Below are 56787 nucleotides of genomic sequence, written 5' to 3' on the forward strand. Positions count from 1 at the left end.
TACCGGCCTTCGACGCGGTGCTTGAGCGCTTCGTCCAGCCTGCGGAAGCCGACCTCGGTCCGGTCGAGCGTGCCCCGGAGGAACGGCACGAGCAGGCCGGTGCAGTCCTCGGACTGGCTGAGCCGGGTGCCGCCGTCCCGGGGTTCGAGGCGGAACTCGTGCCGCGCGGTGAACAGCCCCGCGGGCGCCTTGCCGAGCCAGGCCGGCTCACGGCCGGGCGTCGCGACCAGGACGACGGGCCGGTGCGTCATCAGCTTCCCGCCGGGTGGCCGCATGTCGAGCTCGAGCGTCTCGCCGGCTTCGGCGCGTCCGGCGCCGCCTCGATGTCGATCGCCGTCTCGATCCTGCGCACGGCGCTCCCCCGGTCTTCCGAAACGAAAACGGGGCGGCACCCCAGCAGGAGTGCCGCCCCGTTCCGGCGAAAATCAGTGCGAGTGGCCGTGGCCCGCCGCGGCGGGCTCTTCCTCGACCGGCTTCTCGACGACCGACGACTCCGTCGTCAGCACGAGACGCGCGATCGAAGCGGCGTTCGCCACCGCGGACCGGGTCACCTTGACCGGGTCGACGATGCCGGCGGCCAGCAGGTCGGTCAGCTCGCCGGTCGCGGCGTTGAAGCCGTGGCCCCAGCCCTGCTCCCGGACCTTGTTGACGATGACCGCGCCCTCGTGGCCCGCGTTGGTCGCGATCCAGAACAGCGGGGCGGACAGCGCGTCGCGCACGATGCGGACACCGGTCGCTTCGTCGCCCTCGAGGCCGAGGCCGTCTTCGAGCTCCTTGACCGCGTGGACCAGCGCCGAACCGCCGCCGGGCAGGATGCCCTCCTCGACGGCCGCCTTGGTCGAAGCCACGGCGTCCTCGATGCGGTGCTTGCGCTCGTTCAGCTCGGTCTCGGTGGCCGCGCCGACCTTGATGACCGCGACGCCGCCGCCGAGCTTCGCGAGCCGCTCCTGCAGCTTCTCGCGGTCCCAGTCGGAGTCGGTCGTCTCGATCTCCTTGCGGATCTGCGCGACCCGCCCGGCGATGGCGTCCTTGGTGCCGTCACCGTCGACGATCGTGGTGTCGTCCTTGGTGACGACGATCCGGCGGGCCTTGCCCAGCGCGCCGAGGTCGACGTCGGCCAGCTTGCGGCCGATCTCCGAGGAGATGACCTCGCCGCCGGTGACGACCGCGAGGTCGTCCAGGAACGCCTTGCGGCGGTCGCCGAAGAACGGCGCCTTGACCGCGACGGCGGTGATGGTCTTGCGCAGCGAGTTCACCACGAGGGTGGACAGCGCTTCGCCGTCGACGTCCTCGGCGATGATGAGCAGCGGCTTCTTGGCCTCGACGACCTTCTCGAGCACCGGCAGCAGCTCGGCCAGCGACGAGACCTTCTCGCGGACGAGCAGGATGTAGGCGTCCTCGAGGATCGCCTTCTGCTCCTCCGGGTTGGTCGCGAAGTGCGCCGAGAGGAAGCCCTTGTCGAACTGGACACCCTCGGTGATCACCAGCTCGGTCGCCAGGGTCGACGACTCCTCGATGGTGATGACGCCGTCTTCGCCGACCTTCTCGACGGCTTCGCCGAGCAGGGCGCCGATGTTGGCGTCACGCGAGGTGACGGTGCCGACCTGGGCGATGTTCTCGCGGCCCTTGACCGGGGTGGCCTTGGCCTTGAGGACCTCGATGACCTTCTCCGCGGCGGCCTCGATGCCACGGCCGACCGAGGTCGGGTTGGCGCCGGCCGCGACGTTGCGCAGGCCGACCTTCACCAGCGACTGCGCGAGCACGGTCGCGGTCGTCGTGCCGTCACCGGCGACGTCGTTGGTCTTGGTGGCGACGCTCTTGGCGAGCTGCGCGCCGAGGTTCTCGAACGGGTCGTCGAGCTCGATCTCACGCGCGACGGTCACGCCGTCGAGGGTGATGGTCGGGCCGCCGAACTTCTTGTCGAGCACGACGTGGCGACCGCGCGGGCCAAGGGTGACCTTGACCGCGTTGGCGAGCTTGTCCACCCCGCGCTCCAGCGCGCGACGAGCGTCCTCGTCGAAACTGATCTGCTTGGGCATAGCGTTTTCCGCTTACCTTTCGGTGGGTCCAGAACGCAAGAACGCCCCGCTCCCCGGCGTTGTGCGGGGCCCGGGGCGTCATGCGCTGCGAGCGGACGTCAGTTGATGACGGCCAGCACGTCGCGGGCGGACAGGATGAGGTAGTCCTCACCGTTGTACTTGACCTCGGTGCCGCCGTACTTGGAGTAGATGACGACGTCGCCGACGTTCACGTCCAGCGGGACGCGGTTGCCCTTGTCGTCGATCCGGCCCGGGCCCACGGCCAGAACCTTGCCCTCCTGGGGCTTCTCCTTGGCGGTGTCGGGGATGACGAGGCCGGAAGCGGTCGTCTCCTCGGCCTCGCTCGTCTGGACAACGATCTTGTCCTCGAGCGGCTTGATGTTCACGCTCACCGGGTTGACCTCCACGGTCGTCGAAAGCGTTGGCAGGATGTGGTTACGGCTCTACCACCCCCGCCGTCGCGGGTGCCGGGGCTGTCGGGCCGTGCGATTAGCACTCTAGCCACGTGAGTGCCAGTCGTGCAAGGAGGGTGCCCACGAGCGTGTGGAACGAGCCCGGCAGGGCCCTGACCGGCGGCAAGCCCTACACCACCCCCGCCCCTCGTCCCTGCCGCAGTCAACACCGGGCAGCGAGGGATGGCCTCTACCCCCAGCGTGAGTTTCTGGTTAGGTTCTCACCGTCTGGCACCTGAACCCTGGGGGTTTATGCCCATGTCCCTCCCGAGATCCGCAGCACTCATCGCCGCGGCCACCCTCCTCACCGGCCTGGCCGCCGCACCCGCGCAAGCCGACACCACCAGCCAACGCCAACACGACTTCACGGCGGCCGCGAAGGAGTTCGGCGTCCCCGAGAACGTCCTCCTGGGCGTCTCCTACCTGGAGTCCCGCTGGGACACGAACGCAGGCACACCCAGCACCGCCGCCGGCTACGGCCCGATGCACCTCACGGACGTGCGCGAAGCGGGAGTGGCGACCAGCCACCACGACGAAGGCACCGAGGACCCGCGCGGCGACGACGCGCGCCCCGCGCTGCACCCACAGGCAGGGCCCGCCGCCCCGCCCCAGGGCCTGCAGACGATCGACGAAGCCGCGCAGCTCACGGGACAAAAAGCCGAGACCCTCCGCACCGACCCCACGCAGAACATCCGCGGCGGAGCCGCCCTCCTCGCGAAGTACCACGCAGCGAAGCCCGACTGGTACGACGCGGTCGCGCAGTACAGCGGCTCCACCGGCGACGCCGCCCAGACGTTCGCCGACGAGGTCTTCGACACCATCAAGACCGGCATGAGCCGCACCACCGACGACGGCCAGCAGGTCACCCTCGCTGCGACGCCGGACACCGCCGCGAGGCAGCACCCCGGGAACCCGGCGAACGTCGAGTGCCCCCGGACCGTCACGTGCGAGTCCGTCCCGGCTCCCTACCAGGAGCTGCCGAACGACGACTACGGCAACCACGACCTCGCCAACCGCCCGGTCAGCCAGAAGATCGACCACATCGTCATCCACGACACCGAGGGCTACTGGGACAGCGTCCTCAAGCTCGCCCAGGACCCGACGTACGTGAGCTGGCACTACACCGTCCGCTCCAACGACGGCCTGATCGCGCAGCACGTGCCGACCAAGGACGTCGCCTGGCACGCCGGGAACTGGTACGTCAACGCGAAGTCCATCGGCGTCGAGCACGAGGGCTTCGCCGCGAAGGGCACCTGGTACACCGAGGCGATGTACCGCTCGAGCGCGAAGCTCGTCGGCTACCTCGCGCGCAAGTACGACATCCCGCTGGACCGCGCGCACATCATCGGCCACGACAACGTGCCGGGCACGATCCCGTCGACCATCGCGGGCATGCACTGGGACCCGGGCCCCTACTGGGACTGGTCGCACTACTTCGACCTGCTGGGCGCGCCGCTCGGCGGGTTCGGGCTGCCCGGCTCGTCGCTGGTCACCATCAAGCCGGACTTCGCGAAGAACCAGCCGATCTTCACCGGCTGCGACACCGCCGGAGCCTCCTGCGCCGCCCGGGGTTCCGAGGCCGTCGTGCTGCACTCGGAGCCCAGTGAGACGTCGCCGCTGCTCGTCGACATCGGCCTGCACCCGAAGGGCACGGCGTCCACCATGGACGTCGCCGACGTCGGCAGCCGCGCCGCGACCGGGCAGCAGTACGCCGTCGCCGAAGTCCGTGGTGACTGGACGGCGATCTGGTACCTCGGACAGAAGGGCTGGTTCCACAACCCGCGCAACGCTCGCGTCGCCAAGCCCGCGATCGGTTGGGTCGTCACGCCGAAGCCGGGCCTCGCGACCGTGCCCGTCTACGGCCGCGCGTACCCCGAGCCCGAGGCCTACCCGGCGAACCTCACGCCGCAGGCCATCACGCCGCTGCCGTACACGCTGGCAGCCGGGCAGAAGTACTCCTCGGCCGGCACGGTCGGCTCGGAGTACTACTCGGCGACCACGTTCGACGTGGCCGACCATGTGGTCGTGAAGGGCAAGCTCCGGTACGTCCAGATCCAGTTCGGGCACCGGATCGCGTTCGTCAAGGCGGACGACGTCCGGATCCTCCCGGCGTTCTGACCGAAAGCGAAGGTCGCGCTCACGCGTCGAGCGCGACCTTCGCCCCGGCCGCCTGTTCGGTGTTGCGGCGCGTCTTCGCCCAGCCGTTGCGGCCGCGAACCAGCCGGAACAGAGCTCGCCACGACGTCACGTAGAACGTGTAGATGTACGCCGCATAGGCGAACCCCAGCCCGATCCCGCGCAGGATGTTCTTGCTGCGCAAGCACTTCAGCTGGTAGATCGGGCCCCAGACGAGGAACGGCAGCAGCCCGAACGAGCCGTAGATGGCGAAGAGGATCCACGCGCCGCCGGTGAACCACGTCCACATCTGCGCCGGGTCGCCCGCGGTGCTCACCACCAGCAGGATGAACGGGATCGGGTACAGCAGCGAGCCGAGCAGCTGCAGCCACGGCTGGGCGAGGTAGTACATCATCTCCGCCGCGCCGAGCGTGCTGACGTGCGGCGAGTCCCAGATCCGCCGCAGGTAGCGCGCGCACTGCATGGTGCCCTGGCCCCACCTCGTGCGCTGCACCAGGAACCGCCGCAGGCTGTACAGACCTTCTTGCGCCACATGGGAATCCGGCGTGAACCCGGTGCGCCAGCCCTCGGTGAGCAGGTGCACGCCCAGCTCGAAGTCCTCCAGCAGCGAGCCGCGCCACGGCTCTTCGCCGGGGCCGGCGATGGAGTCGAGCGCGGTGAGCCGGGTGAACTGGCCGTTGCCGCCCATGGAGATCGTGCCGGTGAAGCCGCGCGACGTCTGGATCGCCGCGATCGCCGTCCGGAACTCCAGGTCCTGCAGCTGGGCGAGCTTGAGGCCGAACCATCGCCCGACCGGGTTGCGTGACGGCGGTGGTGTCCCGACGTTGCTCATCCACACGTCGAGCTGGACCGCGCCGATCTCCGCGTCGCCGAAGAGGTGGTCCGCCGCGCAGACCTCCAGGCAGTTCGGGGCAGGGCGGCCGTCGGCGTCCACGACCACCACGACGACGTCGTCGCGGGTCGCGTCCGGGCCCATCCAGTCGTTGAGCGCCCGGTAGGCGGCGTTGAGGGCGTCACCTTTGCCGGTTCTCGCCTCGGGCCGCACGCGCGGCACCAGGTGCAGGTACGGGTCGTAACCGCCGTGGCGCCGCCACAGCATCCGGACGACGCGGGCGGTGCGGTCGTCGGAGTCGTCGTCGACGACCCAGACGTGCGCCTTGCGGAACGTCGTGCGCAGGTAGCGCACGGTCTCGCGGATGACGGTCTGCTCGTCGCGGCAGGGCACGAAGAAGTGCCAGGTGAAGTCGGCCGGGTCGCCGACCGGCCCCGGCTTGCGGCGCAGGTACGGGACCACGATCACCACGACGTAGACGAGGAACGCCACGCTCATCGTGAGCGCGAACGCCTGGGTGACCGCCAGCAGGACCTGGACGCTCATGCCTTCTTCTTCCGCGTGGCCAGCCAGACGAACAGGACGAGGGAGACCGCGCCACCGAACACGCTGACCATCGAGCCGAGCAGCGTGTGACCCCAGTAGTACCCCTCGTCGGTGCCGTACCCGTGCACCAGCCCGACGATGGTGAGAATGCGCAGCTGGTTCACCAGCACGACGACGAGCGCGGAAATGCCGAGGGAAAAGAAGAGGCGTTTCGCATTGGCCGGCCGGAAGTACAGCATCGCCATCGTCACAACGAGCAGTGGCAGCAAAAGGAACGCGGAAGAACATTCCGGGGTCATTCTCAACCCGAACGGAGTAGCGCTGCCCAACCCAAAGTAAACAGCCTCCCGATCCGGGGCCACATAAACACCCGATGTAGTGATGACGTTGAGGATCGCGCCGGCGAGCCGCACTTCCAGTTCCCGGTAGAACCGCTCGGTCAGCACCACCGCCGCTCCCGCGGCGGCCAGCGCACTCAGCGCGATGATCAGCGGAAACCGCGCTGTACCTGGGTTCGGAGCGCTCGCTACGGCCACGACGTTCCCCTCGGTGTCGATTCTCGGATCAAGCTGCGGACCCCGGGCGAGCGTAAGACACAACCCACCCGTTGTTCCACCCGGAGGTGTGGTTTAGCCGCCCTTTCGGCAGAAATGGCCGCCGACTTGCTAGGCCGTCCGGGTGATTCACCGACGACCTGCGGAAACTTCGCCGGGTAATACCCGATCCGGTGATTCGGGAAATTTTGTGTGCTATTCGAGCCACTGTTCGCGATAGTCGATTCGCGTGCCGAGTCGAGGCAAACCGGTTGATCCGCGCCGCCGTCACGCGAATCTCCAGGGAAACCCAGCGAATTCGGAGGATCAGTTGATGAAGAGCTCCCTCGTGCGCCGCGGCGGCCTGCTCGCCGCGGTCGCGGCGAGCGTTGTGCTCGCCGGCGCGACCCCCGCTTCGGCGGCGCCCGGCGACGGATCCGCGTACGGCGTCAAGGTCGACGTGACGCTGCTCGGCCAGCCCGCGGTGCACGTGGGGCCGCTCGCGGCCGCCAGCACCGCCGGGCCGACGACCAGCACGTTGGCGAGCGCGACCGCGCCCGGCATCCTGACCGCCGGGGTGATCAAGACCGAGGCCACGCGCGACGAGAACTCCGGCGCGGTGACGGCGAAGGCCACCACGGCCGACGTCGGCCTGCCGCTGCTCAAGGTGCTCGGCACCGTCGGGGTCAAGACCGTCGAGGCCGTCTGCACCGCCACCCAGGAAGGCGTCAAGGGCAGCAGCACGCTGGCCGACGCGAAGCTGGGCAGCATCGGCGCGGTCGACGCCAACCCGGCGCCGAACACGCAGGTCAAGGTCGCGGTCGCGGGCATCAACATCGCGACGGTCATCCTCAACGAGCAGATCAAGAACGGCGACGGAAGCCTCACGGTCAACGCCCTCCACGTGAAGCTGCTCGGCGGAGTCGTCGGCTCGCTCGGCTCGGGTGACGTGATCGTGTCGTCGGCGACCTGCGGCCCGGCCGCGCCGCCGATGCCGCTGGCCTCCGGCCCCGGCCTGTGGATCGGGCTCGGCCTGCTCGGCGCGATCGCCGTGCCGGTCGGGACGCGCATCTACCGCCGCCGCGCGGCCCAGGCCTGAGCGAGGTCCGGATGTACAAGATGCCGGGCGCGGGTGTCGGCGTGGCCGGTGGCGGGGTGGGCACCCTCGCCGCCACCGGCGCCGACGTCGGGTGGTGGCTGGCCGTCGGAGTGCTGCTGGTCCTGCTCGGGACCGTCGCGCTGATCGCCGTCCACCGCCGCAACCGCCGCCTCTCCCGGGCGCGGGAGTGAGCTGGGGCCGCCGGCGTGTGCCCCTCGCACGCCGGCGGCCGCCGCGGTCAGGAATTTCCGGGAGACTGGACTATGTGGAGAAGGGGCACCGCGAGGTGGATGTGATGTTGCTGGCCGGGACGCGCCCGGAAGCCCTCAAGCTCGCGCCCTTGGCCCTGGCGCTGGAGGAGCACCCGGCGCTGCGGCCGGTCCTGGTCCACAGCGGCCAGCACACGGGCATGGTCGAGCAGGCGCTGGCGCCGTTCGGCCTGGTCGTGGACGCCTGGCTGGACGTGCCGCCGCGCGTCACCGGCGGCCAGGCGGAGCTCGTGGCGGGGCTTCTGCCCGCGCTCGACGACGTCCTGCGCCGCCACGCGCCGGCCGCGCTCGTCGTCCAGGGCGACACGACAACGGCGCTCGCCGGCGCGCTCGCCGCGTTCTGGCTGGGCATCCCGGTGGTGCACCTGGAGGCCGGGCTGCGCACGCACGACCTCACGGCGCCGTTCCCGGAGGAGGGCGCGCGGCAGATGGTGTCCCGGCTGGCCGCGCTGCACCTGGCCCCGACGCTCGGCGCGGCGGCCGCGTTACGCTCGGAAGGCGTTGCGCGGCAACGGATCGCGGTCACGGGCAACACGGTGGTCGACGCGGTGCTGGAGATCGCGGCACGCGACCTCCCGGCGCGCGACACGGCTTTGGCGCTGCTGGAGATGGAGATCGCGGAGGCGGGCGAGCGGCTGGTGCTCGTCACGTCGCACCGGCGCGAGTCGTGGGGCGAGCCCCTGGAGCGGACGCTGGCCGCGGTCCAGCTGATCGTCGCCGAGCACCCGGACGTGCAGGTGCTGTTCCCGGCGCACCCGAACCCACAGGTCCGCGGCCAGGTGGAGGCCGCACTGGACGGCGTCCCAAGGGTGACGGTGACGGACCCGCTGGAGTACCCGGACCTGGTGCGCGCGCTGCGCCTGGCATCGCTGGTGCTGACGGACTCGGGCGGCATCCAGGAGGAGGCGCCGACGTTCGGCACCCCGGTCCTGGTCCTGCGCGACGTCACGGAGCGCGTGGAGGTCGTGGAGGCGGGGTGCGCGTGGCTGGTCGGCACGGACACGGCCCGCATCGCAGACACGGCGGCCCGCCTGCTGACCGGCGAGCTACGCCCAGCGCAGGTCGGAAACCCCTACGGCGAGGGAGATGCGGCGGCACTGGCAGTCGCGGCGATCGAAGAGCTGCTGGGTGTGGGCACGCCAGCCCACAAACACGCCGCGGCTTCCTGACGCGCGCGCCGGAAGACGGCCGGCACCCACACCCCCCGCAACCCCGATCCGAAGCCAGAACACGGCCGGCGGCACCGGGTCAAGGCATCTTTCCCGCCTTGACGCGGCGCCGCCGGCCGTAGTCACAATGGGCGAGCGGGGTGGCGGACGAGCCTAGAGCGAGACCACTGACACCGGCAAAGCCGGATTCGCGCTGAAGTCCAAAGCCGCAGTCGGACGCTTGGCCGCCACCACATGCGCACCCAGAGCCGCGATCATGGCGCCGTTGTCCGTGCACAGCCGCGGCCGCGGCACACGCAGCTCGATGCCCGCCGCCGCACAACGCTCGGCCGCCAGCGAAGACAACCGTGAGTTCGCCGCCACCCCACCGGAAATCACGAGTGTCCCGATCCCCTGCTCCTTGGCCGCGCGGATCGCCTTCATCGTCAGCACATCCGCGACGGCTTCCTGGAACGACGCCGCGACGTCGTCCACCGGGATCTCGTCGCCGCGCCGCACGGCGCCTTCGACCCACCGCGCCACCGACGTCTTCAAGCCGGAGAACGAGAAGTCGTTCTTCGCGTCGCGCGGGCCGGTCATGCCGCGCGGGAACGCGATCGCCGCCGGGTTGCCGTTCTTCGCCGCCTTGTCGATCGGCGGACCTCCCGGGTACGGCAGGCCGAGCACGCGCGCGACCTTGTCGTACGCCTCACCCGCCGCGTCGTCCACAGTGGACCCCAGCTCGGTGATCTCGGACGCGATGTCGTCGACGCGCAGCAGCTGCGTGTGCCCGCCGGAAACCAGCAGCGCCAGGCACGGCGTCGGCAACGGCCCGTGCTGCAGCGTGTCCACCGCGATGTGCCCGGCCAGGTGGTTGACGCCGTAGAGCGGCACGTCCAGCGCCGTCGCGTACGCCTTCGCCGCGGAGACGCCGACGAGCAGCGCGCCCGCCAGGCCCGGCCCGGCCGTCACCGCGATGGCGTCCACATCGGACAGTGCGAGCCCGGCTTTCTCGAAGGCCCGCGAAGTCGTCGGGACCATCGCTTCGAGGTGCGCGCGGCTGGCGACCTCGGGCACCACACCGCCGAAGCGCGCGTGCTGCTCGACGCTGGAGGCGACCTCGTCGGCGAGCAGCTCCACCGCGCCGTCGTCGTGCAGGCGGACCAGGCCGACGCCGGTCTCGTCGCACGAGCTCTCGATGCCCATGATGATGCGTGACATCAGCCCGCCACCCCGTCTCGCGTCCGCGCCGGGCGGACCATCGTGTACGCGTCGGCGCCGGAAGGCTGGTAATAGCGCTTCCGGATGCCGAGCCGTTCGAAGCCGTGGCTCTCGTACAGCGCGAGGGCCGAGTTGTTGTCCGTGCGGACCTCGAGGAACACCGGGGCCTCGAACTCGTCGGCGCGCTCCAGCAGCGCCCGCAGCAGCGCCTTGCCGATGCCCTGGCGCTGGTGCTCGGGCGCTACGCCGATGGTGTGCACGGTCGCCTCGTACTCACCGCGGCGGCGCCCGACGACGGCCAGCCCGGCGTACCCGAGCAGCTCGTCCCCCTCGTCCGGGCGCGCGGCGAGGTAGAAGTTGCCCATGTCCAGCTCGGAGTGGAAGGCCCGGGAGCTCCACGGGTCGTCGCCGGGGAAGAGGATCTTCTCGATCTCGACGCACCGGGCGATGTCCCGTCGGCGCAGCGGCTCGAGTCTCACGGCGTGGTCACCCGCTTCGGCGCCGTGGGCTCGGCGGCGTCGGGACGGCGCAGGTAGAGGGGTGTCAGCGGCGCGGGGGTTTCCTTCGCCAGCAACGCGCGCCGAGCGGCCTTCACCAGCCCGGCGGGCGACGGGAAGCGCGGCTCGACCGGCCGGACGTCGAGCGCGGCGGCGTACAGCACCGCGCCGTCGCCGGCCGCGACCTTGACGTCGGTCCCGAGGTCGGCCGGGCGCTGCACGTGCGGGCCGTCGGTCCGGTTCCCCGCGGCGTCGTAGGCGGCCCAGTAGACCTCGCGGCGGCGGGCGTCGGTGAGGACGAGGAAAGCGCCCTCTCCGGCGGCGACGTCGGCGGCCAGCGCGTCGAGGCTGCACACGGGGTACACCGGGATGCCGAGGGCGTGCCCGAACGCGGCGGCGGTGGCCATCCCGGCGCGCAGGCCGGTGAACGGGCCCGGCCCGACCCCGACGACGATCGCGTCGAGGTCCTTGAGGGACACTCCCGCGGCTTCGGCGGCGGCCAGCGCGTGCGGGGTGATCAGCTCGCCGTGGGCTCGGGGGTCGACTGTGACGCGGTCACCGCGCGTCTCGACCCCGCCGTCGTCCACCGTGACGACGCCCGCGGTCACGGCCGGGGTCGAGGTATCGATCGCCAGTACCAACACGGTGAGCAAGCGTACGACCTGCGTCTTCCATGGCTTGCTGCAGGGGACTGATCCGCACGGTGCTGCGCCGTTTGTTACCAAGTCGACCGCAGTCACGGCGGATATCGGCGCCTCGCGCTCATCGGTTGCGGAACGTATCCGCCTACTTTTCGGCCGACTTGGTAACGTGCCAAGCGAGTCCGACACTGGGAGGTCCCCGCGGTGCCCGACCCGTTGTTCCCCACCCTCACGTCAGGTTCGGGCAAAGAGGCCCTCCGCTTCGGCGAGCAGGCCTTGACCTACGAAGAGCTCGCCGCGGTCGCCGGGAGTCTCGCCGCCGGGCTTCCCCGTGGCCGGGTCGCGGTCTGGGCGACGCCGACCCTCCATACGAGCGTCGCCGTGGTCGCGGCTCTGCTCGCCGGTGTTCCCGCGGTGCCCGTCAACCCGAAGATCGGTGAACGCGAGCTGGCGCACATCGTCGCCGACAGCGAGCCGGAGCTGGTGCTGGCCGAGCCGGGTGCCGAGCTGCCCGAAGGCCTGGCCGCGCTGCCGCGCCGGGACATCCCGCTGACCGGGTCCGCCGCCGGACTCGCCGAGGAGCCGGACGCCGAGGCGCCCGCGCTGATCGTCTACACCTCGGGGACCACCGGCCCGCCGAAGGGCGTGGTCCTCCCCCGCCGTTCGATCGCCACCACGCTCGACGCCCTCGAGGACGCCTGGGGCTGGACCGCGGACGACGTCCTCGTGCACGCCCTGCCGCTGTTCCACGTGCACGGCCTGATCCTCGGCGTCCTCGGCCCGCTGCGCCGCGGCGGTTCGGTGCGCCACCTCGGCCGGTTCTCGACCGACGGCGTCGCGCGTGAACTGTCCGCGGGCGCGACGATGCTGTTCGGAGTCCCGACGATGTACCACCGGATCGCCGGTGAGGTCGGCGCGGACCCCGCCCTGGCGGAGGCGCTTCGCAAGGCGAGACTGCTCGTCTCCGGGTCCGCGGCCCTGCCGGTGCACGACCACCAGCGGATCACCGCGGCGACCGGCCAGCAGGTCGTCGAGCGCTACGGCATGACCGAGACGCTGATGAACACGAGCGTCCGCGCGGACGGCGAGCGCAAGCCCGGCACCGTCGGCGTTCCGCTGCGCGGCGTCGAGCTCCGGCTGGTCGGCGACGCCGGGGAGACGATCGACGACACCGGGAACGTCGGCGAGATCCAGGTGCGCGGGCCGAACCTGTTCACCGAGTACCTCAACCGCCCGGACGCGACCGCGGCCGCGTTCGACGGCGGCTGGTTCCGCACCGGCGACATGGCGACGCGCGACTCCGACGGGTATGTCCAGATCGTCGGGCGCAAGGCGACCGACCTGATCAAGAGCGGCGGGTACAAGATCGGCGCCGGGGAGATCGAGAACGCGCTGCTCGAACACCCCGGGGTTGCGGAAGCGGCCGTCACCGGCGAGCCGGACGACGACCTCGGTGAGCGGATCGTCGCGTGGATCGTGCCGTCCGGCGAGCCGCCGACGGCCGAAGAGCTCGCCGACCACGTCGCCCGGCTGCTCTCGCCGCACAAACGGCCGCGGGTCGTCCGGTACCTGGACGCGTTGCCGCGCAACGACATGGGCAAGGTCATGAAGCGGGCGCTCGGTGCCTAGGCGTCCGGCGCGCGAAGTCGTCGAGGCGATTTCGAGCGGCTTCGAGGAGTTCACGACGCCGTTGCGCGACGAGCCGGCCGACGGTCCGATCGCGTGGCCCGGCTACCGCGAAGCACGCTCCGCCGCCGAAGAGCGCACCGGCGAGCGGGAGTCGGTCGTCTGCGGGACGGCGAAGATCGGCAACGTCGAGGCCGTGCTGATCGCGTTCGAGTTCGGCTTCCTGGGCGGCTCGCTCGGGCAGCGCACCGGCGACCGGATCGAGGCGGCGTTCGCGCACGCCCGCGACGCGCGGCTGCCGGTGGTTTCGCTGATTTCGACCGGCGGCAGCCGTATGCAGCAGGGCATGCGCGCGTTGATGCAGCTGCAGCGGGTCGCCCGGGCGGCGGCGCTGACTCGGTCGTCGGGGATCCCGCAGGTCTCGGTGCTGCGCGACCCGACCACCGGCGGCGGCTGGGCGACGCTCGGCGCGGGCGCCGACGTCATCCTCGCGCTGCCCGAAGCCCAGGTCGGCTTCGCGGGCTCGCGGGTGCGTCCGCCGGGCTCGCCGGAGGCGTACACGGCCGAGGCGAAGTACGAGTGGGGCCAGGTCGACGCGCTCGTCTCGCCGGACGAGCTCGGCGCCGTCCTGGAGCGGTGGCTGCGGCTGTTGACCGCGCGCTCGTCGGCGGCCGCTCCGCCGCCTTCGGCGCTACGAGCGGCTTCGCTGCCTTCGACGGGCTGGGAAGCGGTCGAGGCGGCCCGATCACCCCGGCGGGCCCGGGCGGTGGAGTACCTCGACGCGTACTTCGACTGGCGCGAAGACATCAGCGGCGACCGCTGCGGCGGCGTCGACCCGGGTGTCGCGTGCGGCTTCGGCTGGCGCGACGGCCGGACGATCGCCTACGCGGCCCAGTGCGGCACCCCGACGTCACCGGCGGGCTTCCGGACGGCGGCCCGCCTGGTGGAACTGGCGTCCCGGCTGGCGCTCCCGGTGCTGACGCTGGTCGACACCCCGGGCGCGGCCAACGACGCGGCGGCCGAACAGGCGGGCGCGGGCGGCGCGATCGCGGCGATGTTCGAGGCGGTCGCGACGGCTTCGGTCCCGGTGACAACGCTGGTGATCGGCGAAGGCGGCTCCGGCGGAGCGCTGGCGTTCGCGGCCCAGGGATCGACGTGGGTGGCACCGGACGCGTACTTCTCGGTGACGTCCCCGGAAGCTGCGGCGGCGATCTTGAAGCGGCCGGCTTCGGAGGTGCCCGACATCGCGAACCAGCTGCACCTGCGGCCCCAGGACCTGGTGGAGCTGGGCGTGGCCCGGGCGGTCGTGAGTCCGGCTCGATGATGGACGTCCGATCAAGGTCCATTCGTGGTTGGATCTTGTGATGGGGTATCGACTCAACAGGCGAGCAGCGTTCGGTCTGGGGACCGCCGTCGCCGCTGGAAGCATTCTGGCCGGCTCTCCCGCGTACGCGCAGGAAGCAGACATCGAGGCCAGCCCGGCCACACCGGACCGGGCCAGGCAGAAGGTGAAGCGCGTCTACGACACCGCGGCCGCTGAGGCAGGTGGCACCTGGAACTCCTGCATCAGCGTGGCCGACCAGGTGGCCGTCGACGTGGCATCCGACGAGATCGTCGAGGCGTACAGCGTCAACAAGGTGGCCGTCGCGGTCACCTTGATGGACAAGATCGACCGTGGCCTGCTCACCCTGGACCAGCAGGTCCAGGTGCCGGAGAGCATCGTCGTGCCGGGTGGTGACGGCATCATCATCCTGGACAAGGCGTACCCGAGCGCGTTCACGCTGGGCCACGTCCTGTCGCTGTTCCTCACTGTTTCGGACGACACGTGCGTCCGGCTGGTGGGGCTCGTGGTCCCGGCGGCCGAGATCAACCAGATCCTGGTGACCAAGGGCTTCCCCAAGACCCAGGTCACGCCGGTGGCCAACCCGAACCGCTACTTCCTCGGCCAAACCACTCCGCGCGAAACCCACGACCTGCTGAAGGCGCTGGTCGCGGGCACCTTGCTGAGCCCGGCGTCGACGGACTACCTGCTGTCCATCCTGCGGTCGCAGGTGGCGTTCACCGACGGCATCCGCCGGGAGATGTCGTCCGTCGATCGGGCGAGGATCGCCACGAAGGCCGGCTGGCTGAACGACGGCCGCAACGAGGCGGGAATCATGTTCGACGCCGCGGGCAAGCCGGTGCTGATCTACTCGATGTTCGCGCACGGCCAGGCGAACCCGGACGACTTCGGGGCCACGCACCCGGTCCGGCAGGCCACCGCGAAGATGGGGCCGAAGTTCCTGCGCGCGGTCGACAAGATCGCGGGCGCCGGCACCAAGACGTTCCGGGCGCCGGCCTACCAGCAGTACAACGGCGGCTGAGCGCGCTCCCGAGGTCGTGAGTGGTAATTCGGGTTAGAACCCTAATTACCACTCACGACATCTTGGCGAGCTCCGGAGTCCGGTCCGCCCAGGTGCCGTGCGGTTCGAGAGTCACCTCGCGGACGTCGTCCTCGCGGCGGTCCAGGCGCACCACCAGGTAGTCCTCCGACAACCGCTCCGCCGACCCCTCGCCCCACTCGACGACGATCGCCGAGCGCTCCAGGTCCGTGTCGAGGTCGAGGTCGTCGAGCTGGGACAGGTCGCCGCCCAGGCGGTACGCGTCGACGTGCACCAGCGGGACTCCCGCGGCGCCCGCCGGGTGGACGCGGGCCAGCACGAACGTCGGGCTGCTCACCCGGCCGCCGACGCCGAGGCCGGCCGCGATGCCGCGCGTGAGCGTCGTCTTGCCCGCGCCGAGCGGGCCGGCCAGGAGCACCAGGTCACCGGCGCGCAGGGAGCGGCCGAGCACCCGCCCGAAGTCCATCGTTTCTTCGGGCGTCGGGAACACCATGGTCAACGGGGCCACCACCAGTTTCGCCGGGACGAGGTTTCGCCGTCCACACCGGAACAGCGTTGCAGGAGATCGATCAGATGGCTGTTCACCAGCTCGGGCTGCTCGAGCTGCACCATGTGCCCGGCGCCGCGCACCCGCACCAGCTCGGCGTCCGGCAGCTCGGAGGCGATCCGCTCGGCGTGCGCGAACGGCGTGAAGCGGTCCGAATCACCGCCGATGACCAGCACTTCCGCGTGCTTCAGCCCGGCCAGCGCGGCGTAGCGGTTGTGGCTGCCGAGCGTGTCGACGAAGTTGACGAGCCCCTTCACCGGGGTCACTTCGAGCATCTCGAGCATGAAGTCGACGAGCCTCGGCGCGACGTCGCGGCTGCCGAACGCCAGCCGTCGCACGGCTTGGCGCGTCAGCTGCCCGCCGGCCGCGCGGACGAACTCGACCAGCCCGGGCTGCCAGCCCGCGAGACCGCCGGCGGCGCGCGTCAGCGGGTTGTACTTCGAGAGCAGCGAACGCGGCAACCCGCGTGCGCCCACTTCGCCCGCCGCGGTCGCGATGAACGCGACACCCGCGACGCGGTCTTCGAAGAGCGAAGGGAACTCCGCGGCCAGCTCCATGATCACCATGCCGCCCATCGAGTGCCCCATCAGCACGATGGGTCCCTCCGGCACCACGGACCGCAGCACCACGTCCAGGTCGCGCGCCAGCTGTTCGATGGTCGACGTCTCCGCCGAAGCCGCGCCGGAAAGGCCGTGGCTGCGGTGGTCGTAGTACACCTGACGCACCCGAGGCAGCCGAAGCGACGCGAGGTCGCGACGCTGGAAGTGCCAGCAGCGCCGCGAAAGCGCGAAGCCGTGCACCCCCACGACGGTCAGTCCGGGCTTGCCGCCGTCCTCCGGGTCGATCTCCTCGACCGAAAGCGGCGTGCCGTCCTCGGCCGCGACCGTGGACGTGCGGTCCGGCTTCAGCTCCCCCAGCGGCTCGTCCACGTACGGATCCTCACTGTGCCGCCGCTGCTGCGCGGCGACGATAGCGGCGGCGGTCCCGGTGGCGATGGCCCCGACCCCGCCGGCGATGGCCAGCAGTCGACGTGAAGGTGTCACGAGCGCTCTCCCGGATACCGGCGCCGCACCCGCGGGCGGTACATCGAGGTGACGATCTCGTAGTCGATGGTGCCCAGCTTGTCGGCCCATTCGCGGGCCGTCGGCTCGCCGCGCGTCCCGGCGCCGAACAGGACGACCTCGTCGCCGACGGCCGGTTCGTCGTCACCGCAGTCCACGACCAGCTGGTCCATGCAGACGCGCCCGGCCACCGGCCGCCGCTGCCCGCCGAGCCACACGTCCATCCGGCCGGACAGCGATCGCGGCACGCCGTCGGCGTACCCGGCCGGCACCAGCGCGAGGTTCGTGTCGCGCGCCGCGGTCCAGGTGTGCCCGTAGGACACCGACTCCCCGGCGTCGACCCGCTTGACCAGCGCGACCGCCGACCGGAAGGTCATGGCCGGGCGCAGGTCCTCGGCCTGCGGCACCGGGTTGAGCCCGTACATCGCGATGCCCGGCCGGACGACGTCGAAGTGCAGGTCGGGCCGCGTCAACAGGGCCGCCGAGTTCGCCAGGTGCCGCTTCGGGTCGAGCCCGGCGGCACGCGCGACGTCGTAGGCCTCGGCGAAGCGCTTCGCCTGCGCGTCGATGGAGGGGTGGCCCGGCTCGTCCGCACACGCGAGGTGGGACCAGATGGCGACGACCTCGACCCGCGGTTCGGCGGCCGCCGCTTCGACCAGCTCAGCCCAGCGGGCGGGCGGGCAGCCGTTGCGCGAGAGGCCGGTGTCGATTTTGAGATGCACACGAGCCTGGGTACCCGCGGGGACGGCGGCCGCGATGCGACGTAGCTCACCCAGCGAGCTGGCGGCGAGGTCGACGCCGGCCTCGATGCCCGCCGCGAAGTCGACCTCCGGGACGTCCAGCCAGCTGAACAGCCGCGTCGTGATCCCGCCTTCGCGGAGGGCGAGGGCCTCTTCGAGGGAGCACGTGCCGAGCCAGCTCGCGCCGGCCTCGACCGCGGCGCGCGCCACCGGCAGCGCGCCGTGGCCGTAGGCGTCGGCCTTCACCACGGCCATCACCTCGCTGCCGGGCGCGCGGGCGCCCAGCAGGGTGAGGTTGTGGCGGATGGCGTCGAGGTCGATGTCGACCTGGGCCCGCGGGGAACTGGAGGTCATGACACCTCCAGTTTCCCATGACCGGAGGTCAGGACAGGCGTGCCCCGGACTTGGCCGAGAACACGTGCAGCTCGTCGGGGCGGATCCGCAGGTGGAGCGTGTCGCCCATGGTGGGCGGCGTGCGCGGGTCGACCCGGGCGACGACGTTGGACTTGGTGCCCTCGGCGTCGGTCTCGGCGAGCTTGCCGTAGACGTAGGCGTCCGAACCGAGCTCCTCGACCAGGTCGACCTTGATCGGGATGGAGCTGTCACCCTCGCCGACCACTTCCAGCGACTCGGGCCGGAAGCCGAGGGTCACCGTGTCGCCGTCGGCGGCCTGGATGACCTCACGGGTCAGCGCCACGCTGCCGCCACCCAGCTCGGCGCCGTCGGCGGTGAGCTTCGCCGTGACGAGGTTCATGGCGGGCGAGCCGATGAACCCGGCCACGAAGGCGTTCGCGGGCCGGTCGTACAGGGCGCGCGGGGTGTCGCACTGCTGCAGGAGGCCGTCCGACAGCACGGCGACGCGGTCACCCATCGTCATGGCCTCGACCTGGTCGTGCGTGACGTAGACGGTCGTGACACCGAGGCGGCGCTGAAGCGCGGCGATCTGCGTACGCGTCGACACACGCAGCTTCGCGTCGAGGTTCGACAGCGGCTCGTCCATCAGGAAGACCTGCGGCTCACGCACGATCGCGCGGCCCATCGCGACACGCTGGCGCTGACCGCCGGAGAGCGCCTTCGGCTTGCGGTCGAGGTACTGCTCGATGTCGAGCAGCTTCGCGGCGTCGAGCACCTTCTGCTTGATCTCGGACGCGGGGCGGCCGGCGATCTTCAGCGCGAAGCCCATGTTCTGCGCGACCGTCATGTGCGGGTACAGCGCGTAGTTCTGGAACACCATCGCGATGTCGCGCGAGCGCGGCGGCAGCTGCGTGACGTCGCGGTCGCCGATCCAGACGGCGCCGTCGTCGATGTCCTCGAGGCCGGCGAGCATGCGCAGGCTGGTCGACTTGCCGCAGCCGGACGGGCCGACCAGCACCAGGAACTCACCGTCGGAGATCTCCAGGTCCAGCGCGTCGACCGCGGGGCGCTCGGAACCCGGGTAACGCCGGGTCGCCTTGTCGTAGGTGATGGAAGCCATCGGTCAGTCCTCTCCGAAAGTCCGCCGGACCCCGTAACCCGCTTCGCGGGCTTCGAGGTGGCGCTGCTGGATCCGGTGGCCCTCGGCGCGCTGCGCCTCGGTCGGCTCGTCCAGCTCGAGCCGCGTCTGAGTGTTTTCCTGCCAGGACGGGGGTTCCGCACTGGAAGCCAGGGCCCACGCCGCCTGCCGCGCCGCGCCGACGGCGACGTACTCGGCGACTTCGGGCAGCTGCACGGGCACGCCGAACACGAGCGGCGCGATCGCCTGGACGGCCCGCGACTGCGCGCCCCCGCCGATCAGCAGCACCCGGCGGACGTCGAGACCGTGCGCGCGAACGGCGTCGAGACCGGCGGCCAGGCCGCACAGCATGCCTTCGACGGCACTGCGCGCGAGGTTCTCCGGTGTCATGTTCGCCCGGGTCAGGCCGGTCAGCGAGCCGGTGGCGTCCGGCAGGTTCGGGGTGCGCTCGCCGTCCAGGTAGGGCAGGAACGTGAGGCCGCCGGCGCCGGGCTCGGCCCGCAGCGCGAGCCGGTCGAACTCGCTCAGCGTCGCGCCGAGCATCGCGGCGGTCGAGGTGAGCACGCGGGCCGCGTTGAGGGTGCAGGCCAGCGGGAGGAACCGGCCGGTGGCGTCGGCGAACCCGGCGACCTCGCCGGTCGCGTCGGCGGCGCCGGTCTCCGCGACGCCGAACACGGTGCCGCTGGTGCCGAGCGACACGACGACGTCACCGGGCTGGAGTTCGAGGGCGAGTGCGGCGGCCATGTTGTCGCCGGTGCCGGCGGAGACGAGCACGCCGTTCGCCGTGTGGCCGGCGGTGTCGGCCGGGCCGAGCACGGTCGGCAGCTCCGGCGTCCGGCCGCCGAAGGCGTGGGTCAGGACGTCGAGGCGGTAGGCGTTGTCGGACGGCGAGAAGTAGCCGGTGCCGGACGCGTCACCGCGGTCGGTGACCGGGTCGCCGCCGGTGAGCTTCCAGGTCAGCCAGTCGTGCGGCAGCATCACGCGGGCCACGCGGTCGGCCAGCTTCGGCTCGTGGTCGGCCAGCCAGCGCAGCTTCGTGACGGTGAAGCTCGCGACCGGCACCGAGCCGACGGACTTCGCCCAGACCGACGGCCCGCCGAGCTCGGTGATCAGGTCGAGCGCCGACTGCGCCGAGCGCGTGTCGTTCCACAGCAACGCGGGCCGGACGACCTCGTTGTCCTCGTCGAGGGTGACCATGCCGTGCTGCTGGCCGCCGACCCCGATGGCCTGGACGTCGTCGAGCAGGCCTGTGGTCGCTTCCTGGAACGCCCCCCACCAGGCGGCGGGGTCGACCTCGGTGCCGTCCGGGTGCGGCGCACGGCCGCTCCGGACGATCTCGCCGGTGCGCGCGTCGCACACGACGACCTTGGTCGACTGCGTGGACGAATCGATGCCGGCCACCAGCTCAGCTGTCATAGGGCTGACCCTCCTCGACGTGTTCGACGATCTCGATCGTGGTGCCCGCGTTGAGCGCGGCCTCGATCTCCTCGGTCGGCGTGGTCTCCCCGGTGATGAGCAGGTCGTAGTCCCCGACGTCGCCGTGCGCGTAGGTCGCGGTGCGGCCGAACTTCGAGTGGTCGACCACGAGGACGTTCCGGTTCGCGACCTTCAGCGCGGCCTTCTTGAGCTCGGCGTAGTCGCGGTCCGGGTGGTAGAGCCGCCCGACGGCGACCGCCGTGACCGACACGAACGAGACGTCGGCGCGGATGGAGTCGAGCAGGCCGAGCACCTCGGGCCCGGCGCAGGAGTCGTACTCCGGCGAGTAGCGCCCGCCCGCCAGGACGACATCGGTCTTCGGGCCGAGCAGCCGCGCGGCGTGCAGCGAGTTGGTGACGACGGTGAGGGCGTCGATCTCGGCCAGGCGCTTGACCAGCGGCAGGAGGGTGGTCGAGTCGTCGACGAAGACGGTCTGCCCGGGCTGGACGTGGTTCGCGGCGGCCTCGCCGAGGGCTTCTTTTTCGCCGTGGTGAAGGGTGTCGCGGAAGCGGGCGGCGGTCTCGATGGTGAGCGCCGGGTAGGCCTCGACCTTGCCGCGGAGCTTGCGCAGGAGCCGACGTTCGGCCAGGTCGTCGAGATCGCGGTGGATGGTCATCAGGCTGACCCGGAACTTCGTCGTCAGGTCGTCGATGCGTACTTCGCCCTGCTCGATGACATGGTCGAGGATGTCCTGCCGCCGCTGCTCGACCACAGCATCGGACGGCCGGGTCTTCCGGTCTCCAGATGCTGTGCCGCCGCTCACACGGCATTCTTACCAGATTTACCGCCCAGAGTTAACAGGGAACTCGATAACTTCTCTCCCGGACTCGCGTACCCCGCTGGACGACACGCGTACGCAGACGGACGACGCGCGTCCGGGCGGGTCGCGTGTCGTCCGGTCAGGACGTGAGGGAGCGGATCGAGCGGATCGCTTCCGGGATCGCGTGGACCAGGGCCGAGGAGGACGTCGGGGCGTTCTGGGCCGCGATCGCGCCCGCCAGGGAATGCACGTGGGCCGCCGTCGCCGCGGCCAGCCACGGGTCCAGGCCTGCCGCCAGGAGGGAACCGAGCAGGCCTGACAGCACGTCGCCCGAACCCGGGGTCGCCAACCACGCGCCGTGGGGCTTGTTGACCGCCACGCGGCCGTCCGGGGCCGCCACCACCGTGACGTGCCCCTTCAGCAGCACCACCGCGTTGTACTTCTTCGCCGCTTCGCGCGCCGCCGTCACCCGGTCCGCGCCCGGCTTCCGGCCCATCAGCCGCTCGTACTCGCCCGCGTGCGGGGTCAGGACCAGCGGCGTGTCCGGGTCGCGGGCGTCGAGGACCTCGGGTGACTTCGCGATGATCGTCGTCGCGTCGGCGTCCGCGCATACCGGGAGGCCCTGGCCGAGCACGTACCGGACGACGTCACGACCTTCCGAGCCGGTGCCGATGCCCGGTCCGACCGCCCACGCCTGCACGCGGCCGGCGTCGGCGACTGTGCCCGTCGCGATGACCTCCGGCCACTGCGCCCGGACCACGTCCGCCGCGTGGCCCGCGTACCGGACCATCCCCGCCGTCGCGCGGACCGCCGAACCGGCCGTCAGGACCGCCGCGCCCGGGTACGTCGCCGAGCCCGCCGCGACGCCGACGACGCCCTGGCTGTACTTGTCGTCGTCGGGCCCGGGCACCGGCCAGGCCGCGGCAATGTCGGCGATGTCCAGCCGCTGCAGCGAAGGGTCGGCCAGCTCGAGGCCGATGTCGACCAGCACAACCTCGCCACACCACGACGGCGCCAGCACGTGCACCGGCTTGAGCGCGCCGAACGTCACCGTCCGGGTCGCCTTCACCGCCGGGCCGTCGACCGCGCCGGTGTCCGGGTCGACGCCGCTGGGCAGGTCGACCGCCACGATCGGCGCTTCCACCAGCGAAACCAGCCGTGCCGCGTCCGGGCGCAGGGAACCGGACGCCGAGATGCCGACGATCCCGTCGACCACGACGTCCGCCCGGGAAATCCACTGTGGACCGTCCTCGGCGGACACCACACGCCCCTTGGCCCGGCGCAACGCCGCGAGCCCGGCTTCGTGCGCCCGCGAGCCCAGCAGGACGGCCGTGACAGCGACTCCGCGTCGCCGCAGGAAAGCTCCCGCCCACAACGCGTCACCGCCGTTGTCGCCGGAGCCCACGAGCAGCACGACCCGACGACCGGAGACACCGCCGGTGTGGTCTTCGAGCACGTCCGCGATCTGCACCGCGAGCCCGAACGACGCCCGCCGCATCAGCTCGCCTTCCGGCGTGACGGCGAACGCCCGCGCCTCCGCCTCGCGAATCCGTTCCGTGGTCCAGATTCCCTGCACGGCGGCGGCCTCCTGGCTACTCGACAGTCACAGACTTCGCCAGGTTACGCGGCTTGTCGACGTCGTACCCGCGGGCGCGGGCGATCTCCGCGGCCAGCACCTGCAGCGGCACCGTGGACACCAGCGGCTGCAGCAGCGTCGGCACCGCGGGGACCTCGATCAGCTCGTCCGCGAACGGCCGGACCGTCTCGTCACCCTCTTCGGCGATCACGATCGTGCGGGCGCCGCGGGCCTGGATCTCGCTGATGTTCGACACGAGCTTCGAGTGCAGCACCGCGCGTCCCTTGGGCGACGGCATCACGACCACGACCGGCAGGCCCTCTTCGATCAGCGCGATCGGGCCGTGCTTGAGCTCGCCGGCGGCAAAGCCCTCGGCGTGCATGTACGCGAGCTCCTTGAGCTTCAGCGCGCCTTCGAGGGCGACCGGGAACCCGACGTGGCGGCCGAGGAACAGCACCGCCTTCGAGTCGGCGATCCGGCGGCCGAGGTCCCGCACCTGGTCCACAGTGGACAGTACCTTCTGGACGGCCGCGGGCATGGCCTCCAGCTCGGCGAACTCGCGCGCGACCTCGTCCGGGTACTTGGTGCCGCGGGCCTGCGCGAGCGCCAGGCCGACCAGGTAGTTCGCCGCGATCTGGGCGAGGAACGCCTTGGTCGACGCGACGCCGATCTCGGGCCCGGCGTGGGTGTAGAGCACGGCGTCGGACTCGCGCGGAATCTGCGCACCGTTGGTGTTGCAGACGGCCAGGACGCGCGCCTTCTGCTCACGCGCGTGCCGGACGGCTTCGAGCGTGTCCGCCGTCTCGCCGGACTGCGACACGGCGACGACCAGCGTCGCGCGGTCGAGCACCGGGTCGCGGTAACGGAACTCGCTGGCCAGCTCGACCTCGACCGGGAGCCGGCACCAGTGCTCGATGGCGTACTTGGCGACCAGCCCGGAGTGGTAGGCCGAACCGCAGGCGACGACGAAGACCTTGTCGACGTCGCGGAGGTCCTGGTCGGAGATGCGCTGCTCGTCGAGGATGATCCGGCCGTTGTCGAAGTGCCCGCGAAGGGTGTTCGCCAGCGCCTCCGGCTGCTCCTCGATCTCCTTGAGCATGAAGTACTCGTGGCCGCCCTTTTCGGCGGCGCTCAGGTCCCAGTCGACGGTGAACGGCTTCGCCTGGGCGGCGTCGCCGTGGAAGTCGGTGACCTCGTAGCCCTCGCGGGTGATCACGACGAGCTGGTCCTGGCCCAGCTCGACGGCCTCGCGGGTGTGCTCGATGAACGCCGAGACGTCGGAGGCGACGAAGTGCTCGCCCTCCCCCACCCCGACGACCAGCGGCGACGACCGCCGCGCGGCGACGATGGTGTCCGGGTGGTCGGCGTGCGTCACGACGAGCGTGAACGCGCCTTCGAGCCGCCGGCAGACCCCGGCGACGCTCGCGACGAAGTCACCCTTGGTGTCCCCGTCGGCGTAGGCGCGCGCGATCAGGTGCGCGGCGGTCTCGCTGTCGGTGTCGCTCGCCATCTCGACGCCGTCGGCCTCGAGCTCGGCGCGGAGGGTGGCGAAGTTCTCGATGATGCCGTTGTGGACCACGGCGACCCGCTGCGAAGTGTCGCGGTGCGGGTGCGAGTTGCGGTCGACGGGCGCGCCGTGGGTGGCCCAGCGGGTGTGCCCCATGCCGGCGGTGCCGCCGAAGCTGTCCCGGCCGACCTTGTCGAGCTCGGCCTCCAGGTTGGCCAGCCGGCCCGCCTTGCGCTCGACGGTCAGCTCGCCGGCGCCGTCCAGTACCGCGACACCGGCCGAGTCGTAACCGCGGTACTCCATGCGCCGGAGCCCGCCGAGGACGACGTCCAGAGCCGGGCGGTGCCCGACGTATCCCACGATTCCACACACGCGGACAAGCCTAACGAGGGATTTTCGGGGGGTTGACCGGGTCCGTGAACCCGCTCTGACCTGCACGGACCTTTGTGGGCGTGGTCCGGACCAATGTCGTTTCACTCACACGTGGAGGTTTCGTTGCCCGCCACCCCGACGCCTGATTGTGACTACGGACGGCGGCACCGCGTCAAGGCGGGAAAGATGCCTTGACCCGGTGTCGCCGTCCGTGTTCTGGCTTTGGATCGGGGTGGGGGAGGGGGTCTGGGTGGAGTTCGACCCGTTTCGCTCGCCCGGGGGGCGGCGAACGAGCTTCCTCTGGCCTCGCACAGTAGGGTTCCCGCCATGGCCAGCAAGCCCAAGCAGCTGCTCGCGGAGTTGACGCACCCGGGTCCGCATGAGGTCCTGCGGGGCAACCTTGCCCTGGTCGGGCTGCCCGGGGTGGTCTTCACGCCGCGCTCCGGTCTCGGGCTGCCCGCCGTTGCCTTTGGGCACGGGTGGCTGCAGCCTCCCCATCGGTACCGGCAGCTTCTCCACCACCTCGCCAGCTGGGGGATCGTTGCCGCCGCTCCGGCCACCCAACGCGGCCCGCTGCCGTCGCACCGGCTGCTTGCCGCCGACCTCCTGACCACCCTCGACGTTGTCACCACCGTGCGGCTGGGGCCGGACGGCATCAGTGTCGATCCGGCCAAGCTCGGCCTCGCCGGGCACTCGACCGGGGGTGGCTCCGCCGTCCTCGCCGCGGCGCAGGACGCTCAGGCCGAGACGCCGCGGATCAAGGCCGTTGCCACCATCGCCGCCGCGCAAACGCTTCCGCCTGCCACCGAGTCGGCGAAGCTCATCACCGTGCCCGGGCTGCACCTGGCCGCCGAGGAAGACCTCGTCGCTCCCAAGATCGCGCACGCCGAGGCGATCACCGATGCCTGGGGCGGCGAAGACGTCCAGCTCCGGACCCTCGGGAAGGCGACGCACCTGGGTGTCACCGAGGGCAAGCACTGGTCGCAGCTGGTCATGCACGGCAAGCCGCACCGGGGCACCCAGCGGCTCACCCGCGCGCTGTTCACGGCCTTCTTCCTGACCCACCTCACCGGCACCGACAAGTACCGGTCCCTGCTCGACGCGGACGTCAAGCGCGCCCCGATCGAGCGGGAAGAAGAACCCGCCCACTGACACGCAAAAGGCCCGGCCGAAGCCGGGCCCTTCGACGGAACCTCAGACCAGCCAGCTCGTGCTGGAGAAGTCGTCCTCGTCCTCCACCGGACGCGCGTGCCGCCCTCGCCGCGGCTGCTCCGCGACCGGGGGCGCCGGCGGCGGTTCCGGGGCCGGCTCCGGGCGGGGCGGCGCCGCGCTGGGTGCCGCGTAGCCGGCGAAGCTGCTGGTCGGCTCGGTCTCCTCGTCCTGGACGCCGAACTCCATCAGCGACTCGCGGTTCTTGTCGGCCAGCGCCTTCTCCGTGGCCCAGCCGCCCGCGCTCTGCTTGCGCTTGTTGAGCTCGTCCATGTGCTCGGCGTACTTCTGCGCGGCGGCCATCTCCTGCTTCAGCCCCTCGCGCGCCTGCGCCTCGGCCTCCGCGACCCGGCGTTCGCGCAGCCCCCGCTGCTCGTCCTGCTCCCGCGCCGCGGCGTCCATCGTGGACACCGCCGCGCGGTACCGGTCTTCGGCGCTGCTCATCGGCCCTCCTCAGCCCTCGTCACCGGTCGTACCGGATCGAGCGGTCACCCTCGTCGTCCAGCGAGCCGCTGATGCGGCCCTTCGCGCCGCTCGTCTCGAAGACGTTGCCCTCGATGCGGTACTGGCTGGCCCCGCGCTGCTGGTCACCACCGCCGCCCCCGCCCGGCGCGCCACCCATGCCGCCCATCATCCCGCCCATGCCCCCCATGCCGCTCATCCCGCTGGCGGAGCTCGCGGCGGCCTGGTGGGCGCCCGGGTCGACCGGGGTCGCGCCGAGCCCGCCGCCGTCGGACATCGGGACCGCCGCGTCACTGGCGCCCGACTGGGACCCCGGGTCCAGCGACACCGCGCCGGCGAAGTCCGCCGAGCCGCCGCCGGTGACCGCGGAGCCGAAGTCGCTCGCGCCGGCCGTCGACGTCGCATCGGCCCCGGCCCCGGCCCCGCCACCGCCGGCGCCCGCGTCGGCCGTCGCGACCGCGGGTTCCGCGCCGGCGGAGCCGCCGAAGTCACCAGAGAAGTCCTGGCCGCCCGGCGTGCTGAACCCACCGCCGCCGCCCGAAGCGGACGCGGCCTCGCTGTGGGTGAAGCCCGGGTCCGGGTTGGGCGGCGCCGGGTCCTTCGTCAGCGGCGACCCGGCGTCCGTGTCGTGGTGGACGGCGGAGCCGTTGCCGGTCGACGAGGCGTCCGTCCCGGTGCCCGGTTTCGGGTCGTTCTTCAGGTCGCCGGCCTTCGGGTCGTCCTTCTCGTCGAGCGTGTACGTCGTCGGCTCGCCCTTGCCGTCGTCGACCGTGACGACCGTCGGGCCGTCCGGGCCCTCCGGCCGCTCGGCCGTGATCTCGAGGTTGCCGTCCTTGATGTGGATCTTGCCGTCGGGGCCCGGCTTGTAGGAGCCGTCGGCCGAGGGCTGCCCGTCCTTGCCCGCCTGCTGGCTGCCCTGCGGGCCGAAGCTGCCGTCCTTGGCGGCGTCGGCGCCCTTGCCGTCGGCGTCCTTGGCCGCGTCGGCCTTGTCGTCGTCACCCCAATCGAGGTGGTAGTCCTTCTTGTTGCCGTGGCCGTCGTCCACGGAGATGTCCTGCTTGCCCTCCTTGTCGGGCTCGGACATCTCGATCGTGTTGTCACCCTTCTTCACCGACACGGTGTCGGTGTCGTCGGTGTCCTTGATGGCCTCGCCGGTCGTCGGGTCGATCGGGTACGGCTTGCCGGTGTCCGGGTCGACCTCGAGGGGCTGCCCGGTGATCGGGTTCTTGCCGTCCTCGGGCTTCGCCGGGTCCTCGGCCTTGGGCGGCTCCGCGGTCGCCGACGGCGTCGTGGCCCCGCCGCCGCCCGTGCTGCCCCCGCCGCCGGTCGAACCGCCACCCCCGGTGGACCCGCCGCCGCCGGTGTCGCCGCCGTTGCCGTTGTGCGTGTCCCCGCCGCCGGTGTCGTCGCCGCCCTTGCCGTCGCTCTTGGCCTCGGTCAGCTGGTTGCGGTAGCCGTCCATGAACCGCGCGAGCGCGCCGAACTGCTGGTCGATCGTGTCCTTGGCGGACTTGCAGGAGCCGTCGAACGCCTTGATCAGGCTCTGGAACTCGGTCGTGAACGCGCCGTCACGCCAGTAGCGGCAGACCTGGCGGCCGTAGTCCTTGTTCTCGTCGTTGAAGCCGCAGTCGTCGTTCTGCAGGCGCTCGGCGAGGTTGGTCTGGTTGCCGTTCTTCGCGTTCACCGCGTCGACCCAGCCGGCGACTTTCATGAAGTCGTCGAACTCTTCGGTCTCGCCGTTCGCGATCTTGAGGACGTCGCGGGCCATGTTGATGTCGGCCTGCGCGATCGTCGTGCGGTGCAGCGCGAGGACCTCGTCGACCTTCTTCTTGACGGCGTCGTAGACGTGCGTCACGGTCTCCGGGATCAGCTTCGCGGCGCCGTCGATCTGCTGCGACAGCTCCTTGGCGTGCGGCTTGATCGTCTCGTCGTACTTGATCTCGGCCGCGTTCGCGCCCTTGCCCTTCCACTCCCCGAAGAGGGTCTGGAGCTCGGTGTCGCTCTTGGTCAGCGTGTCCTCGACGACCTTGTGCGCCTTGCCGAGGTCGTCGGCCTCGGTGAGGAACTTCTGGAACTGGATCCCGCGGTTCTCATGGAACTTGTCCTTGAGGTCCTTCTGCGCGTCGAGCTGGCCGGTGCCGCCCTTGATCTTGTTCCAGATGTCGTTGGTCCACAGCACCAGGAAGTCGACGGTGACGTTGCCCTGGTCGAGCATTTCGTCGGAGCTCTTCGCGCCGGCCCCCAGCGTCGGCGCGGCGATTCCGTCGAGGTTCTTCTTCGCGTCGTTCTTGCGATTGGTCTCGCGCTGCTGTTCCTGGCCCTTGGCGGCCGATTCCTGCTTCGCGCGGGCGACGATCTCGTCGGTGTCGTCGTTCTCGAGAACGCGGTAACCGTCGTTGTCGCCGTCGGAGTAACCCTCGACGTACTCCTTCGCGTACCTTTCTTCTTCGTCGTTGAAGTTGAAGGTGTTGCGGTCGTACTCCTCCATGAGCTCTTGCTTCGTCGCCATGGAGACGTTCGGGTCGTCGAGGACCTTCTTGATTTCCGCCCAGTCGGCCATTACTTGCTCCCCGCCGACTTCGCCGTCGAGCTGGCGTTCTGCTCCTGAGCGGTGTACTTCGAACCGGCGGTGCCGATGCCGCTGCCGAGGTTCATGAGCGCGTTCGACAGCCCGGTCATGCCGGCGCCGATCTCGTCGATCCCGGACTTGTACTTCGGGAAGCCCTCACCGTGGACGCGCCCGAAGTCCGCTTGCGCGATTTCGGTCGGCGCGACCTTCTTGGCTTCCGCGGCCGGGTCGTCGGCGGCGTCGTTGAGGCGGATCTGCGCCCGCGTCATCGCCTCCGAACTCGCTTCGTAACCGTTTGGCATGGTCGGCTTTCCCCCTTCGATCCACGGCCCCTGTTCCGGGTGTCAAGACTGTGACGCACCCGGTCGCGATTCGGTGCCGTCGCAGATGCACACAGAGTCTAGCGTTCGGCCGCCCGCCCGACCTGGGCTTCGGCGAAGTGCACTCACCCGGTGGGGCGCTGCGCCGCGATCGACTCGGAAACCACTTCGGCGACCCCGCGGACGTCGACGAGCCGGTCGAGCTCGTCCAGGTCGACCGAGACGCCGAAGCGCACCTCGACCCGCGCGAGCAGCTGGACGCGCTGCCGGGACGTCATGCCGATGTCGTCGAACGGCGTGGTGTCGGTCAGCTGCCCGGGCTCGAGCTGCAGGGCGGTGCCGACGATCTTCCGGATCTCCTCGGCGAGGGCGGCGTCATCCATGGCGCCCATTCTCGCCCCACCAGCGGTCGCGGGCGGCGGCGCGGGACACCTTGCCGCTGGAGGTCCGCGGCACCGCGCCGGGCCGGACCAGCCACAGGGCGCGCAGCGGCAGGTCGTGGCCCGCCGACACCGCGCGCCGCACGGCCGTCGCGACCGCCTCGTCGTCCGGCGTGGCACACCCGGCCACCACCGCGACGCCCTCGCCGTGGCCGTTTTCGACGGCGAACGCGGCGACCCGGCCGGCGCGGACCGCCGGGTGGGCGGCCTCGACGGTCGCCTCGATGTCCTGGGGGTAGTGGTTGCGGCCGTCGACGATGATCAGGTCCTTGCGGCGGCCGGTGACGTAGAGCAGGCCGTCGTGGACGAAGCCGAGGTCGCCGGTGCGGAGCCAGCCGTCCTCGGTGAAGGTCTCGCCGCGGTCCGGCCGGCCCCAGTACCCGTCGGCGACGTTGGGACCCGCCACCCAGATCTCTTTGTCGACAATGCGGACGCGCTGGCCGTAGGGGCGGCCCACCGAGACCAGCTCGCCGTGGCCGAACTCCGTGACGGTCGGGCCCTCGTCCCCCGCGCTCGCGACGAACACCGTCGCCTCGGCCAGCCCGTAACACGGCTTGAGCGCGGCCCGCGGCAGCCCGAACGGCGCGAAGGCGCGGTGGAAAGCGTCCAAGCTGGCCGCGCGGATCGGCTCGCTGCCGTCGAGCACCGCGTTGACGTGCGAAAGGTCGACGTCCTCCAGCTCCCCCGCCGCCTCGGCGGCCAGGTCGAAGGCGAAGTTCGGCGCCGCGGTGATCGCGCCGGGGTGCTCGGCGAGCAGCCGGATCCAGCGCAGCGGGTCGCGCACGAACTCCATCGGTGTGCAGAACACCGAGTGCGCGCCGAGGAAGACGGGCGTGCCGATCAGCAGCACGAGCCCCATGTCGTGGAAGAACGGCACCCAGCCGGCCAGGTGGGTCGACGCGTCGGCGTGGTAGCACTCGGTCGTCTGCCAGCAGGCGGCCACGAGCGCGCGGTGCGAGATCACCGCGCCGGCCGGGCGGCGCGTGGAACCCGACGTGTACTGCAGGTAGGCCGGGTCGGTCATCACCACTTCGGCGGGCGGCTCGGCGGTGTCCGGCTCGATGTCCTCGACGGCCAGTGCGAGGCCCGGCGGGATCTTGTCCAGCAGGTTCTTCGAGGTCAGGCAGGCCGCCGGGGTGGCGTCCGCGAAGGCCGACTCGATCCGCGCGCGGCCGGTCCGCCCGGTCGGGACCGACAGCGGCACGGCGACCCGCCCCGCGTAGAGCGTGCCGAGGAACGCGACGACGTAGTCCAGGTCCTGGCGGGCGACAATCGCCACCCGGTCGCCGGGCCGGGTCGTGCGCCGCAGCTCGCGGGCGACCCCGCGGACCCGGTCGAGCAGCCGCGGCCAGCTCAGCGTGTGGTCGACGGGTCCCGGGTACGTGCGGCAGGTGAACGCGGGGCGGTCAGTGGCCGCGTTGCGGAGCAGGTGGGCCGTGAACGGCGTGCTCAGGACCTCGTCCGGGACGTCTGCGGGCGGCACGGCCCCATCCTGCCCTACCGTGGGCAGGCGATGGACGAGTTCGAGCGGCACGGGATCCGGGTGGTCTCCGGCCGCGACGCGTGTGTGCACGCCCTGCGTTCCCCGGACCTGACCTCCGACCCCGGCGGCGGCTCACCGAGCGTCCTGCTGCGCGACGGCGAAGGCCACACGCGGGTGCGCGGGGTGCTGCGGGAGATCATCGCCGGGCTCGAGCCGCTGCCGGAGTCGCTGCGCGCGTCCATCGAGACGGTCGTGAGCGAGCTCGGGACGTCGTTCGACCTCGTGCGCGACTTCGCCCGGCCGATCGCGGGCGCCGTCACCGCGGCGGTGCTGGGCGTGCCGCTCGACGACGTCTTCCTGGATCACCTGGAGCGGACGACGGCGAACCTCGACGTCCTCGGCGGCGCCGACCGGGCGGCCCAGGCGTCGGCGTTCCGGCTGTCGGTGCAGCTCAGCCGGGCCACCGCCGGGCCGGGCGGGCTGACGGCGTTGCGGGAGGCGCACGCGGCCGGGCGGATCGACGACGACGAGCTCGCCATCAACCCGGTCGTCCTGGCCCACGCGGCCTACGAGAACTCGCTGAACTTCCTGGCCTGCGCCGGGCTGGAACTGGCATCCGCGCCTTCGCCGGCGCGGGTCCGCGAGCTGGTGACGGCGGTCTGCCCGGCCCGGTACGTCCTGCGCTTCGGCCCGGACGGGCCGGTGGCCGTCTCACTGGCCGACGGCCTGCCGTTCGGCCTCGGGCGGCACGCGTGCCCGGGCTCCGGCGTCGCGGTGGCCGAGGGCGAGATCGCGCTCGGCGCGCTGGCGAAGCTCCTGAGCGGCGGATGCCGGGTGGGCGAGGTCCGGTGGAAGACCCACCCGGTGTTCCACGGCCTGGTCTCGGCGCAAGTTGTCGTGAGTGGCAATTAGGGTTCTAACCCGAATTACCACTCACGACGGGTTACGAGACGGCTGAGACGACGCCGGCGAGCCGGTCGGCCGCCGCCTGGGCCGTGGCCTGGGCCGGGGCCTCCACCATCACGCGGACCAGCTGTTCGGTCCCGGACGGCCGCAGCAGCACCCGCCCCTCCTCGCCCAGCTCGGCCTCGACCTCGTCGACGGCGTCGCGGACCTCGGTCGAGCCGGCCACCGCCGCCTTGTCCGCGACCGGGACGTTCACCAGCACCTGCGGCAGGCGGTTCATCACGGCCGCCAGGTCGGCGAGGGACTTGCCCGTCTCGGCCATGCGGCTCATCAGGCGCAGCGCGGTGAGCAGGCCGTCACCCGTGGTGGCGTGCGCCGGCAGGACGACGTGCCCGGACTGCTCGCCGCCGAGGGCGAAGCCGCTGGCGCGGAGCTCCTCGAGGACGTAGCGGTCACCGACCGCCGTCGTGACGACGTTGATGCTGTGGGCCTTCATGGCCAGGTGCAGGCCGAGGTTGCTCATCACGGTCGCGACCAGCGTGTCCTTGTGCAGCTCACCGGACTCGGCCAGCGCCAGGGCCAGCACCGCCATGATCTGGTCGCCGTCCACGAGCTCGCCCGCGGAGTCGACGGCCACGCAGCGGTCGGCGTCGCCGTCGTGGGCGATGCCGAGGTCGGCGCCGTGCTTGACGACCGCCTCGCGCAGCTTCTCGGGGTGGTTCGAGCCGCAGTGGTCGTTGATGTTGATGCCGTCCGGCTCGGCGAACAGCGCGACGACCTCGGCCCCCGCCCGGCGGTAGATCTCGGGGGCGGCGGCCGACGACGCGCCGTTCGCGCAGTCGACGACGACCTTCAGGCCGGCGAGCGAGTGCGGCGTGACGCCGAGCAGGTGGGTGGCGTAGCGCTCGAGGGCATCGACGACGTCGTGGACGCGGCCGACGCCAGTGCCGGTCGGGCGGATCTTGCCGTCCGCAAGACCGGCCTCGATCTCGTCCTCGATGCCGTCGGGGAGCTTGTGCCCGCCCGCGGCGAAGAGCTTGATGCCGTTGTCGGGCATCGGGTTGTGCGACGCGGAGATCATCACACCGAGGTCGGCCTCGAGCGAGCCGACCAGGTAGGCGACGGCCGGCGTCGGCAGCACGCCGACGCGGAGCACGTCGGCCCCGGCGGAGGTGAGGCCCGCCACGACGGCGGCCTCGAGCATCTCACCGCTGGCGCGCGGGTCGCGGCCGACCACCGCGACCGGCCGGTGCGAGCGGTCGTGCGCGGCCAGCACGCGGGCGGCGCTGGCCGCCACCGCCAGCGCCAGCTCCGGCGTCAGCTCGGCGTTGGCCAGGCCACGGACCCCGTCGGTACCGAACAGGCGTGCCATCGATGGACCTCCTCAGTGCGGTTACGACAGTGCAACCACCACGACAACGTAGCGGCCCTCCCGGGCCGCGCTACCCCTGGATGTCGCTCCGGACCCCGGAAACGACACGGTCTGTGAAAACGCCGAAGCGCCCATCCGATGGACGGATGGGCGCTCCGGTGGGTTGCGCCAGGGGCGCGATCAGCGCTTGCTGTACTGCGGGGCCTTGCGGGCCTTCTTGAGGCCGTACTTCTTCCGCTCCGTGGCGCGCGCGTCACGGGTGAGGAAGCCGGCCTTCTTGAGGGCCGGGCGGTCGTCGGCGTCGACCTCGATGAGCGCACGGGCGATCGCGAGGCGCAGCGCGCCCGCCTGACCCGAGACGCCGCCACCGTGGAGGTTGGCGAAGATGTCGAACGAGTCCGGCTTCTCGACCAGGACCAGCGGCTCGCGGATGAGCTGCTGGTGCACCTTGTTCGGGAAGTACTCCTCGAGGGTGCGGCCGTTGAGCTTGAACTCGCCGGTGCCCGGGACGACGCGCACGCGGACGACGGCTTCCTTGCGGCGGCCGACGGTCTGCGCGTTGCCGCCGGCGGCGCGCGAGGGGCGCGGGGCGGCCTCGGACTCGCTGGTGGCGACGGGGGTCTCGCTGGTCGCGACGGCGCCGGTCTCGGTCGCCTCGGTCGTGACCTCGGCGGTCTCGGTCTCGGTGCTGGTCACAGACTGTTCCTCACTCACTGCGCGACCTGCGCGATCTTGGTGATCTCGCGCACCTGCGGCTGCTGCGCGGTGTGCGGGTGCTGCGGGCCGGCGTAGACCTTCAGCTTCTTCGCCTGGGCGCGGCCGAGCTTGTTCTTCGGCAGCATGCCCTTGACGACCTTCTCGAGAAGGTGTTCGGGCTTGGAGTCGAGCAGCTCGCCGAACGAGCGCTTCCGCAGACCGCCCGGGTAACCGCTGTGCCGGTACGCGAACTTCTGCTCGCGCTTGTTTCCGGTGAGCGCGACCTTCTCGGCGTTGACGATGATGACGAAGTCACCGGTGTCCACGTGCGGGGCGTAGGTCGGCTTGTGCTTGCCGCGCAGCAGCGTGGCGACCTCGGTCGCGAGCCGGCCGAGCACGACATCCTCGGCGTCGATCACGTGCCAGGCACGAGTGACGTCGCCGGGCTTGGGGCTGTACGTGGGCAAGGGTCTACCTCGTCGTCAACATTGCGTGTGGGTTCTGTGCGGGCCTAGCGCTGATGCGCCGCAACGCACAACGACATATGAAGATACCCCCACGTCCGCCGCGGCCACGCATCGGGGGTGGGTCCAGGGGCCGGAACAGTCCCGGCCCGCAGTGACTGTACCCGGTTTTCCGGCCGAAGTGCCTGCACTCGCCGCCCCGACACGCGAGGATGAGACGATCCGGGCGACACGGTGCTTTCCAGCGGAGCGGGGGACGGCGATGAGCAGACGACCGACGGCGATCTTCGTCCTGGCGGCCGTCCTGGCCCTGGTCAGCGCGTGCGGCACGGCCAAGGCCGGGACCGCGCTGCCGAAGGGCGACGACGCGGCGGACTACGTCGGCGGCAAGTTCGAGCAGGTCATCGGCAAGCTCGGCGACGCCATCACCGACACGCGCGACGTCACCAACTCGCTCGACGCCTACTTCAAGTTCGACGACAAGTGGATCCACAGCACGGTGACGTCGGCCCGCACCGGCAGCCCGGAGAGCCGGGCGGTGCGGCACCGCTCGCAGAAGAACCCCGACGAGATCATCGACACGTACACCCCGGCGGACGGCGCGGTCGAGTACACCTACCTCGGCCCGGTCTACGTGCAGAAGGGCGTCTCGCCGACGGCGTGGGTGTCGATGCCGAAACCCGAGGCCGGCCTGATCGTGCCGTGCGCCTGGGGCGGGGTGCTGACGCCGTGCCGGATGGCGGACTCGACGGTCGACGCCTACCAGGCCGACAAGCGGGCCGTCCGCGGGGCGAAGAGCCTCGGCGACGGCAAGACGGCGCTCACGGTCAACGTGCCGTTCGAGGTCTTCGTCAAGAACAAGGTCGAGATCCTGCCGCAGAGCCTGGTCGACCAGGTCGGGCCGGAGCTGAAGAAGGCCGCGATCCCGACCACGATCACGCTCAACCCGGACGGCAGCCTGGCCTCGTTCGTGATGGAGGCCAAGTTCGCCGGCGACGGCCACCAGCTCGAGCTCAAGTACGAGTTCAAGTTCACCGGCAAGGCGAGCCTGCAGGACATGCCCAAGCTGCCGGACCCGGCGCAGATCACGGTGCTGCCCGACCGCGCGGCGATGGACGACTTCTACCGCCGGCTCGGCGAAGCGCAGGGCCAGTGACCACGACCCGAGGTGAACGCCGATGACCCAGCCGCCCGACCCGCGGCAGCCCCAGTGGTGGCAGCCGCCGGCGAACCCGCAGCAGCCGAACCCGCCGGCGTGGCAGCCGGAGCAGCAGCCGACCGGCCCGCACGCCGGCCAGTGGCAGCAGAACCCCGAGCCGCCCACCGGCTCGTACACGGGCCAGTGGAACCCGGCCCAGCCCGGCACGACCGGCTCGTTTTCCGGGCCGTGGCAGCCGAACAACACTCCAGGTGGTGGCTGGCCGGCCCAGCCGGGAACACCACCCGGCGGCGGTCCGGCCCAGGGGCAGCAGCAGTACGGCGGCGGGTTCCAGCCGACGCAGTACGGCGGCCTGGGCGCGTTCACGCCGGAGCCGGCCCGGAAGCCGAAGTCGAAGAAGCCGTTGCTGATCGCGGGGATCGCGGTCGTGGTCGTCGTGCTCGGCGGCGGCGCGGCGTGGCTGCTGGGCGCGTTCCGCGGGGACGTGCTCGACCAGCAGTCCCTTGAGGACGGTGTGGTGAAGGTCCTCAACGAGAACTACGGCGAGCCGGACGTGAAGAACGCGCAGTGCCCGTCGAACCAGGCCGCCCGCAACGGGACGACGTTCGACTGCACGGTGCAGATCGGCGGCCAGGAGAAGAAGGTGACGGTGCGGGTGCTGAACGACCGGCCGGAGTACGAGGTCGGCGCGCCGCACTGAGTTTTTGTTGCGGGAAGGCAGGTCCGCCGGACCCACGCACCGCGGCTCGTTCCGGCGGCGGCGCCGGACTGGCCAGTTCCCTTGCGGGCAAGGCTGAAGCAAGTTCGGCCGGGCCTACGCTATGACCGCGCTCGTGGGCCCGAGCAGCGCGCGGCTCGTTCCGGGGCCGCGGCCGCCGCGCCCACCCGACCTGGCGCCGGGCAGCAGGCCGCTCGTTCCGGGACTACGACTCCCGACCGGCCGCGTTCCCTTGCGGGCAAAGCCGAACGCGGCACCCTCGTCACACTCCCCTGCCGCACCAACGAAAACGGCGGGCCCTGCACCGAAGTGCGGGCCCGCCGTGGTTTCCGGGGCTAGCGGCTCAGAACAGGCCTTCGACGGCGTTGTCCGTGGCCTGGTAGCCGTCGGCGATCTGCGGGAGGGCGGCGGCGATCTGGGCCAGAACCTGCTTGAGGTCCTCGAACTTCTGGTCCCAGGTGCGCTGAGCCGCGTCGTAGGACTCCTTGGCCGAACCGGTCCAGGTGGTGACCAGCGGCTTGAGGTCGTCCTTCAGGCGGTCGAAAGCGGCCTGGAGCTCGCCACCGGTGCTGTTGCAGTCATCGGCGGCCGCGTGGATGGTGGCATAATTGACGACAATGCCGGCGTCGCTGGGCATATTCGCTCCTTCGGTGCTGAGAAAGTTTTGGTGTACGGGAAGAAAAGTTCAGGGTGTGGCTCAGCCGAGCGCTTCGAAGCCCTTGTTCAGGGCGCCGATGGTCTCCTGCTGCTGCTGCTCGGAACGCTCGTACTTCGAACCGGCCTCGCGGAGCAGGTCGGCGATGCGCTGCAGCGCCTGGTTCATCTGGCGGGCGTCGTCGTCGAAGCGCATCATCACGTGGTCGAACGCCTTCTGCGCTTCGCCCTTCCACCCGGCGCGGGTGGCCTCGATGCGGTCGCGGAGCGTCGCGAGGTTCTGGTCCATGCCGGTGCGGACCTCGGTCACGCGGCTCTCGGCGTCGGTGAACTGCTGCGGTGTTCCCTGAAATCCGGATCCGGTGCTCATACCGGTACCCCCTTCTTAAGAGTGATGGCTGGCCGTACCAAGCTCGTTCGTTTGTACGGCCCTACGACGCAGACATTGCCATGTCCGGTTCCCCCTTGTCGTGGTTTGCCGGCAAGTAGTTGCTTGCGGGAACGCTCGCGTCCGGAACCGGTCGCCGCCGGTATTGGCCGCGTGCCACGACACGGCGATGCGTCACCCGGAAATGCGCGCCCTACCAGGGGAGTTAGCACACGCACAGCGATCACGCGCCGAGGCTCAGCGATCCCGATTCATGATTCGCATCTGGGAAAAGTCCTCCTCGTCGTCACCCGTTCGAGGGGGCCGGGCGGGAGATTGCGAACGCGAAGGAACGGAATCGACGGGATCGGGAACCGGAACGGACAGTCCCCGGGCGCGGCGGAACCGTTCGGCGGCGGCGCGCAGCGTGCCCGGGGTCGGGTCGCCGGACTTCACGCCGCGGCCGCTTCGCTTGAGCAATTCGACGTTTTCGCTGTGGTGACGCCGGTTGCGCGCCACGGCGTTCCCCGCGACGCGCCGGGCGTGCGTCACCGCGTCCTGGCCGATCCGTTTGAAGGACGCCGCGGCGCTTTCGAATTCCTCGGACGGCACCGCGCGCCCTCCTCTCAGTTCACGATTTCGGCGGTGCGCACGGCCTGCGTGCACGCCGCGTCGACGCGGCCCTTCAGCTGGTCCGTGGCGTACTGGCAGCCGACGTGGACGCGGACCCGGCCCTTCGCCACGACGTACCAGTCGACCTGGATGTCGGGGCGGTCCGGCTTGACCTGGTGGTAGAAGATCACCGTCCGGCCCGCGTACGACGCGCTCGGGTTGTACGCGCTGTACTGCTGCCGCGGGTCGGTCTCCACGCCCCGCCGGAGCTCGTCCGCGAGCTTCTGCGGGTCGGCGGTCGCGTCGTAGTCCATGACGTACTCCTGCGCGACCAGGAGGTCGTTGCCGTCGCGGGACTCCTGCGGGTGGATCACGACCTGCCGCTCGGCGACGCGGTCGTCGGTCTGGACCCAGTCCTCGGGCGCGACGAACTTGAAGTCGTACTGCGAGAGCGTCCGGCCGCTTTCGGGCTGGGCGCCCGAGTCGCTGAACACGAAGATCCCGCCGACGACGAACGCGGCCACGACGACCACCGCGCCCGCGACGATCCCCCACAGCTTCCGGCGGCTCTTCTTCTCCGGCGCCGCGGAGGCGCCGCCGGGCCGGTTGCCGCCCGGGGCCGGCTGCCCCGCGGGCGGGGTCCACGGCGGCCGCGCGACCGGCTGGCCGTGCGGTGGTGACGGCGGCGGGCCCCCGCGGTTCGGGAACCCGTTGGCGGCCGGCGGGCCCGGTGTGCGCGGGGGCGCCGGACGCTGGCCGGCGTCGGCCGGGCGCGGGGCGGCGTCGGCCGGGCGCGGGGCGGCGTCACCGGGCCGGACGACCTCGGTGCGCTGCGCCGCCGGGCCGAGGGCGCCACCCGGGACCGCGCCCATCCGGGCCATCGCCTCACCGGGGAGCGCGCCGGTGCGGTCCGGGTCCACCAGCACGGCTCGCAGCGCGCCGCGCGCGACGACCGTCTCGGGCTGATCCAGGCTCGTCGGCACGACGCCGGTGCGTTCGTGCACCAGGCGCGAGATCATCGGGATCCGGCTCGACCCGCCGACCAGGAAGATCGCCGTGAGCTGCTTCGGGCGCAGGCCCGCGTCGCCGATCGCCGCGACCGTCAGCTCCACCGCGCGCCCGAGCGGGGCCGTGATCAGCCGCTCCAGGTCCTCACGGGTGACGTGCGCGTCGGCGAACGGCGGGGGCATCGGCACGTCGGTGTAGGCGTGCCGGGAGAGGGTTTCCTTCGCGCCGCGCACGTCCTGGCGCAGCACCCGGCGGCGGCGCCGGTCGACCAGCTCGCGGCCTTCGACGAGCTGGCGCCACGCGTCCTGGTCCGCCCCCGCCACGAGCGCGCCGACGTGCTCCAGCAGCGCCTGGTCGATGTCCGCGCCGCCGAACGCCGGGTCACCGCGCGTCGCGAGCACCTGGAAGCCGCCGCGCTGGGGACGCCCGGAGCGGTCGCGGGCGGTGTCCGGCGGGAGCCGGCGGACCACACTGACGTCGACCGTGCCGCCGCCGAGGTCCAGCACCGCGAGCGCGTCCCCCGGGCGGCCGCTGAACTCCACCGTGCGGTCGTTGGTCACGTCCTGCGGCGCGAACGTCGCCGCGTGGTAGACCGCCGCGGCGACCGGCTCCGGCACCAGCGCGACCTCGCGCGCCAGCCCGCCCGCGGCCTGCCGCAGCAGCCGGGTGCGGATGGCGCCCCAGTCCGCGGGGTGGGTCAGCACGAGCAGGTCGACCTCGGCCTCGCCGGCGAGACGGCGCGCTTCGGCGACCGCCCGGCCCAGGACCGCGTGCACCACGTCGGTGACCCGCAGGACGCTGTCGCCGAGCAGCAGCTCACCTTCGTCGATCCGGCGTTTCGGGTTCGGCTCGTAGCGCGACGGGTCGACGGCCGCCTGCCGCTCGGCCTCCTGGCCGACGAACAGCGTGCCGTCCGCGGCCGCGAACACCGCCGAGGACATCAGCGGCTGGCCGTCGATCACCACGACCTGCGGGTCGCGCCCGTTCACCGAAGCGACAACGCAGGTGCTCGACGTCCCGAAGTCCACCGCAACCCGGACCGTCACCAGCAGCTCCCGAAACAGTTCTTGTCGCGTTCCCCCGCGCCCGGCCGACGGGGCGTTCCCTCGCGGAGGAACCTACCCTTCGCCGCCGGGCGTTCCGCGGCCGTCCTCAGTCCGGGTTGATCCACGACACCTGCATGAGCTGCTTGCCGTACTTCCGGGTCAGCATCATGCCCCGGCCCGGCGGCATCGCGCTCGCCTTGATGTTGCCGACCAGCGCACCCTCGTCGCGGGAGCCGTTCATGACCATGCCCGGCGCCGCGATCTCCTTGAGCTTGCCGATGATCGGGTCGTACATCGCCTTCGACGCGCCACCGGTGCGCCGCACGACCACCAGGTGCAGGCCGACGTCCTTGGCCTGCGGCAGGAAGTCGGAGATCTTGCGCAGCGGGTTGTTCGTCGACGTCGCCACCAGGTCGTAGTCGTCGACCAGGACGAACAGCTCCGGGCCCTTCCACCACGAACGGGTCTTCAGCTGCTCCTGCGTGACGTCCGGGCCCGGCAGGCGCCGGGTCATCGAGTTGAAGACGTCGCTGACCATGCTCTCCAGCTGCGCGGCCGACACCGCGTACCCCAGCAGCGAGTCACCCTGGACGAACCCGAGCATCGTGCGCCGGTAGTCGACCAGCAGGATCAGCGCCTCCTTCGCGGAGTAGCGCTCGGAAATGCCCCGGGCGATCTGCCGCAGCAGGTTCGTCTTGCCCGACTCGCCGTCCGCGAACGCGTAGAAGTGCGGCTCGGCGTTGAAGTCGAGGTAGATCGGCTGCAGGTCCTCTTCGTTGACGCCGATCGGGATCAGCTTCGAGTCCCGGACCTGGTCGAGCTTGAGCACCTCGTCGTAGGTGATCATCTCCGGCAGCAGCCGGACCTGCGGCGCGATCCGGCCGCGCCAGGCGCCCTTGATCTTCGCGACCGCGTCGGCCACGCCGGAGGCGATCGTCTCCGGGTCGCTCGAGCCGTCGATCCGCGGGAGGCCGCCCAGCAGGTGCAGCTTCTCCCGCGTCAGGCCCCGGCCCGGCCGCCCGGCCGGGATGTTCACCGCGACCCGGCGGTCGATGTCGGACTCGGTCGGGTCACCCAGGCGCAGCTCGAACCGGGTGCCGATCATGTCCTTGATCGCCGGGCGGATGTCCGCCCACCGGTTGGCGGCGATGACCACGTGCACGCCATAGGACAGACCCTGCGTGGCCAGCCGGGTGATCGTCGTTTCCAGCTCTTCGAAGTCGTCGCGCAGCGCGCGCCAGTTGTCCACGATCAGGAACGCGTCGCCGAACGGGTCCTGGTCCGCGCGGATCTCCCCGCGGCGCTTGCGGTTGCGGAACTCGGTCATCGAGTCGATGCCCATCGCCCCGAACCGGCCTTCGCGCTCGGTCAGCAAAGTGGTCAGCTCGGCCACGATCCGCCGCGCCTTGTCCGGCTCCCGCCGCGCCACCGCCACACCGCCGACGTGCGGCAGGTCGGCCAGACCCGCCAAGGTGCCACCACCGAGGTCGAGACAGTAGAACTGTGCCTCTTCCGGGGTGTGGGTCAGCGCCATCGACATGATCAGCGTCCGCAGCATCGTCGACTTGCCCGACTGCGGGCCGCCGACGATCACACCGTGCCCGGCCGCGCCGGAGAAGTCCGCCCACAGCGGGTCACGGCGCTGCTCGTACGGGCGGTCGATGATGCCCAGCGGCACCTGCAGCCGGCCGTTGCCGAAGAAGCCGACCGGGGACAGGCCGCGGTCGTCGGTCGGGTTCAGGTTCGGCAGCAGCGTGTCCAGCGAGCTCGGGTCCTTCAACGGCGGCAGCCACACCTCGTGCGCCGGCGGGCCCTGCCCGATCAGCCGCGAGACGATGACGTCCAGCTCGCTGGGCTCGACGGCCTCTTCGGACTGCCGCTCCTCGACCTTCGGCGCCGCCTCGAGCAGCTCCGGTTCCGGCTCCTTCGGCAGTTCGACGAAGTCCGGGACGAACAGCTGTGGCCGCTTGTCCGCGCGGACCACGGTCGCCGCCGGGCCCGCCGCCTGGATGCCGGCCGGGCGGTACGGGCCCGAGACGTAGGACGCCTTGAACCGCACCAGCGTGGAGGTGTCGAACTTGAGGTACCCGCCACCGGGCACCGACGGCAGCTCGAACGCGTCCGGCACGCCGATCGCGGCGCGGGACTCCGCCGCGGAGAACGTCTTCAGGCCGATCCGGTACGACAGGTGCGAGTCCAGGCCGCGCAGCTTGCCCTCTTCCAGGCGCTGCGAGGCGAGCAGCATGTGCATCTGCAGCGACCGGCCCAGCCGGCCGATCGCGACGAACAGGTCGATGAAGTCCGGCTTCGCGGCGAGCAGCTCGGAGAACTCGTCACAGACGATGAACAGCGCGGGCAGCGGGTCGAGGTCCGCGCCGTTCTCACGGGCTTTCTCGTACTCCCAGACGTTCTTGAAGTTACCGCCGTTCTTCAGCGCCTCCTGGCGCCGGTTCATCTCGCCGGCCAGCGCGTCCTTCATGCGGTCGACCAGCGTGACCTCGTCCGCGAGGTTGGTGATGACCGCGGAGACGTGCGGCGCCTTGTCGAGGCCGAGGAAGGTCGCGCCACCCTTGAAGTCGACGAGGACGAAGTTGAGCGTCGACGACGAGTGCGTCGCCAGCATGCCCAGCACCAGCGTGCGGAGGAACTCCGACTTACCGGAACCGGTCGCGCCGATGCACAGGCCGTGCGGGCCCATGCCTTCGGCCGCGGCTTCCTTGATGTCCAGCTCGACCGGCTGCCCGTACTCGCCGACCCCGAACGGGACGCGGTAGCGGTCGCGGATCGGGCGGGGCCGCCACGCCTGCTGGACGTCGAAGGTCATCGGGTCGCCCGGGATGCCGAGCAGCTCCAGCAGCGACGGGTTGGACAGCAGCGGCTCTTCGTCGCTGACGTCCTGCCCCGCCGCGCCGCCGACGCGGTAGGGCGAGATGAGCCGCGCCAGCGACTCGGTCTCGACCAGGCTCAGGGTGTCCGGGCGGCCGAACCACTCGACACCGCCGGCGCTGCGCGCGCCGAGCCGGTCGGCCTCCACGACCAGCCGGAGGCCGCGGCGGGCGGCGAGGTTGCCGATGGAGTCGGAGAGGTCGATCAGCGTGACGCCGACCAGCCCCTCTTCGAGGATGATCTGCTCTTCGCGGGTGACCTCGGCGTCGTCGACGATGATCACGACGTGCGGCTGGTCCGGCGCCGGGGTGGCGTTGCGGGAGAAGCGCTGACGGTCACGCAGCTCTTCGTCGAGCCAGTTTTCGATCTGGGCCAGCGAACCGGCCATCATGCGGAGCTGGCCGATGCCGTCCGACAGCGTGGGGTGCTGGGCGTGCGGCAGCCACTTCGCCCACTCCCACTCCTCCTTCGCGCGGCCCGCGGTGGCCACCGCGATCAGCACGTCGTCCGGGCTGTGGAAGGTGACCATCTGCGCGAGCATCGCGCGGGTCAGGCCGCGGGTCAGGGCGCGGTCGCCCTGCATGCTCACCGCGGCGAACCCGCGGAGCGTGATCTGGGTCGGCAGGTCCGGCACGATCGAGTGCGCGCGCACGAACCGGCGCAGCGCGAGGGTGGCGATCGGCTCCAGCTCGTCGACCGGCCCGGTCTGCGGCGGGACCAGCCGCGTCGCGAGGCGGTGCGAGCTGCGCCCGACGCGCAGGTGCAGGAAGTCCTGGTCGTTCTGGCGGCGCTCCCACATCCGGCGGCTGGCGGCCAGCGACCAGAGGGACTGGGGGTCGGGGTGGACCCACTCGAGCGCGGCGCGCTGGTCGACCATCGCCTCGCGGGCGCGGTCGCGCATCTGGCCCAGGTACCGGAGGTAGTCCTTGCGGTCTTCGTCCATCTCGGCGCGCTTGGCGCCGCCGCCCTTGCCGCCCCCGCCGCCGGCCATCATCCCGAGCGTGCCGACGACCATCATGCCGCCCATGGCCATCATCATCGGGTTCCGGTTGCTGGCCTGGAACATGAAGACCATCATCCCGAGCGACGCGACGATCATGACGATCGGCAGCGCCTTCATGACGATGTTGCCGGGGATGACACGCGGCACCTCGGGCGGCGGCTCGAGGTGCACCTCACCGCCCGGCGGGCGCGGTGCCGCCAGCCGCGGCGACTTCTTGAACTGCAGCGTGCTCATCGAAGGACCCCTCTTCAAACTCGACGATGGCGGCCACCGTTTTAGTGCACAAGGTGCGCGGACAACCTATCGAACGTCCCGGCGGAATTCCGGCGGATGCCGGTTCTCACCCGCCGGGCCCGCCCTGACCTCGCCTGACGAGTGTAGGGCCCGCCACCGACAGTAATGCCGGGCTCCGGCCGCCGACCAGCGGATGACGGTGAATTTCGGACGTTCGATGATGTCCGCGCCCGGGTCCGGTATAAGTTCCCCCGGGAGCAGTCTCATCAGAGCGGGGGCAGTGCAGTGGCTACGGGCACGACAGTTTTCAGCAGGGTGACGGTCGTCGCGCCCTCGACCCGGATCGACGTGGCGCTGCCCGCCGACGTCGCGGTCGCCGATCTCCTCCCGATGCTGCTGGACATGGCGAAGGAGTCGTCGCCGGACGGCGGCGCCCGCCACGGCGGCTGGGCGCTGGCGAAGCTGGGCGACGCCCCGCTCGACCCGAGCCGCACGCTGGCTTCGCTCGGCGTCGTCGACGGTGAGCTGCTGCAGCTGCGCAAGCGCAACGAGAACCCGCCGCCGCCGCTCTACGACGACGTCGTCGACGCGATCGCGGAGTCCTCCCCGGACAGCTTCCGGCCCTGGACCAAGGAAACGGCGAACCGCTTCGGACACGTCGCGGGCGGGCTGGCGCTGGTCGCCGCCGCCATCGCGCTGTTCATGAGCGGGTCGTTCTACGGCGGCAGCGCGCTCGGCGCGGCCATCGCCGGCGGCATCGGCGCGATCGCGTGCGTCGCGGTCGGCGCGACGCTCGCCAAGGCCTACCAGGCGGAGGCGACCGGGGTGCTGATCGCCGCGGCCGGCGGCCTGCCCCTGGCGTTCGTGAGCGGCTTCTACATCGTGCCCGGGTTGTCCCTGCGGGCGAACCTGCTGCTCGGCGCGGTCCTCGTGATCATCGTCGCCTCGGTCTGCATCATGGTCATCGGCGCCGGCATCACGACGTTCATCGCGGCCGCGACCGCGGGCACCTTCGGCGCGCTGGCCTTCCTCTTCGGCACGCTCGTCGCGCACCCGGGCGCCGGCATCGCGGCCGGCACGGTCGCCGTCGCCCTCGCCTGCATCTCGGTCCTGCCGCGCGCCACGATCTGGCTCGCGAAGCTCCCGCTCCCGCACGTCCCGGGCAGCGCGGAGGAGCTCAAGGAGGACTCGGGCTTCCCCGACTACCGGGCGATCGAGCGCCGCACGGCGATCGCGCACAACTACATGACCGGCCTGATGATCGGCTGCGGCGCCACGGTCGCGGTGTCCGCGATCATCGCCGCCACCGCGCCCGGCGCGTTCGGGATCATCCTGGGTGTCGTCGCGAGCCTCGTCCTGATGCTGCGCGCCCGCGCGTACGCGAACGGCAGCCAGGCGATCGCGCTGCTCACCACGGGCCTGGTCTCGGCGACCGGGATCGCCGCCGGCTGGCTGGTTTCGGCGAGCGCCCAGAACCGCCTGCTCTACGTCTTCGGGGTGCTGATCCTGCTCGCCGCGGGCGCGCTCGTGGTCGGCGTGATCTTCCCGAACCAGCGCTTCTCGCCGCCGCTGCGGCGCACGGTGGAGATCATCGAAGCGCTCTGCATCGCTTCGGTGCTGCCGCTCGCCCTGGGTGTGATGGACCTCTACACCACCCTGCGGCACCTGAACTTCAAGTGACCGGATCGGGTGACTCTCGGATGGTGGTAGGACGGCGTTTCGGCGCCACTCGGCGCACCACGACCGCGTTGCTGGCCGGCACGCTCGGCGTGCTGGCCCCGCTGGGCGCCACGGCCCCGGCCGCGGCCCAGACGACACCGGCCGACGGCTACTTCGCGAGCCCGCCCCCGGTGGACATGAGCAAGCTGATCCCCGACTCGCGTCAGCCGGACAAGAAGTACAAGCCGTCGAAGGGGTGCGTCCAGCGCAGCACCCTCGGCCAGAACATCGTGCTGAAGAACCGGCCGTGGGGGCAGGACTACCTGCAGATCTCGGCCGCCCAGGCCATCGTCAAGGCGGCCACCGGCGGCATCGGCAAGGGTGTCCGGGTCGCCGTGGTCGACACCGGTGTGACGCGGCACCCGTGGTTGCAGGACCTCAAGTCGGGTGGCGAGTACGTCGCGAAGCCGGGGAACGGCCAGCCGGACGGGCTCGAGGACTGCGACGGCCACGGCACCGAGGTCGCGGGGATCATCGCGGGCAAGCCGGACAACCCGGAGGTCGGGTTCGTCGGGGTCGCCCCGGACGCGACGATCGTGTCCTACCGCCAGCTGAGCGAGAACTACGAGCCCGACACGTCGACGACCACGCCGCCCGCGAGCAACACCGCCGGCGGCACGCCGTCGTCGAGCACCAACCCGCCTTCCGGCACCGAGACCTCGCTTCCGCCCTCCGGCGGTGGTGGTGGCGGCAGCGGTGAAGGCGACCAGACGTCGCCCGGGCAGTCGAACGGCGGGCGCCAGCTGGAAAAGGCCGGCACCGCGGGCACCCTGAAGACGCTGGCCGAGATCATCCGCGGCATCGCCGAGCGGGGCGAGGCCGACATCATCAACATGTCGGTCGACAACTGCCGGGCCGCCACCGGCGGGATCACCGACGGCGAGCAGCAGGTCCAGGCAGCCGTGCACTTCGCGGCGGAGAAGGGCGTCGTGATCATCGCCGCCGCGGGCAACGCGACGGACACCTGCCCGCAGAACGACCAGCCGGACGCGAAGCGCCCCAAAACGATCGTGACTCCGCCGTGGTTCGCCGACGACGTGCTGTCCGTCGGTGCGATCGACGAGAACGGCGGCGTGGCGCCGTTCAGCGTCCACGGGCCCTGGGTCGGCGTCGCCGCGCCCGGGACCAAGATCACTTCGCTTGACCCCGCCGAGGGATCGGACGGGCTGGCCAACCTGACGTTCGAGAGCGGCGACAAGGCCAGCGAAATCCAGGGAACGAGCTTCGCCGCGCCCTACGTCGCCGGCCTGGCGGCGCTGGTCAAGGCCAAGTTCACGAACCTCGACGGCCGGGGCATCGTCAACCGGATCAAGCAGACCGCGCAGCACCCGGCCGCCGCGGGCGGTCGTGACAACTTCGTCGGCTACGGGGTGATCGACCCGGTGGCGGCGCTGACGGCGAGCCTGCCGTCGGAGGTGGGCGGCCTGGCGCCGATCCCGGCGCCGCAGCAGGCCCAGCTCCCGCCGGCCAACGACCGCGACTCGACCCCGATGATCGTGGCGCTGGCCGGCACCGGCGGCGGCGTCGCGGCGCTGCTGATCACCCTGTTCGTGATGCGCACCATCCGCCGCAACCGGCCCGAGGAAGCCGCTTCCCGGCGCTGATCCGGCGTCACGTCGCCGGCGGCGCCGGGGGTTTCTTCGGCTTCGGGGCGTTTTCGTCCTCGCCGATCACCGGGGGCGCCACCAAGCCCGGCTCCCCCAGCAGTTCCGACGACTTCACGATCGGCCGGTTCTTCGACGGGCGGCGGCCGCCCTGGCCGCCGCCGAACGAGCCGAAGCCCATCATCGGCATCATCGGCATGCCCGACGCGTTCTGGTGCGCCGCACCGTCTTCGGCCGGCTGGGGCGCCGCCGCCGCGGCGGGCTGTGCCTCGTCCGGGGTGCCCGCGCCCGTGTGCTTGGGCTCCGCCGGGTCGCCGTCGCCGCTCGCCGACGACGGTGTCGTCGACTCCTCGGCCGAGGACGGTGTCGTCGCATCGGCCGAAGAAGGCGAACCGCCGGCGGAGGCGGTGTCTTCGTGCAGCGCGAAGCGCTCCTCGGGGTACCGGTGCGCGATCTCGATGCTGCGGGCCGTCGCGTCGGGATCGTCGACGCCGTCGCACAGCCGGTCGAACGCCTCGAGGACGTCCCGCGCCGTCTCGTAGAGCGCCTTCGCCGATTCCTGCGTCTCCCGCAGCTGGGTCCGCGCCCGGTTGGCGCCGCCGCTCGGCAGCGTCATCGTTTCGGAGATCAGGTCCGCGGCGTCGACCAGGACCTCGACGAGGTCGACGACGACGTGGCGGAGCGTCGTCACCAGTTCGTCGAGCGCGCCGGCGAGGACGGTCAGCGCCTCCTGGAGGTCGCCGCCCGCCGCGCCGATCTCCCTGATGTACGCCACGAACGCATCGGCGTCCCGGCCCTCCCAGCCGCCGTCGAGCCGGCCGAGGCCCTCGTCGAGCCGGGTGGACACCTCGGCCGCGGCGCTCGCCGCCCGGCGCAGCCGTTCCGCTTCGGCCCCGAGGTCGGCCCAGCGGCCGATCAGCGGGCGGAAGTACGTCTCGACGGGGTCGATCAGCCCGAGCTGGTGCGAGACGTCGGTGACGTACGCCAGGTACGGCTCGGCCGTGGCGGCGATCTCGGCGCCGTCCGCGTCCGGGGCGAAAGCCACCACGGGCACGGCCGGCGCCGGAGCGGCCGGCTTGGCCAGCGGGTGCGGGATCGAGTCCGTGGCTTCCGGTTCGGCGAACATCACCCGAGCTCACCGGCCCGCTTGATCAGCGCCGCGGCTTCCGCGTCCTGCCCGCTGTGCCGGACCGTGACGTGCCGCAGCGCCTCCGCGGCCGACTTCAGCGCCTCGGCGCCGTCGGTCAGCTGACGCCGCAGCGCGCCGGCCGCGCGGCCGTACGACTCACCGAGCCCGATCCGCGCCCCCAGCGGGCCGTAGGACTCACCGGAAACGCCTTCGCCCCCCACGTCGGCCGCGGCCGCACGGAGGTCGTCAGCGGCCTCTTCAGCCGTCCGGGCGTACTCGGCGACGACCACGCCGTCCATCCTCAAGCCGGCCATGGCATCTCTCCGCTCGCCAGAAGATCCGTCGGGCGTAGGACGTCCGTCGCCGCCCGATGGTTCCGCCTCAGCCGCCCGCCTGCGCGGCTGGGGCCGGGAACGAGCCGGCGTTCGGGTCGATCGGCACCGAGTCGAACTGCTTGAGGACGTCCTGGGTGTTCAGCGAAGCCCCGGTCGGCAGCAGGCCGATGATCGACTCGGGGGCGGGCTGCCGGTTGTTCAAGCCGATCGCGTCCGCGGTCGCGGCGTCCGGGACGCTGTAGCGGATGCCGCGGTCGGAGATCAGCTGGATGGTGCCCTTGCCGAAGCTGGCCTGGCCGGTCGCGGACTGGACCACCGCGCCGAAGCCGGGCTGGAGGTAGAACCCGTTGATCGGCACGCGGTTCGGGCCCGGCGTGGTGACCTTCGTCGTCGCGAACTTCGGGCCGTGGCTGTTCTGGCCCGGCAGCAGGGTGTCGATGTAGACCGAGGTGTGGCCGTCGCGGTTGGCGCCGTCACCGACGACGGACCAGCCGAGGCAGGCGACCGCCGAGTTCTTCGTCGCGTCGAGGACCGTCGGGACCGAACGCGGGAACGAGTCGACCGGGATGTAGTCGGCGTCGCCGGACCGCAGCACGCGGATGCCGGACAGCTTGTCGAGCCCGAGGGTTCGCAGCGAGCTCGCACTGCCGTGCTTCGCGACGCGCACGACGTCGGCGACCGCCTGCGACACCTGCTGGATGCCGTTCGTGGTGATGGCCCAGTACTGCGGCTGCTCACCCGTGGGCTGCGTCGAGAAGACGTCGCCCGCCACCAGCCCGTCGAGGTCGGCCGGGGCCGGGCCGTCCGGGATCTGCGGCGGGGTCAGGCGCGGCACCTCGGGGATGGCGTTCAGCAGGCCCGGCGTGATCTTCCGCGGCTTCTGGTTCAGCAGCTGCAGGGCGGTCGAGACCGAGTTGTGCAAGTCGCTGGTGTCGATCTCGGCGCGGACGGTGTTGGCGTTCGGGCGGTTCTGTGTGCTCGGCAGGCGGTAGATCAGGTAGGTCTTGCCGTTGTCCGCCTTCGCCAGCAGCGCTTCCTTCTCCCCCAGCTCGGTGCCGAGGCCGCTCGGGGCGACGCCGCCGAAGACGGACGTCTCGGTCTTGCCGATGTCCGGGTTCGGCTGCGTCGGGTCCAGCAGAACCTGGTCGCACACCGCCCAGTTGGGGGTGATCCGCTGGGACTCCGTCGGGATCAGCTGCGGTCCGTCCGGAATTCCGGTCAGTTTTCCGCGCGGAATGTCCTTCAGCTGGTCGTCGGAAACGACGGTGGGATTCTTCACAGCCGCGGTGCTCGCCGCGGCCGGAGCCGCGGCGCCGGGGCTGTTGCCCGCGTTCGGCTGCTTCTGCTGGGCCAGCAGAAGAAGCCTCGCGGACGCGAGGTTGAACGTCGGGACGAGCGTCTTCGGGTTGCCCATCACCACGTAGACCGTGCCGGACTGCTCGCCGATGACGATGTTGCCGGCCTCGGGCACCGACGGCGCCGGGCTGAGCAGGGCCAAGACGACGAACACGATCGCGACGAGGGCGCCGAGCACGACCCCCACGATCGTGGCCCGCGTGTGGGTGCGCATCGGGTCGTGCAACATCACGGCGTCCCGCCGGACCAGTGCCGACTGCATCCGGCGCAGGACGAACTTGTAGGCCTGAACCTGAGACTTAGTCGTCGGTGTTGATGGCATTCTCGACCTACAGTCCTCCCCGTCGCGGTACGGTTCCGCAGGATAGCCGTACGGGGACCGTCTGGTGTGGGGTTTCTACCAACTCAAGCTAGGGTCGGACACCCCGGGACCCGGCTTCCGGATACGCAGTGAACTCGAGGGGAAGAGAAAGCGCGGATGTCCGTCACCAACCCTCCACGTCCGCCTGGCCCGCCTGGGCCCCCGCCGCCCGGGCAGGGACGTCCCGGCCCGCCGCCGCCGCGGCCCGGGAGACCCGGTGGCCCTGGTGGAGTGCCGGGCGGTCCGGGTGGCCCCGGTGGCGGTCCTGGTGGGGTTCCCGTTGGTCCCGGCATGCCTCCGCGCGGCCCCGGTGGTCCCGGCCCCGGTCCCGGTGGTCCTGGCGGCCCGGGTTCCGGCGGACCTCGTCCCGGTGGCCCCGGTGGGCCTGGCGGTCCCGGTGGGCCTGGCGGTCCCGGTGGGCCCGGCGGCCCGGGTGGACCTGGCGGTCCCGGCGGACCTGGTGGCCCCAGCGGCCCGGGTGGCCCCGGCGGTCCTCAGGGACCCGGCGCCGGTGACTCCGACGGCCCGTCCGCCCCGGCCGCCGCGACGCGGCTGGCCCCGCCCGCCCGGCGGCGCTCCTCGGGCGTGAACCTCGGCCCGCTGCCGGTGGCGAACCTCGTGGTGCTCGAGGTCGGCCTGGCGGTCGGGCTCGTGCTGCTCGCGATCGACATGTCGCTGAAGTACGTCGGGATCGGCATCCTCGCCTTCGCGCTCATCGTCGCCCTGCTGCGCTGGCGCGGCCGCTGGTTCACCCAGTGGGTCGGGCTGACGACGCGCTACTCCTTCCGCTCCCACGACCGCGTCGCGGAGCCGCTGCCGCCGAGCACCGTCGAGGAGCTGGCCGCCGAAGAGACCACCGTCACGGGACCGGACGACGCCCGCGTCAACCTGCTTCGCATCGCGGTGCCGGACCTCGTCGTCGCGCACGGTGTCGACCACGAGCGCCAGCAGGTCGGGCTCGCCTGGAACGACGGCACCTGGACGGCGGTGCTGCTGGTCGAGCCGACCCCGGCGCTGATCACCCAGGCCGGCGGCGCGCCGAGCCTGCCGCTGGCGGCGCTCGCGCCGTGTCTGGAAGACCGCGGCGTGATCCTCGACGCGATCCAGATGATCTGGCACTGCTACCCGGGCAGCGCGGCGCTGCCGTCGGACTCGCCGGCGTTGAGCTCCTACATGGAGGTGCTCGGCCCGCTGCCCGCGGCGGCGCGGCGGACGACGTGGGTCGCGATCCGGCTCGACCCGAAGCGCTGCCCGGCGGCGATCCGCGAGCGTGGCGGCGGTGTTGTCGGCGCCCACCGCGCGCTGATCGGCGCGCTTTCCCGCGTGCGCAACGCGCTGGAGTCGCAGGGCGTGCCGACCCGGCCGCTCGACCCGGACGAGCTGCTGCGGGCGAGCATTTCGGCCGCGGAGCTGACTTCCGTTGCCGGTTCGCCGAACAAGGTGACGCTGCAGGAGCGGTGGTCCGGCGTGACCGCGGCCGGCATCGGCCACGCGAGCTACGCGATCACCGGCTGGCCGAAGGGCAAGATCAGCGGCAGCCTGGACGCGCTGACGAGCGTCCGCGCGCTGTCGGCGACGCTCGCGATGTCGATCTCGCCGGCGTCCGACGAGGGCAAGATCGGCCTGCGCGGGGTGGTCCGGCTGAGTGCGCGCAACCCGCGTGAGCTCGACGCCGCCGACCAGCGGCTGCACGGGCTGTCCGAGCGGCTGGGAGTGGACCTGACGCCGCTGCGCGGGTTGCAGGTCTCCGCGTTCGCCGCGACGTTGCCGATCGGAGGCACAGCATGAGTACCCGCGTCCGTGACGCCGGGCAGAACGTCGGTGTGGCGCCGGAGTTCACCGTGGACCCCGCGATGCTCGACGCGATCAGCCCCTCGGGCGACCGCGGCGGCATCGTGCTCGGCTCGGGCCTGAAGGGCGAGCCGCTGACGATCTCGGCGCTGCGCTCGACGCCGACCCGCATCGTGCTCGTCGGCGGGCTGTACCTGGCCCGCCAGGTCGCGATGCGCGCGATGGCGGTCGGCGCGTGGGTCGTGGTGGCGACCGGGCGCCCGACGGAGTGGCAGGTGCTCTCCCGCGCGGCCGGCACCCGCGACGGCCGGCCGTCACCGCTGGTGCAGATCCGCCGCCTGTCCCCGGTCGAGCTGCCGCGGCCGTCGGAGGACGCGCCGCTGCTGGTGGTCACCGACGGCGGCCCGACCCCGCAGGACCTGTTCCCGCCCCGTTCGCCCTGGCAGACGACGATCTACGTGCTCCCGTACCTGCACCCGCAGGCGGGCGCGACGGCCAACGCGGCGGACCTGGTGCTGATGCAGCGCCTCCCGGCGGGCCAGGCCGAGCTGGCGGCCCGCATCTGGCGGCTGCCGCCCCAGATGATGCGCCAGCTGACGACGTTGAAGGACGACCAGGTGGTGGCACTGGGCCGCAACCTGTGGCGGCCGCTGAGGCTCGTGACGACGGGCAAGGAGCAGCAGCTCCTCGGCCCGGTCCGCCGCGGCGACTGAGTCCACTTCGGACGGATGGAAGCGGGTGGTTCCCCCTCGGGGAGCCACCCGCTTTTTCGTCGCCGGCTCAGCCACACCTGTGAGTGACAAACAGCAAGTATCAGCTCATTGACATGACGTAGCGAACCTTCCAAGATCAATTGATCCCGTTCGACGGGCTCAGCACACAATCTTGGGAGGGTTTGTATGCGCGTCCTCAAATCCGTTGCCGTATTCGCCGCATCCGCCGCGCTTTTGGCGGCGAGATTCACCCCGACGGCATCCGCGGCGACACAGGCCGCTTGCCCGGCAGGCAAGATCTGCCTGTACACCGGCGAAAACGCCACCGGCCGGATGGCCTCGTTCGAATGGGGCTCCCCCGACCTGCGAGGACAAGGCGTCGACCACGCGATCTGGGTGATCAGCAACCACCCGCGAGGCATGTGCCTCTTCCCGGGCTACAACTACAGCGGTTATTCGAACGGGATCGGCCAAACCGTCTCACGAGGGTTCCGGGTCAGCCCCGCGAGCTCGGTCAAGCCCTGCACCGGATAGGCGCCATCCGCTAGGCGTCCGGCTGGGACGCGCTGCAGATCCAGTTGCCGGAGGCGTTCTTCAGCAGCCTCGGCGGCGTGTTCACGAAGTACGCGTTGACCTGGCGGTGCGGTCCGTCGTGCCAGAGGGTTTGCTCGTCCCAGGGGCCGTAGCAGTCGGTGTAGTGGTTCCCGTTGTCCCAGTCCACGTGGATCAGGGCGAAGGTGTTGGCGCAGTGCCGGTAGTGCGCGTCCATGCCCTGCGAGCTGTACCCGCACGGGAACGGGACCGGCGCCGCGGAGGCCGTGGCGGGGATCGCCAGGACGGCGCCGAAGGTGACCGCGATGCCCGCGGTGATGCGACGAAGACTTGTCGACATGCCTCGAACATGCCACATCGCGGACGGCGTGCTCGCCGCCTTCACCCGATCCGATGATCTTGTCAGGGTGACGTGCGGACGTTCCGCGTCTGCTCCGCCCGGGCCGCCAGCTCGGCGTCCGGCGGGTAGTCCACCGCCGTCAGCGTGAGGCCGTGGGCGGGCGCCACCGCACTGTCTCGGACCCCGCTCGCCAGCACTTCCGAAGGCCAGTCACGCCCTCGGCGGCCGTCGCCGACCAGGAGCAACGCTCCCACCAGGCTGCGGACCATCGAGTGGCAGAACGCGTCCGCCGAGACCGCGACCTCCAGCAGGTGCTCGTCCGCCCGGCGCCACTCCAGGCGCTGCAGCTCGCGGATCGTCGTGCCCGTGTCGCGCTGCTTGCAGTACGCCGCGAAGTCCTGCAGCCCCAGCAACGCCGAAGCGGCGTCGTTCATCGCGTCCGTCGACAGTGGACGATTCCAGGCCAGCGTGTCGTTGCGGCGCAACGGGTCCACGCCCCACGGCGCGTCCGAGACGCGGTAGCGGTAGTGGCGGCGGATCGCCGAGAACCGGGCGTCGAAGCCCTCGGGCGCGATCCGGGCGCCGAGCACCCGCACGTCGCCCGGCAGGAGGCGGTTCCAGCGGCCGGTCATCCGGGTCAGGTCCGGAACGCCCTCCGGGGACACCGGGACCCGCCCGGCCGCGCCGGGGTCGAGCGGGACGACGTCGACGTGCACCACCTGGCCGCTGGCGTGCACCCCGGCGTCCGTGCGGCCCGCCACGACCACGGACTTCGGCACGGACGCTCCCGGCGGCTGCCGCTGCAACGCCTCCTCCAGGAGGCCCTGGACGGTCCGCCGGCCCGGCTGGCGGGCCCAGCCCGAGAAGTCCGTGCCGTCGTAGGAGACGTCCAGACGCAGACGAACGAGCCCGCCGTCCCCAGCGGGGAGGGCGGGCTCGTCCGGAACGGCTTCCGTCGTCAGGACTCGTCGTCCTGCTGCGACGGCGGCAGCGAGAAGCCCGCGGCTTCGGCAGCCTCGGCGGAGGCGAACCACACCTCGGCCTTGGTCTGCTCGTAGTACGGGCTTTCCTCGGTGTGGTAGTACTTCGACTCGTCGTTGCCCTTGATCGGGAAGCCCTCGGGCTGCGTCCCGTCCTCGAGCGCGGCGTGGCTGCCCTCACCGTAGGGAGCCTCGGTAGCGGCTTCCTCGGTGGCCGCAGCAGGCACAGCCTCCACCGGCTTCTCGTCCTTGGCGAACTTGGTCTTGCGCGCGCGCTCGGCCTCGCTCGTCACGGTCTTCTCGTTCACCAGCTCGATGACCGCCATCTTGGCGTTGTCGCCCTTGCGCGGCATCGTCTTGGTGATCCGGGTGTAGCCGCCCGGCCGCTCCGCGAAGTGCGGACCGATCTCGGCGAACAGCTTGTGGACGACGTCCTTGTCACGGACGACGCGCTGAACCTGACGGCGGTTGTGCAGGTCGCCCCGCTTCGCCTTCGAGATCAGCTTCTCGGCCAGCGGACGGACCCGCTTCGCCTTCGCCTCGGTCGTCGTGATCTTGCCGTGCTCGAACAGCTGCGTGGCCAGGTTGGCCAGGATCAGCCGCTCGTGCGCGGACGACCCGCCGAGCCGGGCTCCCTTGGTAGGGGTGGGCATTGGTTCTCCTCGTTCAGCTCACAGCGTCCAGGCTCAGCGCCTCAGAGCTGCTCGGTCTCTGCGTAGTCCTGGCCATCGTCGTGGCCGTCCGAAATCCCGTCGGCGATGCCACCGACACCCTCCGACCAGCCTTCACCGTCGTAGCTGGCGGCCGCCGCGGTCGGGTCGAACCCGGGCGGGCTGTCCTTCAGCGCGAGGCCGAGGCCGACGAGCTTGAGCTTGACCTCGTCGATCGACTTGGCGCCGAAGTTGCGGATGTCGAGCAGGTCAGCCTCGGAGCGCGAGACGAGCTCGCCCACCGTGTGGATGCCCTCGCGCTTGAGGCAGTTGTACGACCGGACGGTGAGGTCCAGGTCCTCGATCGGCATCGCGTAGGCGGCGATGGTGTCCGCTTCCTGCGGCGACGGGCCGATCTCGATGCCCTCGGCGTCGACGTTCAGCTCGCGGGCGAGGCCGAACAGCTCCACCAGCGTCTTGCCGGCCGACGCGACCGCGTCGCGCGGCGTGATCGACGGCTTGGTCTCGACGTCCAGGATCAGCTTGTCGAAGTCGGTGCGCTGCTCGACACGGGTGGCCTCGACCTTGTAGGTCACCTTGAGCACCGGCGAGTAGATCGAGTCGACCGGGATCCGGCCGATCTCCGCGCCCGCCTGCTTGTTCTGCAGGGCCGGAACGTAACCGCGGCCGCGCTCGAC

The 56787-nt window shown here is 71.5% G+C and carries 53 protein-coding genes (2 of these 53 only partly in view); 17 read left to right on the forward strand and 36 right to left on the reverse strand.

Annotation, left to right across the window (positions count from 1 at the left end):
• The 3 genes from ACZ63J_RS11710 to groES form a co-directional block, all read right to left on the reverse strand.
• Nucleotides 1-251, reverse strand: partial view of a hypothetical protein gene (locus ACZ63J_RS11710; protein ID WP_465405804.1) — the 5' portion only. Its footprint begins 1 nt before the window's first position; the window shows 251 of its 252 coding nt (coding positions 1-251); it begins with the start codon at nt 249-251; only part of the stop codon is in view: it crosses the left edge, with 2 bases visible at nt 1-2.
• A gap of 174 nt (nt 252-425) precedes the next feature.
• Complete coding sequence (groL, locus tag ACZ63J_RS11715) at nt 426-2039, reverse strand: chaperonin GroEL (RefSeq protein WP_465405806.1); 1614 nt, start codon at nt 2037-2039, stop codon at nt 426-428.
• A gap of 98 nt (nt 2040-2137) precedes the next feature.
• Entirely contained in the window at nt 2138-2431 is a 294-nt protein-coding gene (gene groES, locus ACZ63J_RS11720) for a co-chaperone GroES (protein WP_004559922.1), read from the reverse strand.
• A 312-nt stretch (nt 2432-2743) separates the two neighbouring features.
• Here groES and ACZ63J_RS11725 point away from each other — a divergent pair, with 312 nt between their 5' ends.
• Complete coding sequence (locus tag ACZ63J_RS11725; protein WP_465405808.1) at nt 2744-4609, forward strand: N-acetylmuramoyl-L-alanine amidase; 1866 nt, start codon at nt 2744-2746, stop codon at nt 4607-4609.
• A gap of 19 nt (nt 4610-4628) precedes the next feature.
• Here the strand turns inward: ACZ63J_RS11725 and ACZ63J_RS11730 are convergent, their stop codons facing one another.
• Together ACZ63J_RS11730 and xrtP are read right to left on the reverse strand one after the other, a co-directional pair.
• On the reverse strand, nt 4629-6005 hold the full coding sequence (locus ACZ63J_RS11730; RefSeq protein WP_465405810.1) for a glycosyltransferase family 2 protein: 1377 nt from the start codon (nt 6003-6005) through the stop codon (nt 4629-4631).
• Entirely contained in the window at nt 6002-6541 is a 540-nt protein-coding gene (xrtP, locus tag ACZ63J_RS11735; RefSeq protein ID WP_465405812.1) for an exosortase P, read from the reverse strand. Before xrtP ends, ACZ63J_RS11730 begins: the two co-directional genes overlap by 4 nt.
• Nucleotides 6542-6872: 331 nt before the next feature.
• On the opposite strand from xrtP, the gene ACZ63J_RS11740 reads away from it, so the two are divergent.
• From ACZ63J_RS11740 to wecB, 3 genes are all read left to right on the forward strand, one after another.
• Nucleotides 6873-7637 carry a choice-of-anchor P family protein gene (locus tag ACZ63J_RS11740; protein ID WP_465405814.1) on the forward strand — a complete coding sequence of 255 codons (765 nt, stop codon included), beginning with the start codon at nt 6873-6875 and terminating at the stop codon, nt 7635-7637.
• A gap of 11 nt (nt 7638-7648) precedes the next feature.
• Nucleotides 7649-7828, forward strand: a complete 180-nt coding sequence (locus tag ACZ63J_RS11745) for an LPXTG cell wall anchor domain-containing protein (protein WP_465405816.1) — start codon at nt 7649-7651, stop codon at nt 7826-7828.
• A 95-nt stretch (nt 7829-7923) separates the two neighbouring features.
• Complete coding sequence (gene wecB / locus ACZ63J_RS11750) at nt 7924-9075, forward strand: non-hydrolyzing UDP-N-acetylglucosamine 2-epimerase (RefSeq protein ID WP_465309421.1); 1152 nt, start codon at nt 7924-7926, stop codon at nt 9073-9075.
• A gap of 153 nt (nt 9076-9228) precedes the next feature.
• Here the strand turns inward: wecB and tsaD are convergent, their stop codons facing one another.
• Genes tsaD through tsaB form a run of 3 tightly spaced genes read right to left on the reverse strand, consistent with a single transcriptional unit; the run spans nt 9229 to nt 11416 of the window.
• Nucleotides 9229-10275, reverse strand: a complete 1047-nt coding sequence (tsaD, locus tag ACZ63J_RS11755) for a tRNA (adenosine(37)-N6)-threonylcarbamoyltransferase complex transferase subunit TsaD (RefSeq protein ID WP_465405818.1) — start codon at nt 10273-10275, stop codon at nt 9229-9231.
• Nucleotides 10275-10754, reverse strand: coding sequence for a ribosomal protein S18-alanine N-acetyltransferase (gene rimI, locus ACZ63J_RS11760; protein WP_465335917.1), 480 nt, complete (start codon nt 10752-10754; stop codon nt 10275-10277). Before rimI ends, tsaD begins: the two co-directional genes overlap by 1 nt.
• Nucleotides 10751-11416: a tRNA (adenosine(37)-N6)-threonylcarbamoyltransferase complex dimerization subunit type 1 TsaB gene (gene tsaB / locus ACZ63J_RS11765; RefSeq protein WP_465405820.1), complete on the reverse strand. Its 666-nt coding sequence runs from the start codon at nt 11414-11416 to the stop codon at nt 10751-10753. Before tsaB ends, rimI begins: the two co-directional genes overlap by 4 nt.
• 201 nt (nt 11417-11617) lie before the next feature.
• On the opposite strand from tsaB, the gene ACZ63J_RS11770 reads away from it, so the two are divergent.
• The 3 genes from ACZ63J_RS11770 (at nt 11618) to ACZ63J_RS11780 (ending at nt 15402) form a co-directional block, all read left to right on the forward strand.
• The gene (locus tag ACZ63J_RS11770) at nt 11618-13042 is read left to right on the forward strand and encodes an acyl-CoA synthetase (RefSeq protein ID WP_465405822.1); all 1425 of its coding nucleotides are present in this window, start codon (nt 11618-11620) and stop codon (nt 13040-13042) included.
• Nucleotides 13035-14363: a carboxyl transferase domain-containing protein gene (locus ACZ63J_RS11775; RefSeq protein WP_465405824.1), complete on the forward strand. Its 1329-nt coding sequence runs from the start codon at nt 13035-13037 to the stop codon at nt 14361-14363. The genes ACZ63J_RS11770 and ACZ63J_RS11775 overlap by 8 nt, the downstream gene beginning before the upstream one ends.
• A gap of 76 nt (nt 14364-14439) precedes the next feature.
• Complete coding sequence (locus tag ACZ63J_RS11780) at nt 14440-15402, forward strand: serine hydrolase (RefSeq protein ID WP_465405878.1); 963 nt, start codon at nt 14440-14442, stop codon at nt 15400-15402.
• A 52-nt stretch (nt 15403-15454) separates the two neighbouring features.
• On the opposite strand, the gene tsaE is transcribed toward ACZ63J_RS11780, so the two are convergent.
• The 8 genes from tsaE to glmS all read right to left on the reverse strand — a co-directional run bounded on the left by tsaE (nt 15455) and on the right by glmS (nt 24951).
• Entirely contained in the window at nt 15455-15913 is a 459-nt protein-coding gene (gene tsaE / locus ACZ63J_RS11785; RefSeq protein ID WP_465336105.1) for a tRNA (adenosine(37)-N6)-threonylcarbamoyltransferase complex ATPase subunit type 1 TsaE, read from the reverse strand.
• A 2-nt stretch (nt 15914-15915) separates the two neighbouring features.
• The gene (locus tag ACZ63J_RS11790; RefSeq protein ID WP_465405826.1) at nt 15916-17010 is read right to left on the reverse strand and encodes an alpha/beta fold hydrolase; all 1095 of its coding nucleotides are present in this window, start codon (nt 17008-17010) and stop codon (nt 15916-15918) included.
• On the reverse strand, nt 17007-18122 hold the full coding sequence (gene alr / locus ACZ63J_RS11795) for an alanine racemase (RefSeq protein ID WP_465405828.1): 1116 nt from the start codon (nt 18120-18122) through the stop codon (nt 17007-17009). Before alr ends, ACZ63J_RS11790 begins: the two co-directional genes overlap by 4 nt.
• A gap of 28 nt (nt 18123-18150) precedes the next feature.
• Nucleotides 18151-19242 carry an ABC transporter ATP-binding protein gene (locus ACZ63J_RS11800; RefSeq protein WP_465335923.1) on the reverse strand — a complete coding sequence of 364 codons (1092 nt, stop codon included), beginning with the start codon at nt 19240-19242 and terminating at the stop codon, nt 18151-18153.
• A gap of 3 nt (nt 19243-19245) precedes the next feature.
• Nucleotides 19246-20676, reverse strand: a complete 1431-nt coding sequence (gene xylB, locus ACZ63J_RS11805; RefSeq protein ID WP_465405830.1) for a xylulokinase — start codon at nt 20674-20676, stop codon at nt 19246-19248.
• A complete protein-coding gene (locus ACZ63J_RS11810) occupies nt 20666-21499 on the reverse strand; it encodes a DeoR/GlpR family DNA-binding transcription regulator (protein ID WP_465335925.1) in 834 nt (277 codons plus the stop codon). Before ACZ63J_RS11810 ends, xylB begins: the two co-directional genes overlap by 11 nt.
• 136 nt (nt 21500-21635) lie before the next feature.
• A complete protein-coding gene (locus ACZ63J_RS11815; RefSeq protein WP_465405832.1) occupies nt 21636-23072 on the reverse strand; it encodes an NAD(P)H-hydrate dehydratase in 1437 nt (478 codons plus the stop codon).
• A 16-nt stretch (nt 23073-23088) separates the two neighbouring features.
• A complete protein-coding gene (gene glmS / locus ACZ63J_RS11820; RefSeq protein WP_465405834.1) occupies nt 23089-24951 on the reverse strand; it encodes a glutamine--fructose-6-phosphate transaminase (isomerizing) in 1863 nt (620 codons plus the stop codon).
• A 327-nt stretch (nt 24952-25278) separates the two neighbouring features.
• On the opposite strand from glmS, the gene ACZ63J_RS11825 reads away from it, so the two are divergent.
• Complete coding sequence (locus tag ACZ63J_RS11825) at nt 25279-26103, forward strand: dienelactone hydrolase family protein (RefSeq protein WP_465405836.1); 825 nt, start codon at nt 25279-25281, stop codon at nt 26101-26103.
• 42 nt (nt 26104-26145) lie between these two features.
• On the opposite strand, the gene ACZ63J_RS11830 is transcribed toward ACZ63J_RS11825, so the two are convergent.
• The 5 genes from ACZ63J_RS11830 to ACZ63J_RS11850 all read right to left on the reverse strand — a co-directional run bounded on the left by ACZ63J_RS11830 (nt 26146) and on the right by ACZ63J_RS11850 (nt 31434).
• The gene (locus tag ACZ63J_RS11830) at nt 26146-26604 is read right to left on the reverse strand and encodes a hypothetical protein (RefSeq protein ID WP_465405838.1); all 459 of its coding nucleotides are present in this window, start codon (nt 26602-26604) and stop codon (nt 26146-26148) included.
• Nucleotides 26605-26623: 19 nt separating this feature from the next.
• A complete protein-coding gene (locus ACZ63J_RS11835) occupies nt 26624-29182 on the reverse strand; it encodes a WXG100 family type VII secretion target (protein WP_465405840.1) in 2559 nt (852 codons plus the stop codon).
• Nucleotides 29182-29493, reverse strand: coding sequence for a hypothetical protein (locus ACZ63J_RS11840; protein WP_465308731.1), 312 nt, complete (start codon nt 29491-29493; stop codon nt 29182-29184). The genes ACZ63J_RS11835 and ACZ63J_RS11840 overlap by 1 nt, the downstream gene beginning before the upstream one ends.
• A gap of 143 nt (nt 29494-29636) precedes the next feature.
• Entirely contained in the window at nt 29637-29894 is a 258-nt protein-coding gene (locus ACZ63J_RS11845; protein WP_465308729.1) for an acyl carrier protein, read from the reverse strand.
• On the reverse strand, nt 29887-31434 hold the full coding sequence (locus ACZ63J_RS11850) for a fatty acyl-AMP ligase (protein ID WP_465405842.1): 1548 nt from the start codon (nt 31432-31434) through the stop codon (nt 29887-29889). Before ACZ63J_RS11850 ends, ACZ63J_RS11845 begins: the two co-directional genes overlap by 8 nt.
• Before the next feature lie 30 nt (nt 31435-31464).
• Here ACZ63J_RS11850 and ACZ63J_RS11855 point away from each other — a divergent pair, with 30 nt between their 5' ends.
• Nucleotides 31465-32346 carry a cytochrome P450 family protein gene (locus ACZ63J_RS11855; protein ID WP_465405844.1) on the forward strand — a complete coding sequence of 294 codons (882 nt, stop codon included), beginning with the start codon at nt 31465-31467 and terminating at the stop codon, nt 32344-32346.
• Nucleotides 32347-32377: 31 nt separating this feature from the next.
• Here the strand turns inward: ACZ63J_RS11855 and glmM are convergent, their stop codons facing one another.
• From glmM to rplM, 3 genes are all read right to left on the reverse strand, one after another.
• Nucleotides 32378-33712, reverse strand: coding sequence for a phosphoglucosamine mutase (glmM, locus tag ACZ63J_RS11860; RefSeq protein WP_465335934.1), 1335 nt, complete (start codon nt 33710-33712; stop codon nt 32378-32380).
• A 180-nt stretch (nt 33713-33892) separates the two neighbouring features.
• Nucleotides 33893-34408 carry a 30S ribosomal protein S9 gene (rpsI, locus tag ACZ63J_RS11865; protein ID WP_465308722.1) on the reverse strand — a complete coding sequence of 172 codons (516 nt, stop codon included), beginning with the start codon at nt 34406-34408 and terminating at the stop codon, nt 33893-33895.
• A 14-nt stretch (nt 34409-34422) separates the two neighbouring features.
• Nucleotides 34423-34875 carry a 50S ribosomal protein L13 gene (rplM, locus tag ACZ63J_RS11870; RefSeq protein WP_465308720.1) on the reverse strand — a complete coding sequence of 151 codons (453 nt, stop codon included), beginning with the start codon at nt 34873-34875 and terminating at the stop codon, nt 34423-34425.
• A 259-nt stretch (nt 34876-35134) separates the two neighbouring features.
• Between rplM and ACZ63J_RS11875 the strand changes: the two genes are divergently transcribed.
• Nucleotides 35135-36028, forward strand: a complete 894-nt coding sequence (locus ACZ63J_RS11875; protein ID WP_465335935.1) for a hypothetical protein — start codon at nt 35135-35137, stop codon at nt 36026-36028.
• Nucleotides 36029-36050: 22 nt separating this feature from the next.
• Complete coding sequence (locus ACZ63J_RS11880) at nt 36051-36731, forward strand: DUF4333 domain-containing protein (RefSeq protein WP_465405846.1); 681 nt, start codon at nt 36051-36053, stop codon at nt 36729-36731.
• Nucleotides 36732-37092: 361 nt separating this feature from the next.
• Here the strand turns inward: ACZ63J_RS11880 and ACZ63J_RS11885 are convergent, their stop codons facing one another.
• From ACZ63J_RS11885 to eccCa, 5 genes are all read right to left on the reverse strand, one after another.
• Entirely contained in the window at nt 37093-37386 is a 294-nt protein-coding gene (locus ACZ63J_RS11885) for a WXG100 family type VII secretion target (protein WP_465405848.1), read from the reverse strand.
• Nucleotides 37387-37446: 60 nt separating this feature from the next.
• Nucleotides 37447-37773, reverse strand: a complete 327-nt coding sequence (locus ACZ63J_RS11890; protein ID WP_465405851.1) for a WXG100 family type VII secretion target — start codon at nt 37771-37773, stop codon at nt 37447-37449.
• A gap of 255 nt (nt 37774-38028) precedes the next feature.
• The gene (locus ACZ63J_RS11895; protein WP_465405853.1) at nt 38029-38382 is read right to left on the reverse strand and encodes a hypothetical protein; all 354 of its coding nucleotides are present in this window, start codon (nt 38380-38382) and stop codon (nt 38029-38031) included.
• A gap of 14 nt (nt 38383-38396) precedes the next feature.
• The gene (locus tag ACZ63J_RS11900) at nt 38397-40436 is read right to left on the reverse strand and encodes a type VII secretion-associated protein (RefSeq protein ID WP_465405855.1); all 2040 of its coding nucleotides are present in this window, start codon (nt 40434-40436) and stop codon (nt 38397-38399) included.
• A 106-nt stretch (nt 40437-40542) separates the two neighbouring features.
• Nucleotides 40543-44559, reverse strand: coding sequence for a type VII secretion protein EccCa (gene eccCa, locus ACZ63J_RS11905; RefSeq protein WP_465405857.1), 4017 nt, complete (start codon nt 44557-44559; stop codon nt 40543-40545).
• A gap of 315 nt (nt 44560-44874) precedes the next feature.
• On the opposite strand from eccCa, the gene eccD reads away from it, so the two are divergent.
• Together eccD and ACZ63J_RS11915 are read left to right on the forward strand one after the other, a co-directional pair.
• Nucleotides 44875-46239, forward strand: a complete 1365-nt coding sequence (eccD, locus tag ACZ63J_RS11910; protein WP_465405858.1) for a type VII secretion integral membrane protein EccD — start codon at nt 44875-44877, stop codon at nt 46237-46239.
• A 20-nt stretch (nt 46240-46259) separates the two neighbouring features.
• Entirely contained in the window at nt 46260-47882 is a 1623-nt protein-coding gene (locus ACZ63J_RS11915; protein WP_465405860.1) for a S8 family serine peptidase, read from the forward strand.
• A gap of 7 nt (nt 47883-47889) precedes the next feature.
• On the opposite strand, the gene ACZ63J_RS11920 is transcribed toward ACZ63J_RS11915, so the two are convergent.
• The 3 genes from ACZ63J_RS11920 to eccB form a co-directional block, all read right to left on the reverse strand.
• Nucleotides 47890-49008, reverse strand: coding sequence for a WXG100 family type VII secretion target (locus tag ACZ63J_RS11920; protein ID WP_465405862.1), 1119 nt, complete (start codon nt 49006-49008; stop codon nt 47890-47892).
• Nucleotides 49008-49325: a hypothetical protein gene (locus tag ACZ63J_RS11925; protein WP_465405864.1), complete on the reverse strand. Its 318-nt coding sequence runs from the start codon at nt 49323-49325 to the stop codon at nt 49008-49010. The genes ACZ63J_RS11920 and ACZ63J_RS11925 overlap by 1 nt, the downstream gene beginning before the upstream one ends.
• A 67-nt stretch (nt 49326-49392) precedes the next feature.
• Entirely contained in the window at nt 49393-51024 is a 1632-nt protein-coding gene (gene eccB, locus ACZ63J_RS11930) for a type VII secretion protein EccB (RefSeq protein ID WP_465405866.1), read from the reverse strand.
• A 256-nt stretch (nt 51025-51280) separates the two neighbouring features.
• On the opposite strand from eccB, the gene ACZ63J_RS11935 reads away from it, so the two are divergent.
• From ACZ63J_RS11935 to ACZ63J_RS11950, 4 genes are all read left to right on the forward strand, one after another.
• Nucleotides 51281-51652: a hypothetical protein gene (locus tag ACZ63J_RS11935; protein WP_465405868.1), complete on the forward strand. Its 372-nt coding sequence runs from the start codon at nt 51281-51283 to the stop codon at nt 51650-51652.
• Between the two features lie 17 nt (nt 51653-51669).
• Nucleotides 51670-52851 carry a type VII secretion protein EccE gene (gene eccE / locus ACZ63J_RS11940; RefSeq protein WP_465336107.1) on the forward strand — a complete coding sequence of 394 codons (1182 nt, stop codon included), beginning with the start codon at nt 51670-51672 and terminating at the stop codon, nt 52849-52851.
• Nucleotides 52848-53567, forward strand: a complete 720-nt coding sequence (locus ACZ63J_RS11945) for a hypothetical protein (protein WP_465308694.1) — start codon at nt 52848-52850, stop codon at nt 53565-53567. Before eccE ends, ACZ63J_RS11945 begins: the two co-directional genes overlap by 4 nt.
• A 186-nt stretch (nt 53568-53753) precedes the next feature.
• Complete coding sequence (locus ACZ63J_RS11950; RefSeq protein ID WP_465405870.1) at nt 53754-54101, forward strand: peptidase inhibitor family I36 protein; 348 nt, start codon at nt 53754-53756, stop codon at nt 54099-54101.
• A 10-nt stretch (nt 54102-54111) separates the two neighbouring features.
• Here ACZ63J_RS11950 and ACZ63J_RS11955 read toward each other — a convergent pair whose 3' ends face one another.
• The 4 genes from ACZ63J_RS11955 to ACZ63J_RS11970 all read right to left on the reverse strand — a co-directional run.
• Nucleotides 54112-54459, reverse strand: coding sequence for a DUF6355 family natural product biosynthesis protein (locus tag ACZ63J_RS11955; RefSeq protein ID WP_465405872.1), 348 nt, complete (start codon nt 54457-54459; stop codon nt 54112-54114).
• 62 nt (nt 54460-54521) lie between these two features.
• The gene (truA, locus tag ACZ63J_RS11960; protein ID WP_465405880.1) at nt 54522-55352 is read right to left on the reverse strand and encodes a tRNA pseudouridine(38-40) synthase TruA; all 831 of its coding nucleotides are present in this window, start codon (nt 55350-55352) and stop codon (nt 54522-54524) included.
• 65 nt (nt 55353-55417) lie between these two features.
• Entirely contained in the window at nt 55418-56092 is a 675-nt protein-coding gene (rplQ, locus tag ACZ63J_RS11965; protein WP_465405874.1) for a 50S ribosomal protein L17, sunset domain variant, read from the reverse strand.
• A 41-nt stretch (nt 56093-56133) separates the two neighbouring features.
• Nucleotides 56134-56787 carry the 3' portion of a DNA-directed RNA polymerase subunit alpha gene (locus tag ACZ63J_RS11970; RefSeq protein WP_290052252.1) on the reverse strand. Its footprint extends 438 nt past the window's final position, so 654 of the gene's 1092 nt are visible here — the last part of the coding sequence; its start codon lies off the right edge, out of view; the stop codon is at nt 56134-56136.

Source organism: Amycolatopsis sp. NPDC104863, assembly GCF_055582965.1.

Coding starts and splice junctions, on each gene's coding strand:
- groL (WP_465405806.1), bottom strand. CDS start 2,039: ATGCCCAAGCAGATCAGTTTCGACGAGGACGCTCGTCGCGCGCTGGAG.
- ACZ63J_RS11725 (WP_465405808.1), top strand. CDS start 2,744: ATGCCCATGTCCCTCCCGAGATCCGCAGCACTCATCGCCGCGGCCACC.
- ACZ63J_RS11730 (WP_465405810.1), bottom strand. CDS start 6,005: ATGAGCGTCCAGGTCCTGCTGGCGGTCACCCAGGCGTTCGCGCTCACG.
- ACZ63J_RS11740 (WP_465405814.1), top strand. CDS start 6,873: ATGAAGAGCTCCCTCGTGCGCCGCGGCGGCCTGCTCGCCGCGGTCGCG.
- ACZ63J_RS11745 (WP_465405816.1), top strand. CDS start 7,649: ATGTACAAGATGCCGGGCGCGGGTGTCGGCGTGGCCGGTGGCGGGGTG.
- tsaD (WP_465405818.1), bottom strand. CDS start 10,275: ATGTCACGCATCATCATGGGCATCGAGAGCTCGTGCGACGAGACCGGC.
- tsaE (WP_465336105.1), bottom strand. CDS start 15,913: ATGGTGTTCCCGACGCCCGAAGAAACGATGGACTTCGGGCGGGTGCTC.
- alr (WP_465405828.1), bottom strand. CDS start 18,122: ATGACCTCCAGTTCCCCGCGGGCCCAGGTCGACATCGACCTCGACGCC.
- ACZ63J_RS11800 (WP_465335923.1), bottom strand. CDS start 19,242: ATGGCTTCCATCACCTACGACAAGGCGACCCGGCGTTACCCGGGTTCC.
- xylB (WP_465405830.1), bottom strand. CDS start 20,676: ATGACAGCTGAGCTGGTGGCCGGCATCGATTCGTCCACGCAGTCGACC.
- ACZ63J_RS11825 (WP_465405836.1), top strand. CDS start 25,279: ATGGCCAGCAAGCCCAAGCAGCTGCTCGCGGAGTTGACGCACCCGGGT.
- ACZ63J_RS11830 (WP_465405838.1), bottom strand. CDS start 26,604: ATGAGCAGCGCCGAAGACCGGTACCGCGCGGCGGTGTCCACGATGGAC.
- ACZ63J_RS11835 (WP_465405840.1), bottom strand. CDS start 29,182: ATGGCCGACTGGGCGGAAATCAAGAAGGTCCTCGACGACCCGAACGTC.
- ACZ63J_RS11840 (WP_465308731.1), bottom strand. CDS start 29,493: ATGCCAAACGGTTACGAAGCGAGTTCGGAGGCGATGACGCGGGCGCAG.
- ACZ63J_RS11845 (WP_465308729.1), bottom strand. CDS start 29,894: ATGGATGACGCCGCCCTCGCCGAGGAGATCCGGAAGATCGTCGGCACC.
- ACZ63J_RS11855 (WP_465405844.1), top strand. CDS start 31,465: ATGGACGAGTTCGAGCGGCACGGGATCCGGGTGGTCTCCGGCCGCGAC.
- glmM (WP_465335934.1), bottom strand. CDS start 33,712: ATGGCACGCCTGTTCGGTACCGACGGGGTCCGTGGCCTGGCCAACGCC.
- ACZ63J_RS11875 (WP_465335935.1), top strand. CDS start 35,135: ATGAGCAGACGACCGACGGCGATCTTCGTCCTGGCGGCCGTCCTGGCC.
- ACZ63J_RS11880 (WP_465405846.1), top strand. CDS start 36,051: ATGACCCAGCCGCCCGACCCGCGGCAGCCCCAGTGGTGGCAGCCGCCG.
- ACZ63J_RS11885 (WP_465405848.1), bottom strand. CDS start 37,386: ATGCCCAGCGACGCCGGCATTGTCGTCAATTATGCCACCATCCACGCG.
- ACZ63J_RS11890 (WP_465405851.1), bottom strand. CDS start 37,773: ATGAGCACCGGATCCGGATTTCAGGGAACACCGCAGCAGTTCACCGAC.
- eccCa (WP_465405857.1), bottom strand. CDS start 44,559: ATGAGCACGCTGCAGTTCAAGAAGTCGCCGCGGCTGGCGGCACCGCGC.
- ACZ63J_RS11915 (WP_465405860.1), top strand. CDS start 46,260: ATGGTGGTAGGACGGCGTTTCGGCGCCACTCGGCGCACCACGACCGCG.
- ACZ63J_RS11920 (WP_465405862.1), bottom strand. CDS start 49,008: ATGTTCGCCGAACCGGAAGCCACGGACTCGATCCCGCACCCGCTGGCC.
- ACZ63J_RS11925 (WP_465405864.1), bottom strand. CDS start 49,325: ATGGCCGGCTTGAGGATGGACGGCGTGGTCGTCGCCGAGTACGCCCGG.
- eccB (WP_465405866.1), bottom strand. CDS start 51,024: ATGCCATCAACACCGACGACTAAGTCTCAGGTTCAGGCCTACAAGTTC.
- ACZ63J_RS11945 (WP_465308694.1), top strand. CDS start 52,848: ATGAGTACCCGCGTCCGTGACGCCGGGCAGAACGTCGGTGTGGCGCCG.
- ACZ63J_RS11950 (WP_465405870.1), top strand. CDS start 53,754: ATGCGCGTCCTCAAATCCGTTGCCGTATTCGCCGCATCCGCCGCGCTT.
- ACZ63J_RS11955 (WP_465405872.1), bottom strand. CDS start 54,459: ATGTCGACAAGTCTTCGTCGCATCACCGCGGGCATCGCGGTCACCTTC.
- rplQ (WP_465405874.1), bottom strand. CDS start 56,092: ATGCCCACCCCTACCAAGGGAGCCCGGCTCGGCGGGTCGTCCGCGCAC.